At 57.0% G+C, this 53,684-nt stretch carries 66 protein-coding genes (1 of these 66 running past the window's edge); 38 read left to right on the top strand and 28 right to left on the bottom strand.

Annotated elements, in window-relative coordinates; all coding sequences use genetic code 11:
* Positions 1-841 (top strand): hypothetical protein (locus A9D60_RS11295; RefSeq protein ID WP_217492050.1); only part of this gene is annotated, 841 nt, incomplete at its 5' end.
* A gap of 153 nt (positions 842-994) precedes the next feature.
* Positions 995-1,312 (top strand): hypothetical protein, encoded by a 318-nt coding sequence (locus A9D60_RS11300; protein WP_141117893.1) that lies wholly within the window; start codon positions 995-997, stop codon positions 1,310-1,312.
* Positions 1,313-1,780: 468 nt separating this feature from the next.
* Here A9D60_RS11300 and A9D60_RS11310 read toward each other — a convergent pair whose 3' ends face one another.
* From A9D60_RS11310 to A9D60_RS11335, 8 genes are all read right to left on the bottom strand, one after another.
* The gene (locus tag A9D60_RS11310) at positions 1,781-2,092 is read right to left on the bottom strand and encodes an H-NS histone family protein (RefSeq protein ID WP_254656678.1); all 312 of its coding nucleotides are present in this window, start codon (positions 2,090-2,092) and stop codon (positions 1,781-1,783) included.
* 85 nt (positions 2,093-2,177) lie between these two features.
* A complete protein-coding gene (locus A9D60_RS27345; RefSeq protein WP_083194164.1) occupies positions 2,178-2,564 on the bottom strand; it encodes a thermonuclease family protein in 387 nt (128 codons plus the stop codon).
* Positions 2,561-3,220: a hypothetical protein gene (locus A9D60_RS11320; RefSeq protein WP_065267697.1), complete on the bottom strand. Its 660-nt coding sequence runs from the start codon at positions 3,218-3,220 to the stop codon at positions 2,561-2,563. Before A9D60_RS11320 ends, A9D60_RS27345 begins: the two co-directional genes overlap by 4 nt.
* Positions 3,221-3,253: 33 nt before the next feature.
* Positions 3,254-3,769, bottom strand: coding sequence for a hypothetical protein (locus tag A9D60_RS11325; RefSeq protein ID WP_065267698.1), 516 nt, complete (start codon positions 3,767-3,769; stop codon positions 3,254-3,256).
* A 64-nt stretch (positions 3,770-3,833) separates the two neighbouring features.
* Entirely contained in the window at positions 3,834-4,178 is a 345-nt protein-coding gene (locus A9D60_RS26580; protein ID WP_175392946.1) for a hypothetical protein, read from the bottom strand.
* 69 nt (positions 4,179-4,247) lie between these two features.
* Positions 4,248-4,484, bottom strand: a complete 237-nt coding sequence (locus tag A9D60_RS26585) for a hypothetical protein (RefSeq protein WP_175392947.1) — start codon at positions 4,482-4,484, stop codon at positions 4,248-4,250.
* Positions 4,453-4,611: a hypothetical protein gene (locus tag A9D60_RS26590; protein ID WP_175392948.1), complete on the bottom strand. Its 159-nt coding sequence runs from the start codon at positions 4,609-4,611 to the stop codon at positions 4,453-4,455. Before A9D60_RS26590 ends, A9D60_RS26585 begins: the two co-directional genes overlap by 32 nt.
* 18 nt (positions 4,612-4,629) lie before the next feature.
* On the bottom strand, positions 4,630-4,842 hold the full coding sequence (locus A9D60_RS11335; protein WP_065267700.1) for a hypothetical protein: 213 nt from the start codon (positions 4,840-4,842) through the stop codon (positions 4,630-4,632).
* A gap of 101 nt (positions 4,843-4,943) precedes the next feature.
* On the opposite strand from A9D60_RS11335, the gene A9D60_RS11340 reads away from it, so the two are divergent.
* The 6 genes from A9D60_RS11340 to A9D60_RS11365 all read left to right on the top strand — a co-directional run bounded on the left by A9D60_RS11340 (position 4,944) and on the right by A9D60_RS11365 (position 7,749).
* On the top strand, positions 4,944-5,519 hold the full coding sequence (locus A9D60_RS11340; RefSeq protein ID WP_065267701.1) for a winged helix-turn-helix transcriptional regulator: 576 nt from the start codon (positions 4,944-4,946) through the stop codon (positions 5,517-5,519).
* Entirely contained in the window at positions 5,519-5,839 is a 321-nt protein-coding gene (locus A9D60_RS11345; protein ID WP_065267702.1) for a hypothetical protein, read from the top strand. Before A9D60_RS11340 ends, A9D60_RS11345 begins: the two co-directional genes overlap by 1 nt.
* Positions 5,840-6,083: 244 nt before the next feature.
* Positions 6,084-6,494 (top strand): hypothetical protein, encoded by a 411-nt coding sequence (locus A9D60_RS26070; RefSeq protein ID WP_141117894.1) that lies wholly within the window; start codon positions 6,084-6,086, stop codon positions 6,492-6,494.
* Positions 6,495-6,712: 218 nt separating this feature from the next.
* The gene (locus A9D60_RS26075) at positions 6,713-7,159 is read left to right on the top strand and encodes a plasmid fertility inhibition factor family protein (RefSeq protein ID WP_141117895.1); all 447 of its coding nucleotides are present in this window, start codon (positions 6,713-6,715) and stop codon (positions 7,157-7,159) included.
* The gene (locus tag A9D60_RS11360; protein WP_217492051.1) at positions 7,159-7,536 is read left to right on the top strand and encodes a hypothetical protein; all 378 of its coding nucleotides are present in this window, start codon (positions 7,159-7,161) and stop codon (positions 7,534-7,536) included. Before A9D60_RS26075 ends, A9D60_RS11360 begins: the two co-directional genes overlap by 1 nt.
* A gap of 24 nt (positions 7,537-7,560) precedes the next feature.
* Positions 7,561-7,749, top strand: coding sequence for a hypothetical protein (locus A9D60_RS11365; RefSeq protein ID WP_065267706.1), 189 nt, complete (start codon positions 7,561-7,563; stop codon positions 7,747-7,749).
* A 22-nt stretch (positions 7,750-7,771) separates the two neighbouring features.
* On the opposite strand, the gene A9D60_RS11370 is transcribed toward A9D60_RS11365, so the two are convergent.
* The 5 genes from A9D60_RS11370 to A9D60_RS11390 form a co-directional block, all read right to left on the bottom strand.
* Entirely contained in the window at positions 7,772-8,059 is a 288-nt protein-coding gene (locus A9D60_RS11370) for an addiction module antidote protein (protein ID WP_065267707.1), read from the bottom strand.
* Between the two features lie 2 nt (positions 8,060-8,061).
* Positions 8,062-8,349 carry a type II toxin-antitoxin system RelE/ParE family toxin gene (locus A9D60_RS11375; protein ID WP_065267708.1) on the bottom strand — a complete coding sequence of 96 codons (288 nt, stop codon included), beginning with the start codon at positions 8,347-8,349 and terminating at the stop codon, positions 8,062-8,064.
* A 69-nt stretch (positions 8,350-8,418) separates the two neighbouring features.
* Positions 8,419-8,712, bottom strand: a complete 294-nt coding sequence (locus A9D60_RS11380) for a hypothetical protein (RefSeq protein WP_065267709.1) — start codon at positions 8,710-8,712, stop codon at positions 8,419-8,421.
* 11 nt (positions 8,713-8,723) lie between these two features.
* Complete coding sequence (locus A9D60_RS11385) at positions 8,724-9,194, bottom strand: hypothetical protein (protein ID WP_065267710.1); 471 nt, start codon at positions 9,192-9,194, stop codon at positions 8,724-8,726.
* Positions 9,191-9,391 carry a hypothetical protein gene (locus tag A9D60_RS11390; RefSeq protein ID WP_141117896.1) on the bottom strand — a complete coding sequence of 67 codons (201 nt, stop codon included), beginning with the start codon at positions 9,389-9,391 and terminating at the stop codon, positions 9,191-9,193. Before A9D60_RS11390 ends, A9D60_RS11385 begins: the two co-directional genes overlap by 4 nt.
* Before the next feature lie 357 nt (positions 9,392-9,748).
* Here A9D60_RS11390 and A9D60_RS25485 point away from each other — a divergent pair, with 357 nt between their 5' ends.
* Positions 9,749-10,519: a DUF3800 domain-containing protein gene (locus A9D60_RS25485; protein WP_254656679.1), complete on the top strand. Its 771-nt coding sequence runs from the start codon at positions 9,749-9,751 to the stop codon at positions 10,517-10,519.
* Positions 10,520-10,742: 223 nt separating this feature from the next.
* On the opposite strand, the gene A9D60_RS26080 is transcribed toward A9D60_RS25485, so the two are convergent.
* The 3 genes from A9D60_RS26080 to A9D60_RS11415 all read right to left on the bottom strand — a co-directional run bounded on the left by A9D60_RS26080 (position 10,743) and on the right by A9D60_RS11415 (position 13,430).
* Positions 10,743-11,912: a hypothetical protein gene (locus tag A9D60_RS26080; RefSeq protein WP_141117897.1), complete on the bottom strand. Its 1,170-nt coding sequence runs from the start codon at positions 11,910-11,912 to the stop codon at positions 10,743-10,745.
* A gap of 663 nt (positions 11,913-12,575) precedes the next feature.
* Positions 12,576-12,803, bottom strand: coding sequence for a hypothetical protein (locus A9D60_RS11410; protein WP_065267715.1), 228 nt, complete (start codon positions 12,801-12,803; stop codon positions 12,576-12,578).
* 438 nt (positions 12,804-13,241) lie between these two features.
* Entirely contained in the window at positions 13,242-13,430 is a 189-nt protein-coding gene (locus A9D60_RS11415) for a hypothetical protein (protein ID WP_065267716.1), read from the bottom strand.
* A gap of 980 nt (positions 13,431-14,410) precedes the next feature.
* On the opposite strand from A9D60_RS11415, the gene A9D60_RS11420 reads away from it, so the two are divergent.
* Complete coding sequence (locus A9D60_RS11420) at positions 14,411-15,073, top strand: ParA family protein (protein WP_065267717.1); 663 nt, start codon at positions 14,411-14,413, stop codon at positions 15,071-15,073.
* The gene (locus A9D60_RS11425; protein WP_065267718.1) at positions 15,060-15,365 is read left to right on the top strand and encodes a hypothetical protein; all 306 of its coding nucleotides are present in this window, start codon (positions 15,060-15,062) and stop codon (positions 15,363-15,365) included. Before A9D60_RS11420 ends, A9D60_RS11425 begins: the two co-directional genes overlap by 14 nt.
* A 199-nt stretch (positions 15,366-15,564) precedes the next feature.
* Here A9D60_RS11425 and A9D60_RS11430 read toward each other — a convergent pair whose 3' ends face one another.
* The 6 genes from A9D60_RS11430 to A9D60_RS11450 form a co-directional block, all read right to left on the bottom strand.
* Positions 15,565-16,374 carry an N-6 DNA methylase gene (locus A9D60_RS11430; RefSeq protein WP_083194166.1) on the bottom strand — a complete coding sequence of 270 codons (810 nt, stop codon included), beginning with the start codon at positions 16,372-16,374 and terminating at the stop codon, positions 15,565-15,567.
* Entirely contained in the window at positions 16,371-16,613 is a 243-nt protein-coding gene (locus tag A9D60_RS26090; protein WP_141117898.1) for a hypothetical protein, read from the bottom strand. Before A9D60_RS26090 ends, A9D60_RS11430 begins: the two co-directional genes overlap by 4 nt.
* Before the next feature lie 448 nt (positions 16,614-17,061).
* Positions 17,062-17,484, bottom strand: coding sequence for a hypothetical protein (locus A9D60_RS26095; protein ID WP_141117899.1), 423 nt, complete (start codon positions 17,482-17,484; stop codon positions 17,062-17,064).
* A complete protein-coding gene (locus A9D60_RS26595; protein ID WP_175392949.1) occupies positions 17,477-18,124 on the bottom strand; it encodes a hypothetical protein in 648 nt (215 codons plus the stop codon). The genes A9D60_RS26095 and A9D60_RS26595 overlap by 8 nt, the downstream gene beginning before the upstream one ends.
* A 37-nt stretch (positions 18,125-18,161) precedes the next feature.
* Positions 18,162-20,012, bottom strand: coding sequence for a ParB/RepB/Spo0J family partition protein (locus tag A9D60_RS11445; protein ID WP_065267722.1), 1,851 nt, complete (start codon positions 20,010-20,012; stop codon positions 18,162-18,164).
* Positions 20,013-20,248: 236 nt separating this feature from the next.
* Positions 20,249-20,599: a DUF3768 domain-containing protein gene (locus A9D60_RS11450; RefSeq protein ID WP_175392950.1), complete on the bottom strand. Its 351-nt coding sequence runs from the start codon at positions 20,597-20,599 to the stop codon at positions 20,249-20,251.
* A gap of 1,026 nt (positions 20,600-21,625) precedes the next feature.
* On the opposite strand from A9D60_RS11450, the gene A9D60_RS11455 reads away from it, so the two are divergent.
* Entirely contained in the window at positions 21,626-22,090 is a 465-nt protein-coding gene (locus A9D60_RS11455) for a hypothetical protein (RefSeq protein WP_141117900.1), read from the top strand.
* A 590-nt stretch (positions 22,091-22,680) separates the two neighbouring features.
* On the opposite strand, the gene A9D60_RS11460 is transcribed toward A9D60_RS11455, so the two are convergent.
* Both A9D60_RS11460 and A9D60_RS11465 read right to left on the bottom strand, forming a co-directional pair.
* Positions 22,681-23,286 carry an SAM-dependent methyltransferase gene (locus tag A9D60_RS11460; protein ID WP_065267725.1) on the bottom strand — a complete coding sequence of 202 codons (606 nt, stop codon included), beginning with the start codon at positions 23,284-23,286 and terminating at the stop codon, positions 22,681-22,683.
* The gene (locus A9D60_RS11465) at positions 23,283-24,614 is read right to left on the bottom strand and encodes a DUF3560 domain-containing protein (protein ID WP_065267726.1); all 1,332 of its coding nucleotides are present in this window, start codon (positions 24,612-24,614) and stop codon (positions 23,283-23,285) included. The genes A9D60_RS11460 and A9D60_RS11465 overlap by 4 nt, the downstream gene beginning before the upstream one ends.
* Positions 24,615-25,317: 703 nt before the next feature.
* On the opposite strand from A9D60_RS11465, the gene A9D60_RS11470 reads away from it, so the two are divergent.
* Both A9D60_RS11470 and A9D60_RS11475 read left to right on the top strand, forming a co-directional pair.
* Positions 25,318-25,677, top strand: coding sequence for a helix-turn-helix domain-containing protein (locus A9D60_RS11470; RefSeq protein ID WP_065267727.1), 360 nt, complete (start codon positions 25,318-25,320; stop codon positions 25,675-25,677).
* 344 nt (positions 25,678-26,021) lie between these two features.
* Positions 26,022-27,116, top strand: coding sequence for an OmpP1/FadL family transporter (locus A9D60_RS11475; protein WP_065267728.1), 1,095 nt, complete (start codon positions 26,022-26,024; stop codon positions 27,114-27,116).
* Between the two features lie 116 nt (positions 27,117-27,232).
* Here the strand turns inward: A9D60_RS11475 and A9D60_RS11480 are convergent, their stop codons facing one another.
* Entirely contained in the window at positions 27,233-28,189 is a 957-nt protein-coding gene (locus A9D60_RS11480) for an alpha/beta hydrolase (RefSeq protein ID WP_065267729.1), read from the bottom strand.
* 116 nt (positions 28,190-28,305) lie between these two features.
* Complete coding sequence (locus A9D60_RS11485) at positions 28,306-30,015, bottom strand: RcgA family putative transporter (RefSeq protein ID WP_141117901.1); 1,710 nt, start codon at positions 30,013-30,015, stop codon at positions 28,306-28,308.
* A 99-nt stretch (positions 30,016-30,114) separates the two neighbouring features.
* Here A9D60_RS11485 and A9D60_RS11490 point away from each other — a divergent pair, with 99 nt between their 5' ends.
* Positions 30,115-30,357: a hypothetical protein gene (locus A9D60_RS11490; protein WP_065267731.1), complete on the top strand. Its 243-nt coding sequence runs from the start codon at positions 30,115-30,117 to the stop codon at positions 30,355-30,357.
* Between the two features lie 15 nt (positions 30,358-30,372).
* Here the strand turns inward: A9D60_RS11490 and repC are convergent, their stop codons facing one another.
* A complete protein-coding gene (repC, locus tag A9D60_RS11495) occupies positions 30,373-31,650 on the bottom strand; it encodes a replication initiation protein RepC (RefSeq protein WP_175392952.1) in 1,278 nt (425 codons plus the stop codon).
* 531 nt (positions 31,651-32,181) lie between these two features.
* On the opposite strand from repC, the gene A9D60_RS25495 reads away from it, so the two are divergent.
* The 21 genes from A9D60_RS25495 (at position 32,182) to A9D60_RS11595 (ending at position 52,193) form a co-directional block, all read left to right on the top strand.
* Positions 32,182-32,562 (top strand): hypothetical protein, encoded by a 381-nt coding sequence (locus A9D60_RS25495; protein WP_254656680.1) that lies wholly within the window; start codon positions 32,182-32,184, stop codon positions 32,560-32,562.
* A 235-nt stretch (positions 32,563-32,797) separates the two neighbouring features.
* Complete coding sequence (locus A9D60_RS11500; protein WP_065267733.1) at positions 32,798-33,163, top strand: hypothetical protein; 366 nt, start codon at positions 32,798-32,800, stop codon at positions 33,161-33,163.
* A gap of 57 nt (positions 33,164-33,220) precedes the next feature.
* The gene (gene traL / locus A9D60_RS11505; RefSeq protein ID WP_065267734.1) at positions 33,221-33,508 is read left to right on the top strand and encodes a type IV conjugative transfer system protein TraL; all 288 of its coding nucleotides are present in this window, start codon (positions 33,221-33,223) and stop codon (positions 33,506-33,508) included.
* On the top strand, positions 33,508-34,062 hold the full coding sequence (locus A9D60_RS11510; protein ID WP_083194170.1) for a TraE/TraK family type IV conjugative transfer system protein: 555 nt from the start codon (positions 33,508-33,510) through the stop codon (positions 34,060-34,062). The genes traL and A9D60_RS11510 overlap by 1 nt, the downstream gene beginning before the upstream one ends.
* Before the next feature lie 8 nt (positions 34,063-34,070).
* Positions 34,071-34,784 carry a TraK domain-containing protein gene (locus A9D60_RS11515; RefSeq protein ID WP_065267759.1) on the top strand — a complete coding sequence of 238 codons (714 nt, stop codon included), beginning with the start codon at positions 34,071-34,073 and terminating at the stop codon, positions 34,782-34,784.
* Entirely contained in the window at positions 34,784-36,064 is a 1,281-nt protein-coding gene (locus A9D60_RS11520; RefSeq protein ID WP_065267736.1) for a TraB/VirB10 family protein, read from the top strand. Before A9D60_RS11515 ends, A9D60_RS11520 begins: the two co-directional genes overlap by 1 nt.
* Positions 36,061-36,450 carry a TraV family lipoprotein gene (locus A9D60_RS11525; protein WP_065267737.1) on the top strand — a complete coding sequence of 130 codons (390 nt, stop codon included), beginning with the start codon at positions 36,061-36,063 and terminating at the stop codon, positions 36,448-36,450. The genes A9D60_RS11520 and A9D60_RS11525 overlap by 4 nt, the downstream gene beginning before the upstream one ends.
* Entirely contained in the window at positions 36,450-36,674 is a 225-nt protein-coding gene (locus A9D60_RS11530) for a hypothetical protein (RefSeq protein ID WP_065267738.1), read from the top strand. The genes A9D60_RS11525 and A9D60_RS11530 overlap by 1 nt, the downstream gene beginning before the upstream one ends.
* Positions 36,671-39,157 (top strand): TraC family protein, encoded by a 2,487-nt coding sequence (locus A9D60_RS11535; protein WP_065267739.1) that lies wholly within the window; start codon positions 36,671-36,673, stop codon positions 39,155-39,157. Before A9D60_RS11530 ends, A9D60_RS11535 begins: the two co-directional genes overlap by 4 nt.
* Positions 39,154-39,507, top strand: coding sequence for a TrbI F-type domain-containing protein (locus tag A9D60_RS11540; protein ID WP_065267740.1), 354 nt, complete (start codon positions 39,154-39,156; stop codon positions 39,505-39,507). Before A9D60_RS11535 ends, A9D60_RS11540 begins: the two co-directional genes overlap by 4 nt.
* The gene (locus A9D60_RS11545) at positions 39,494-40,006 is read left to right on the top strand and encodes a S26 family signal peptidase (RefSeq protein ID WP_065267741.1); all 513 of its coding nucleotides are present in this window, start codon (positions 39,494-39,496) and stop codon (positions 40,004-40,006) included. The genes A9D60_RS11540 and A9D60_RS11545 overlap by 14 nt, the downstream gene beginning before the upstream one ends.
* Positions 40,003-40,653: a type-F conjugative transfer system protein TraW gene (gene traW / locus A9D60_RS11550; RefSeq protein ID WP_065267742.1), complete on the top strand. Its 651-nt coding sequence runs from the start codon at positions 40,003-40,005 to the stop codon at positions 40,651-40,653. Before A9D60_RS11545 ends, traW begins: the two co-directional genes overlap by 4 nt.
* The gene (gene traU / locus A9D60_RS11555) at positions 40,650-41,639 is read left to right on the top strand and encodes a conjugal transfer pilus assembly protein TraU (protein WP_065267743.1); all 990 of its coding nucleotides are present in this window, start codon (positions 40,650-40,652) and stop codon (positions 41,637-41,639) included. Before traW ends, traU begins: the two co-directional genes overlap by 4 nt.
* Positions 41,624-42,394 (top strand): type-F conjugative transfer system pilin assembly protein TrbC, encoded by a 771-nt coding sequence (gene trbC, locus A9D60_RS11560; protein ID WP_141117902.1) that lies wholly within the window; start codon positions 41,624-41,626, stop codon positions 42,392-42,394. Before traU ends, trbC begins: the two co-directional genes overlap by 16 nt.
* Positions 42,384-43,817 carry a hypothetical protein gene (locus A9D60_RS11565; RefSeq protein ID WP_065267744.1) on the top strand — a complete coding sequence of 478 codons (1,434 nt, stop codon included), beginning with the start codon at positions 42,384-42,386 and terminating at the stop codon, positions 43,815-43,817. The genes trbC and A9D60_RS11565 overlap by 11 nt, the downstream gene beginning before the upstream one ends.
* Positions 43,808-45,121 carry a conjugal transfer protein TraN gene (gene traN / locus A9D60_RS11570; protein WP_083194172.1) on the top strand — a complete coding sequence of 438 codons (1,314 nt, stop codon included), beginning with the start codon at positions 43,808-43,810 and terminating at the stop codon, positions 45,119-45,121. Before A9D60_RS11565 ends, traN begins: the two co-directional genes overlap by 10 nt.
* Positions 45,118-45,516 carry a conjugal transfer protein TraF gene (gene traF, locus A9D60_RS11575; protein ID WP_065267746.1) on the top strand — a complete coding sequence of 133 codons (399 nt, stop codon included), beginning with the start codon at positions 45,118-45,120 and terminating at the stop codon, positions 45,514-45,516. The genes traN and traF overlap by 4 nt, the downstream gene beginning before the upstream one ends.
* Complete coding sequence (locus tag A9D60_RS11580; protein ID WP_065267747.1) at positions 45,516-46,334, top strand: conjugal transfer protein TraF; 819 nt, start codon at positions 45,516-45,518, stop codon at positions 46,332-46,334. Before traF ends, A9D60_RS11580 begins: the two co-directional genes overlap by 1 nt.
* A gap of 13 nt (positions 46,335-46,347) precedes the next feature.
* Positions 46,348-47,631 carry a DUF1173 family protein gene (locus A9D60_RS11585; protein WP_065267748.1) on the top strand — a complete coding sequence of 428 codons (1,284 nt, stop codon included), beginning with the start codon at positions 46,348-46,350 and terminating at the stop codon, positions 47,629-47,631.
* On the top strand, positions 47,628-49,016 hold the full coding sequence (locus A9D60_RS11590) for a conjugal transfer protein TraH (RefSeq protein ID WP_065267749.1): 1,389 nt from the start codon (positions 47,628-47,630) through the stop codon (positions 49,014-49,016). Before A9D60_RS11585 ends, A9D60_RS11590 begins: the two co-directional genes overlap by 4 nt.
* A 3-nt stretch (positions 49,017-49,019) precedes the next feature.
* On the top strand, positions 49,020-52,193 hold the full coding sequence (locus A9D60_RS11595) for a conjugal transfer protein TraG N-terminal domain-containing protein (RefSeq protein WP_065267750.1): 3,174 nt from the start codon (positions 49,020-49,022) through the stop codon (positions 52,191-52,193).
* 2 nt (positions 52,194-52,195) lie between these two features.
* On the opposite strand, the gene A9D60_RS11600 is transcribed toward A9D60_RS11595, so the two are convergent.
* A complete protein-coding gene (locus tag A9D60_RS11600) occupies positions 52,196-52,465 on the bottom strand; it encodes a hypothetical protein (RefSeq protein ID WP_065267751.1) in 270 nt (89 codons plus the stop codon).
* A gap of 93 nt (positions 52,466-52,558) precedes the next feature.
* On the opposite strand from A9D60_RS11600, the gene A9D60_RS11605 reads away from it, so the two are divergent.
* The gene (locus tag A9D60_RS11605; RefSeq protein WP_065267752.1) at positions 52,559-53,308 is read left to right on the top strand and encodes a DsbA family protein; all 750 of its coding nucleotides are present in this window, start codon (positions 52,559-52,561) and stop codon (positions 53,306-53,308) included.
* Positions 53,309-53,457: 149 nt separating this feature from the next.
* Positions 53,458-53,684, top strand: partial view of a hypothetical protein gene (locus A9D60_RS11610; protein ID WP_141117903.1) — the 5' portion only. 262 nt of this gene lie beyond the right edge of the window; only the first 227 of its 489 coding nucleotides appear in the window; its start codon is at positions 53,458-53,460; its stop codon lies beyond the right edge, outside the window.

Consider the following 53,684-nt stretch of genomic DNA (forward strand, 5'->3'; position numbering starts at 1 on the left):
CTGCGGTCAGAGCTGCGGTCAGAGGCCACGGATTGCCCTTTCGGCCCTCCTGATGGCGCTCCTGGCTCCTGCGGCTGTCTCTGCCGGAGACTGGTCCAGCTCCGGCAGCTTCGACCTGAAAGAGACCACTGAAATCCGCGAAAGTCTGGCCTCGGCTCCGGCTTCCTCCCAGGGCGGCTGGAACTTCGCCACGAGGGAAAGTGAGTGGGTTGCCCTCGATGCCTTTGAACGCTCGCGGCCGGGAAAGCAGCCCCCTGCCCCGGCCACCTTCCGCCTTCCCTCCGGCTCCAATGTCGAGCAGCTGTTTGCCCTCATCGCATTTGCTGAAGCTCCCGGCGGCCGCTATGACGCGATCCATCACGGCGCCAAGGTGAAGCCCGGCAAGAAACCCTCACAGATGACGCTTGCGGAAATCTACGCCTGGATCGACCGCACGCCGGGCCAGCCCCATGCCATCGGAAATTTCCAGATCATACCTTCGACATTGCTTAACTTGCAGAAACGTCTGGGCCTGCCTGACGGAACCCGGTTCAGTCGGGAGACACAGAACCGCATGGCCGCGCTTCTGATTTCTGACGCCGGGTATCAGAAGTTCGCGGCTGGCCGGATGTCACGCTCCACCTTCATGGACAACCTGGCGCGCATCTGGGCTGGCTTACCGCTCGCCTCAGGTAAATCCGCTTATCATGGGTATGCCGGGAACCGCGCAACCATCACGCGGGATTTCTACGGTGAGCAGATGGAAAGGATCTTTGGCTCCGGTAAGGCAACGGTGACCACTGCCTCCTCTGCTCCGATCACAAAGCCATCGGCCGCTGGCTGGACCGGACTTGGGCAATGATGCAGCAAGTTGGCAGATCCTGCAGCACGAAACAGACAAGCGCCAGGATTTAGGAAATCCACTTTAAGGCGAACTAGGCGACGGAAACAGACCGAGGCAGACCGCCCGAAACAGCTACAGTCCGAGCGCTTGTACGAGGTCTTCAAATGCGACATGAAAGCAGCGGACTATGCTCTGAAGGCGGCAGCTATGATTGTGGTGGCTGGCGCTCTCTCAGGAGGGGCTTACAGCGTGCTCAAGTCTGCCAGCAGCTTCGTGCATGTGCTCTTTCCGGTAGCCGGGTTTGCAGGCACCGCCGCCTTGCTGTGGGTTGCCTGTCAGCTCTTGTTTGCCTTTGCTCTTTCCCTGGACAAGTCAGGCAGACTTCGACGCGCCACGCACCTGGTGCAAGTGGTAGCGGCCATTTTCATCGCCGCTATTATCGGCCAGTTGTTCCCTCTGTTCATGATGATCTGGACCGCCGGCCTATGATCCGATCAACCCCGCCTCCACACCCGGTATTCGTCCAGCGTCCGGTAAAACTCACCGGACCTGATCCCGAGCAGGAAGAGAAAGTACACGGCAGCAAAAAGCCCTGACCAGACGCCGAAGATCGAGGCCCAGGATACGGTCAGAAAAAAGAGTGCGCAGTGTCCTGTCAGCTGCCTCTCCAACCCTTTGACTGCCTCGGTCTGAAGCCGGGGCGACTCTGACTGTAACACGTTTCCGGTTAATTTTCTGGGCGACCCTTGCTGCACCGGAACTGGCAGTTGATGTCCCCGGCTAACCTGCAGGGGTATCCAAAGCATTACGGGCGGCTCGGGCGGTGCAGACTTCAAGGGTTTTGGGCACTCCGCTCGACAGACCTGGCTCGAAATGAAAAGGCCAAGGTGTTTTTGAACACCTCGGCCTCTGTCTGTCCTCTGGTAGGAGCGGGAAATCTTGAGCCCGGTCAGCTCGTCATGTGATTTCCAGGTCTGTAAGGTCAGCTCCAGCTTGCAGTACCTCGTAGACCCATTTGGGTTTGCGGCCCCTGCCCGTCCAGGTTTGGTCTGGGTTCCCCGGGTTTCTGTATTTTGGGACCGCTTTCCCTTTCTGTCTTTTCACCGCTGACGGAAAAACGTCCTCCAGGGAAAATCCAAATTCACCTACGGCTTTTTCTGCCGCCAGATGCGCCGACCTCAAGTCTTCCTTCTGCCGCGCTTCAATCGCGTTTGCCAGATCAGCCTGCAGCTGCTTCAATTCGGCAGACGACATTGTATTCAAATCCATTGCCATTCCTATAACTTTGCCTCTGGTGAGCACTGAATAGTTTAGCGACTAAAAAAAATCCAGAATATCCTTTGCGCGTAGAAAATTACCCGCACCAACTTTGTCTCCGCCCTCCCCTATATGGGCGCGCTAATCCTTCGGAAATCAGAATACTGCCCAGGTCGTGCCCATGCAGAAAAATACGGGCAAGCCCCCTCCCGTATTTGTCCCGGCCAGGAAGCACAATGAACTCGACCGTTCCGGCTTCCCTAACCAGTTGACGAGCACGGCGTGTCGCTTCATCGCCAAGGGCTTTTTCATACCGGCACCGCGGCTTGTATGTTTCCGGGGTGTCGTAACCCACAAGCCGGAACCGATCGTTTCCAACATCGGCCGTGTCACCGTCGATCAGATATATGTCCCGGCTGCTTAACGGTGCCGCCTGGGCCACGGCGGCCGAGACTAGAAAGAGTATTGCAGCAAGGAACCTCATGCCCGGGCCTCGAAAACACGTTCAGCTTTATTGGCTGGCAAGCGCTCTCCCCTGTGGTTCAGCGGCCACCCGCTTTGATCAGTATCCATTTCCAGCTCGGGGGCGAGATAGAAACCCGGCGTCCAGCGTTCAGCACCGCAAGAGCACCGCTCCAACCGATCTGTCGCTCGCACTATCGGCAGATCGTTCTTGAAGCGCGGCCAGCCAAGCGTTGCAAAGCCGGCGCACCTCATGCTTCCTTTTCCACCCACTGGCTTGAATTCGCATTCGTGTTCTCTTCCACCGCCAGGAAGAGTTCTGGAGGGCAAGGAAAATCCGGCGCGCACTATTTGCAGAGGGTTCACGCCGACCAAAACTCCCACCGCAATCAAGGTGATGAAAATAAAAGGGTAGCCGTACTGGAGCATTGGCGCCTCTTGGATCACCACTGAGACGTCAGCTGCTGCCACTGCGAGCAAGCCAGCTCTGAAAATGTCGAAACAGAAGTATGCGAACGGCGCTGTAAGCATGTTTGCCAGCCCGAAGTCGCCAAGGCGCATGTTTCGCAGGGCAGCTGCCATACAGAAAATTGCGACACCGCAGAAAAACCAAGCATACCCGATGTAAGGTGCGGCGACTCTGGCCTGGTCGAGGACGACCCAAAAATCTTGAAACATTCTGAAACCTATATGCCTATGTGTGATGCCCGGTTAGCGAGCTTTGGAAATCACCCCGTCTGTCCGGATCGCCGCGAAGTCTGAGGCTGTTCGCCTGGACATCTCCACGCCGTCTCCTGACATGATCGCTTCGACGTGATCTGTCACTTTGATCACGGAACCGTCGGCCTCGATGGCTGTTAGATCTCCATCCCGCGTGTGGGAAACAGAACCATCGGCCTTGATGCGGATCCACGCGCCGTTGACCTGTACAGCTACCTCGTAATCATCGGCCTTGATCCCTTGCCAACCTTGAGCTGGATCCCGGCGCAGGACTATTTGATCCGGGCGCATTTTAATTTGCACGTCGCCGTTTTCAGTTTGGTCAGACGCTTTGACCACCACGAACGCCTCTTGCTCGGCCGGATCCCGGTGAATAGACGCGTTGCCATTTCTGGGCGGCCACAGTTTGGCGGCCTCCCGCTGGTTTCCTGACTGGTCCCTGTGAAATCCGATGTACATCTGCGCCGAACGCCAGGTCCGGCTCAATCCTTCAGACAACATGTTCATGATTGCCAATCCTCATATTGCAGGTCAGTGACCCTGCGAAACTCTTTGACGCCGCTCACGAATTTTAGGAGTACATGTGCTGCGCACGCTTGTCGGACTTGTAAATCGGCCAATCGCGCAACCTTTCTAGTCCTATCTCGGATTGTCTCTCTCTTGATATTTGAACAAAGAATGACGGTGCTGGCAGGCTACGATGGAGCTGTTCCAATGTTCGTTTCGACCAGGCGCGGGTTCTGAAAAACTTCCGGACGCTAACAGCACGTTGCTCGACTGTATCCAGAGCCTCCTGAAGGCCGTCACAGAACTCGTCATACTGCCCTTCGAGCGGGCATCCTTCCACCTTGTATCCAAGGTTCTCAAGGTTCTTTCGAATGGCCCAATAGCGCACGCCGCGATCCGGTCGTTCCATTATCTCGCGGTCAAATTGCTTCCAGAATTCTCTATGTGCTCGCATTTCTTTCAGGCTATTCTTTGACAATCAGGCTACGCGCCGATGCCGTTCCTGGCAGAACATCCCACCGGGGACCGCGGCCTCCATCGTGAAGCCCAGCTTCATTGCCATTTCATAATCGACACACGGGATTTCCACCCCGTCATACTCGATGTTCCAGACGGTAGAACCGTCACTGAGGATCAATTCAATCAATCTGATCATCGTCCTGCCTCCGGGCGTCAGTTGGAAATCAGCGGGTGCCTTCGCGGCGTTCACGCTCATATTCTTCGACGGTCAGGCCGCGGCGGTAGGCGTCAAGTTCTTCATGAAGTTCATCGAGACCTGTCTGCTCATCAAGGCTGCGTCCCTTCTCCAGTTCTTCGGACCATTCTTCAAAGCGTTCTGTCATGGCTGCCTCCCTTGGGCGTCAGTTGGAAAATTTGGGCTTGATGCTGGGCAATGTGCAGGTCGAGCCAGCTGGAGTCTGGTCAGCGCATTGTTCCGGTTGGATCGTGTAGTCCCAGTGCATCGGGATAATAAGATCGGAGTCACGAATTGCTTGTCGCGCCTGGCTAATGTCAGAGAACCCGTCCCAGCGCTGCACCTCTCGGCCGCCATCGGTGAAAACGATTTTGAACATGGTAGTGCCTCAGGAAAAATCCGGGTTTCGTCTCTTGCATCACTAATATCACACCTATATCATGCTTGCAATGATATAAGTGTGATACAGATGGGGAAATCGTGAAAAGAGGCTTTATCCGCTCTTTCAAATCCGGGCCGACCCTCCGCAGCCAGAAGGCGGCGCTTCGAGCGGCGGGCCTGGATGTCGATGACCCATTTGGCCCGGTCCATTCCGAGGATAGGGAGGTTGCGATTGCCAGTCTGGAGCCGGGAGATGTTCTTGTGGTGGCTTCAGCGTCCTGTCTGGGGTTCTCCGCGCGCGATGTTCTCGAAGCTCTCAGTGAAATTGGGAAGCGCGGCAGCTCGGTGCTGGATCTCGATACATCCGAGACTGTTTCGATTCATCCGGATGCCGTGCCTGCTTTGGAGTTTGCTGCACGCGCTGAGAGTAGCAGCCGGGCTGCGGCTTTGTCTCGCGCGCGGCAGGCCCGTCGGGAAAGCGGCAACCTAGGCCAAAAACCCTTTGAGTGGTCCGCGGAGAAGATCCACACTATCCTCCAGATGCGCGGTGAGGGGGCCACAAACGCCCAGATCTCAGAGGCCGTGGGGGCCAGCATCGCTACATTGAACCGAAAAATTCGAGAGCTGCGCGACAACGGCAAGCTCAGTGACACTTCCAAGAAAGGCGCTGATTGATGAATGAAATTACTGAACAGGTGCTTACCGAGCGGATTCAGGATCAAGAGCGGATTATCTCTAATCTGCGGGAGCGGCTTCAAGCAGCCGAAGAAAACAGCGCAGACTATGTTGTTCGGCGCCTCAGGCTCCACGGTACAATTCTCCTGCACGTAGCTGGCGACATGCAAAAGTACGAAGGCTCCGTTAGAGCTGAAGGACTGAAACGAGTTGGTGAAGACCTGATCAGCCAAACTTGGGATCTCGACAGCGCTCCGTTGGCAGAGGATGTGAAAGTTGCCGTGAAATCTGCTTGCAACAACGGTTTGTACCGGTGGTAATCTACCCTTCTAGGAAAGGTGGATAGATGAGACTTCTGGCGTTTCTCTACCTGATGGCGGCCGGTGTTTCCGGTGTGATCTTGGGAATCGAACTACATCAGTCATGGAGCCATGGCGCTGTACTTTACAATCCTGGTGGCAAGCTTCTCTTCTTGATGTGGCCAGTAGTTTTCCTGGTCGGGTCGCACCTTTGCCTGAAGGCCTCCCTGTCCGCCAAGTCAATTTCCAACAGAGGTGCAGAGCGGTGAAAGAATTGGAACGAAGGCGAACTGTCCTTCAGGCTAGTGGAATTCGCGTCGTCTATTTTGGCGATTTCTACTATCTGGGCCTTCCTGGGGTCCGCATACTTGAGCCAGAGCAAACAGATAGTGGTGCATGGGAAGCTTGGACAGCTTTCACCTTAGACGCTGACCAATCAAAAGAAGAAAAGCTCGTGGAGTTGCACACTGACGATGCAGGGATGACGCCCGAACTGTTTTTTCATGTTTTGGCTGGAATTGAGGCAGGATTTTCAGCCGGCCTTTCTTGTGGGCGGTCAGAGGTTCAGAATGCAGCGAGCTATGCCTTTAAGGCGCTGTCCGGCGAACTGGATGTCGGACCTCTGTGCGAAGTTGCTGCTGATGCCCTAAAAGACTCCAAGAAAGGTGCAGATTAGTGCTCAAAGGATGGCGAGACTTAATCTCATCCAAGAAAGTGGATGAAGGCCATGTATGGGACCACGTTAAGCCTGTACTGGAAGCGATAAGAGTATCGCTCCCAGCGTATCGCGAGCTACCAGTTGTAGATCCCTCAACTCGCCGACCGGCGGTGTTCGAAATTTCGTCTTCTCGTGCTGTATGGGAGATCCCACTGTCAGGAGGTCGCGCTTGTTTCATGCGTGTTGACCGCACGAACTTTGGCAATGAAAATCAGTTCGTTGTCTTCGTTCGAGCAAGTGACTTTTACGCAATTTGGCGAGCGGTAGAGTATACTAAGGGTAGAGAAGAGCCAGATCGACCACCTGAGTTATCAAGAATTCCGCTTGATCGTAAGTGGGGCTGGCAAGCGAAATGCTGGGCGGAGGGCAAGTCGAATCCAGTACCTCTTGCAAATGTCACATATCACCCAGACTACGGAATTGGGTTCAACGACGGCATTACACGAACGCTTTGGCTGCTTCACAACAAAGCACCGATTTTCCCGGTTCTTGTGCGCGGGCAGGACAGCGCTTTTGGACTGCACGAGACAGTAGGGGATAGTGACATGGCGTGTGAAAGCCTTGAACAACTGTTTGTGGATTTCTACCCTCCCCAAAAGAGTGCAACCGAAGGGACACGATGATGGCATGGGACGGCGTAAAAATCACTCCGGACGAAGTTGAAAAGGCAGTTCGAGAACGGCTTGAAATTGAGGTCGTAGATGACCCAGCAGATATTCTGAAGCTCATCGAAGATGAAACCCAGGAGCTTTGGTCAGCCTCATACCGCGATGGAAAAGAAATAAAAGCTGCTGTCGTGCTGGTTCGATGGGATGATGAATGGTGCAATCTGAAGGTGCTCACAGAAGATGAAGGACCGGTGGCGACCGCTGTGCCGGAAACCATCCTCGACATGCTTACCCCCACAAGTAACCCGTTCGCGCAAGAATGGCGGGATGATTGCCGGAAAATTTCCTCCGGCGTGTCCGCCGTTATCCGCCCTGGCGGGATGATCCGCTAAGCAGTTCCAAGAAAGGGCCGGTGAATGACCGCCGATACTCCAGACCAGAGCATTGACACCATCTCAGATCAGGCGGATCTCTGGGCCTTTTGGAACGGCTTCGGCGATGCTGACGAGCTGAAACAATGGGGTGAAAATGCTGAACGTGAAAGACTGGGTGAACAAGCTTCCCAATCGGGGCAGATCGCCCAGTCCTCGCAGGGCAATTTCTAAAGGAGGAGTTGAAGGCAGGGAATTAAACCCCCGCCTCAACTGTCACTTTCATACCAAGGGCCTTCATCACACCCAGCACAGTTGAGAGCTTCGGATCGCCCGCCTCGGATAAGCCCTTGTAAAGCGCCTGCCGCGTAACGTCCGCAGCTTTGGCAATTTCAGTCATGCCACGCGCGCGGGCAACAGTTGCCATGGCGTTCTTGATATATGCCTCGTCGCCAGTTTCGAAAGCCGCAGCCAGATATTCGGCTTGCGCCTCGATAGTATCCAGGTACTCGGCCGCATCGAAACGTGTTGTCTTGATCGGCATGTTCAAACCTCCTTTGCCATTGACACTGCGCGGGCGATGTCCCGGCGTTGTGAACTTTTATCTCCACCGCACAACAGGATGATCAGGATGTCCCCGCGCTTAGCAAAGTACACGCGGTAGCCTGGCCCATAGTCGATGCGCAGCTCCCCTATTCCATCGAAGAACTTCACGTCGCCCAAGCCACCTGCTTCTAGCCGCTCGATCCGCATTGCGATGCGGGCAACAGCACGCCGGTCTTTCAGCTTACGCATCCAACGCGAAAATTCTTCGGTCTGCTGAACCTCAATCATGTGTAAACTATAGGAGACACGCTTGATAAAGTCAACCACAGTTGACAGTTGTGCCCTCGCTACCCTGTGTTAGTGCCGCCAGTTGTCCCGGCCATACTTCCGACCGTTGACAGTTAGACGGTCATGTCCATCTATCGGCACGTCCTCATGAACAAGGCGGCCATCTTCCCTGATCCGGTAGATACTGGCAGTCGTGTCATCGAACCCGAAGCCGTAGATCACAAACTGCCAATCCCCCCTGCCCTGCTCCCTGACCTGGTAGTATCCCCCGAAGTTTCGGCACTGGTATTCCCCGGCCCACCATTGCGCGCCGGGTTTTGCTTTTTCTGTCTCGGTCATTGGAATGAGATCAAGCTGGCTCATGACTGGCCTCCCTAGAATTCAAAGGTCACATCGCCGTTGAGAAGGATTTTCCCGATTGCGTAAGTCAGGCGGCTCCCTTCTTCCTCTGCCTCGTCCTGCAACCCTTGCCACTGCTCATAGAGGTGCGTTTGACAGTCGGCTTTGCAGCTGACGGGCCGGTCCATGCTGTCGAAAATCTGGTACTTCGGCTGCGGCGCCTCAGCCAACAGCGTGCGATTGGATGCACAAGACTCCGGAGACCAAACGCGGCCGTTGTAGCTGATGTGCGCGATGTGATGCCCACTGTCGGTGAACACATCAGCGCTTCCGAATTGCGAATGTCCGAGGCCCGCCTTGTCCCGTGCCTCGATGTAGGCTCGCTGGCAATCGTTCAAGTTTTCCCTCCCCCGGATCCACTTGGTGCCGGGCACCGCGACCTCGCGCCCGGGATGAATCTCGAACCGCACCGCAAGGGGGCTTCCGTTGCTGCTCTGCCCGCTCATGCCGCCAGCTCCCCCGTCTTGATAAAACGCATAGGGTCTCTTTCAACGATCTGACACTGGCCCTCGGTATGGCCTTTGGAAATCGCCTTGGCCCGCATCCCTGCCAGATTGGCCGGCAGAATAGCCGCGCCCTGAGAGAGCGCGACTGCGTAGGTGTAGATGTCGTGACCTGCAAACATATTCGGCTCGACCTGCAATCATCCTGATTTTTGGCCCGAATTAGCTGACACTATCGCGGGTCTCAAACCCGGATTGTCTGCGAATGAACCCACATTGGCTGCGTCCAGCTTGCAATCATACAGGCGAACCCAGATTATCTGCGAACGGTAGGCCCGGTGGAGAACTTGGCCTATGCAGACTGAACGACAGCAAGCGCAGCAACCGCCGCCGGCAGCACGATTCATGAACTGGAAAGATGCCGGACAGACCTGCCGTTTACCGCTTCTGCCATCACTGATGATGCACCAACGGGCTTGACTTGCGGGCAATATGCCCTCATATAGGGGCTGAGGCGCAAGCTTGTATTGCCCTCTTTCCGAGGCCCACGCGTAAGCGTGGGCTTTCGTGCTTCTGGAGGTATTTTGACTTACGTAGTTTACCTAGACGAATTTGGGCACATTGGTCCCTACATAAGCAGAACAGATCCCCGACACAATGATAGCCCAGTATTTGGCTTGGCAGGGTTTGCCCTACCAATCAATGAAGTGCGGGGATTCGGCACTTGGTTCTACCAGCGCAAACAAGAACTTCTTGCGTTCGAAATTGACCGCTCCGGTACACATCCCGCCATTTGGGAGAAGAAGGGGGCAAGCCTCTATACTGTAACCAATGTTACCAAATATCCAGAGCTTCGCCGGTTCACGTTTCGGCTCTTCAACAAGATCGATAGCCTCGGTGGCTTTCTGTTTTATGTTGGCGGTACAAAACCTCGCCCCCCCGAGGAGCATAATCCGAACCAGCTTTATCGAAGCGTCCTGAGAGAAGCGATCAAACGCCTCAACCAGCACTGCGAAGAAGACTGTGATCCGCAGGAGAATTTTTTTCTTACACTTGACGAGCATGATCAACGTGATGCGCTGATCACTGAAGCTGCGATAGCGATGTATAAGCCCGCGGAGCCTCGCCGCCATCTCATCGAGCCACCTTTTCAGGTAGAAAGCCATCGGTATCAGACAATGCAAGCGGCAGACTGGATCGCAGGGCTTGTGGGGCGGTTTGGTGCGGTTTGGAAAGCACCAGCAGAATACCAAGAGAATGAAATTTTCAGGACATACTTCGAAGACCGATTAAATCAGAAATCAATTCGTAGTGGGATTCGAAGCTAAGGCTGTCCGATAAATGCAGATACTCTCGTAAATTCTCTGCAACTGCCCGCATTGCAAACTGGGCTTTCAGCTCCCCCGCTGCGTAGATCACTCATGTCACAGCTCCATTTTCCGAGCCGTGAATCATGCAGTGCGGCGGAAATCAATGCATCCTGACCCCAAGGGAACCACTGTTGGCGCCCCTCTGCTGGGGCGCCTTTCCTAATTTGCCATTGTGCACCATTTACGGCCACATGGAGTCAAACTCGGCCTGCGTAAGTAACTCTAAGTAGATGCGGCCCTGGTGCTCGTTTTTTGCTCCATCGGCTCCGTTCCGAGCCTTGTCACCAATTAGCCCTTTGACGCCGTCGCGCCCTGCGTGCGTGCAGGGCCAATTGACGTTGCCTTCTGCTCCGTGCCACCCGAAGTTTCCTGGTTTACCCCGGCTACCTCCCGTGCCTGGTTTCCCTGGGGTTGCCAAAAACTGAAACGCCAGCATTTTCGAGATCCCAGCAGCCGTTGACATCAAAATGAGGTTTCCACCTTGGATCCCGTCCTCAGCATCTCCTCCGCGGCCGGCCCGGCCACCATCACCACCGTCACCTCCGCGACCAGGTCCTGCAGCACAATGCAAATCGACAAGCAAATGAGCTTTAGTTACCGATGAACTACCTTGCGCGCCGTTTCCACCATGACCGCCATCCCCGCCGTCCCCGCCGTCACGTCCATCTTGACCGTGAGTTTCAAACGTTAACGCTGGGTAATTTTGCTCTGGGTCATTCGGATCGGTAACCTCGATTTCGTCGAAGGCTATAACAAATTGACGCATTATTCGCGGTTGGTCCGGACGAGAGCTTGTTCCATGTGTTCCGTGTGTTCCATCCGTTCCACTCTCGCCGACCCCTGTTCCGTTGATACCGTCAGCCGCTTTGGATGGTGTAGAGGGTTTAGGGGCTTTCGGGCCTGGCGAAACAACTATGCCTGCGCCACTTGTCGGGGTCCGCACTACCACCTTTCGAGCAGCAATGACGACAAGATTCTCACTCGGTAGTAGACCGGCGCTGGTGCCTCCATCGATAGTTAAAACCGCTCCATCTTGAAGCGCCAGAACGTCGCAGCGGATCACTCGGCTATTCTGGATATGTTCTTGGCCCTCAATAGCCAGAAGGTCATGAACTTCGTCAGCGCTCTGAATGGCTGACATCGTTTCATTCTTATCGAAGTGCCCTTTCTGATGCCCTGAGACGGCCAGTAGTGCTCCGATTGCATGGGCGCCATGCTCAAGTTGAACATTATACTCAAAATCTGGAAAGCTAATACTAGGAGCTTCTTGGAACAGCCCTCCAAACTTAGGGCCAAAGATAGTTCTCGCTCTTTCCTTGAGTTCACTAATTGATTCACCCGCGCCACTCATTACTAAACCTCCTCTGGTTACACTTTATATTCCCCAAGTAGAGCGAACGACGACAAGATCAATCAACCTTAATGCTGCCCATCCTGAGCCGTTCAAACTGAACTGTTCGCCTGCTTTGTTTAGGGTGCCCGTCCGTTGAACCCGACCTGTTCCGGCAGGGCTTGGCCTGTTATGCTGCTTTGGCAGCGTAACGCCAGGGAAGGAGCTCGTTCAGTTGTGTGATTTGTGGTCTGCGATTTGGGCGAGAACCCATGTTAGCCAAGCCTGAGGCTCGTCAATGTGAGTTTAGAGCCGATCTTGGAGTGTTTGCCAAACGTGGGTTTCCTAGACGCCAGGCCGCCGTCGAAACCCCGCCCAGAGACCTTGAATAATCCTGTCCTGAAATCGCGTCCGGATATCTACGTTCGGTGAAGCAAGTTGCAGACGGGAAGTCAGACGGGTGCAGGTGTATGAAAACATGTGGTAAAACCTATTCGCATTTAATGTGAGCCAGGGCGGATGATTGCAAGCCCGTCGCAAATAATGTGGGTTCATTCGCAGATAATTCGGGTTTGGGGTGCCGGATAGATGCAAATAGTTCGGGCTGAAAATCAAGATGATTGCAGGTCGAACCGGTTATGTTTGCAGGTCACGACATGTAGAGGTGTGTTTCCCAATGGCGCTTCATGCCGGCACCTCAGCGCTGAACACTACGGTTTCGCCTTCGACCTTGTAAGGAACAGCCTTGGACAGCAGTTGCTCGATGGCGGCGGCCGGGACGTCGGCAAAGGTCGCACTGACGGTCTGAAGCATCCGCTGCCGATCTCCCTCAAAGGAATAGGCGTTGATGGCCCACGCGATAACGCCGGGGGTGTGAACTGCAGGAGAAGAACCGAGGCGGTATGTTGTCATTTGAGTGCTCCCTATCTGTGGTGCAAGAAAATCAAGGCTGGATGCAGGACAGCCGCCGAAGGCGCCTGCCCCTGCATCCCTGCCTCGTGGCGAACAGCGGTTGGGGGCGAGACAAGCGCGCGAACCGCAGGACGGAGGAAAATTTGTCCCGCGAGGAATGGGCCAAAGGCCCAGGGGAAATTTTCCTTTGGGCGAGGAACTTGCGCGCTTGTCCGAGGGGGAAGGCAGCGTCTTCCCCCTAACCAGGGGGCGTTCGGCTTGTCCGAATCCCCCCTGCCCTACCGGTGAGAATGTCTGGGCCGGGGTGAGCGGGCGCAGCCCGTCGATCCCCTGCCCTGGCTAGATCATCTATGTGATCAGCGGTTTCGCTGATCTCTTGTTCCTGATGCCCATCCTGTAGCAAACAATTGGGCGGCCGGAGCCGCCCAATTCTGGACTTCAGGAGCTGGCATCCTTCTTCGGGAAAGCAACCATGTCCACGTTCGGGAACATATCGTGTTTGACGGTGATCGCGGTGATGTTGCCCTTCTCGTCGGTGCTGACGAAGGCAACACCGCAGCGGTTCCAGTAAGTCTTGCCGTCTTTTTCGTTTGCCTTGACGTTAAGGTTCAGAGTTTGAGAAGGCATTTTGTGATCCTCGCTTTGAGTGTTTCGATGAACATGGAGGAAGCGGGCTCAAAGGGGATGTCAGCTGAAAATTTGATCCGCGAGGAATGGGCCTTAAGCCCAGGGGAAATTTTCAGTTGAAGCAAAGCGATCATTCCCGGCTGCCCGCTTAGTGTTCATCTTTGAGAAACACAGATTGGCGAGGATCCTTATGGCTTTGGTCTGAAGTTGCGTCTCGGAGGCTGAAGGCAAGACTTGCTGGAACTGCGGTAGAATTGTGAGAGTCCAGCGGCGGTGAATAGGGCAACATCACCGCGATCACCTTGAGCGCGCCTTTTTCAACCGTAACCTGGTTGCCTTGCAGACCTAGGGACAGCTGAAAACACGGTCAGGCAGGTAGCCGCAGGCCAATCATTAACAGGTAACACATAACAGAGAACTGTTATTGGTAGCCGTTCTCCAGGCTGCTTGCAGCCTGCGCAATGCGATCGTCACCCGAAGGGCCGATACAGCCGTGTGGAAACGACCATGGCGCAAAACGCGTCAGCTGGCCCTTTGGGACAGATGAGGTGTTATTGCCCCAGGGAGTTCCACACGGTTGGATCGGTGGAGCGCCGCCTGCGGCGCGGAATAGAGCGCGGTCCCGCGTTCACGCGGGATGCGCCCCGAAACCAAGTCGATGCTAAACTAGTGCCAAATCCGGAAAGGCAGAACCCATACCCCATAACCCTTACCCCTTAACTCCTAACTCTTAACTCTTAACTCTTAACTCTTAACTCTTACCTGTTAATTGATCCTTTTCTTTAACTCAAACCCGATCCACAATGTTGCAAAATAATATTTATTTATAGCACATTAAGGAGTGACCTTGCCCAATATCAGCGGTCTCATGTGACCACCACGCTATAGTCTCAATGGCACACAGCAGACAACAACGCTTAACAGTTTACACATAACTATTAACACCTTATAGGTGAACAAGGCAAAAAAAGGATCGAGCAGTGACCCAAGTAATCAGCGTTGTTCAAGAGAAAGGCGGGGCAGGGAAGTCTACCCTCCTCATAGCAATTGCATCACTAATGGTAGCGGATGGCGCCAAAGTGGCCGTCATCGACACAGACCCACAACATACCCTTTCGGACTGGGCCAAAAAAGAAAGCACCGACGTTGATTGGGCGGTTGAGGAAGACGACGAACGGCTAATTCCAACACTTCGCGCTCTCAAGAAGAGCGAGCCGGCTTACGATGCGATTTTTGTGGACACCGCCGGTTTCAAGTCGGCTATGGCTGTTTATGCAATCAACGCATCCGGCCTGGTCTTGATCCCTTCGAAAGCCACTGAAACCGATGCCAAAGGTGCAATCAAGACATTCAGGCATGTGACCAGTGTGGCGGACTCGATGGATAAAGACATTCCTGCCTATGTCGTCATGATGGACGTGGATCCGGCAACCAATATCACAGCGGCTACCTTGGAATCCCTGGATGACCTTAAGATACCCAGGCTAAAAGCCATGTGTGCGCACCGAACAGGCTTCAAGGAAATGATGAGCACAGGCCGAGGACCCGAGGGTTCAGCAAAGAGGTCGGCACAAACTGTGTTGGCTGAAATGCAGATGGGTGGTCTGATCGATTTCTACGGAGGTAAAGATGGCAAAGCTTAAAGTTGACCTGGGCCTTGATGATACCCACGAGGAGAAACCTGACGCGGAGGCGGAAATTCTCCGCCAGCTTTCAGCTTCTTTGCCAAGCCCATCTAAAGCTAAGACCGGATCGCTAAAGACTGCCCCGCGCGTTCAGTTCGCATTTTCCAACGTCCCTAAGCCGATCAAACAGGCATTCATTGATGCAGCCGAGGCTAAGGGCATGGGTATGAAAGAGTTTTTGTACCACTGCTTGCGGGCAGGAGGCGTTGATATCCCTCCAATGGAAGAAATAGACGGTCGCCGCAGGTAACAAGACATAACACATAATAGGTAACTGTTAAGAGTCACCTTTGCAGCCTTCTTTTCGCCGCGCAGCGGCTCAGGCGCCGAAGGCGCCAGTCCAGGAGGGCAGGGCCTTTAGGCCATTCCCTCCTGTGACATCAGAAACGGCCGGCCTTTTCCTTCAGCCAACCGGCGGTAAAAAAGGTAGCTGTTTCGGAAACTCACCCTCAAAAGAGGGTGAGCTGCTGACCGGAAATAGCTGGACTGTCGCCCAGAGTAGCAAGCCGGTTTTTCCGTTCGGCCTCGGCTTGTTGCTCTCGCTGGGCTGCTTCAGCTTCAGCTTGCTGTGCCTGTTCTTTCTGTTTGGCAAACGGATCTCCATTTGCCGCGAAAAACACAGGCGCGGCGGCGGTGTAGGCGCTGGTGAATACCTCAAGCGAAAGGCTATTGCCGCAAATGATCTTACCAGCCAGGCCACGCGCGGCGCATTGGACATAGCACATATGGAAAGTCGGACGGGACAGCTCCACAGCTTCTACCCAAACAGAAGTTTCCAGCTTATGACCCTTGCCCTCGATGACGTCCGCGATCGCCATAAGCATTCCACCTGCGCCTGCAGCTGGTTCCTGAACGGTGATAAATCCCTGTTCGGCAAGCTTCTCGTCCACATCGGTTAGCGAGATTTCCGCCATCATGCGCGACACTTCGTAGGGCGTAAAAAACTGGCCAAGTTTAGCGTCCAGAACTTCCAGCTCACTGGCCGCCATGCCCAGAAAATCGCAACCACCATTGCCGATTTCACCAAGGGCGATCCCTACCATTTCCGGCATTTTGCGCACATCGTCCTTGTCTCGGTAACGGGCAACAACGCTCATATATTGGGCTTCCAGGGCTTCGCGCTGATCAGGAAACGGGCTGGCTTTCTTAGCCAGCGCGCAATAGCTCATTTCGCAGAAGTCAGCGAAAACCTCTCTTCGATGCTTGGAACGGTCTATATCGTTGAGAAGGCGCACAAATTCTTTTACCGCTGGGTTCATTCCGCTGCCTCATCGGCGGCGGCCTGTTTAAGGTCTTTTTCCAGTTCGGCAGACGGTTCGATGATCGGAAATTCATAGGTTTCTACTTCGTGGCCGCAGTCATCACAAACACGGCTGTCAAAGACTGCGGACAATTCCCAATCCTGAATTTCATCGACCCATACTGCTGTTGCGTCGGCCTTAATGTTTTGGCCTCCGCATTTTCCGCAGTGAACAGAGACCGGGGCTTTACACGGCATTTTGTACTTTCCTGTGTGGTGGTCCCATTTCGATCTGGATGCCGAATACTTGGGACAGGGATTGCGGGAAGGACCGCGCAGCGGCCCTCTCCTGCAAACCCTGCTCCCGGCCGAGGGCAGGAGGGGGACCCGTCAAGCAGAGTGCCGGGCCGGAAGGGGAGGGGGATCACCCATCCTCGCAGCGCGGCGGAGCCGTGACCGAGGTTGGGGAAACCCCTTCCGGCCCGAATAGCGCTCTGCTTGACGGGGGAACCGGCGGTTCCCGGATCTCCCTGGGGCGTTCGGCTTAGCCGAATCCCCCAGGGCACTAATGGGAAAGTGCCATGCCGCTGCTGCGGCATGACCGCAGCTCATGTGATCGCCGTGCAAGCACGGGGATCTCCGCAAGAAAAAAAACCCCACCACAAGGGCGGGGCTAGTTGGTTCCTTCACCACAAAGGAAAAAAGGTTAGCCAGGATCGTGAACAGCGCGCCAGTTCGCACCCTGGGGAATTTCATCGGCTGAACGTCTCAGCATCATCGCTCGGTTCTGCAGGGCCATAATGATCGGCGTTGATGGGTGATCGCCACGCTTGCCTCGCTGGGGTCGCTGCAATCCGGTTGGGCCTTTCCTGTACAGCCAAAGTGCAATCTCAATGGCTTCAAGATCCTGTTCAATTTTGATCATCTCCAGCGGCATACACATGCCATGGGTTTCCAGATCGCGGTGGCGTTTTTGAGACAGCCTCCGCCGGCTTAGCTGCCAAGCGCATCTGCTCCATTCTGCAACATCACTCCACCAAAGGGCAGTTCCGGGCGTCCGATAGGCAAGGCGTTTCGCTACCGAACGCAAGGATTGGCAGGCTTCAGACTTGGCGGTGAAATCAGGCATGGATTTCCTCGTCCAGTTCTCCAAGGCGCAGGAAAAGTCCGGACGCCCGCACTCGGTCCTGCATAGCCTCAGTGCGGTCTTTGTTGCTGGACGCCGCTGCTTGCAGATGATGATAGGCAGCATGGCGTTCGGCCAAAGGAAACGCATCAGGGTCTTCAGCAATGTCGCGCGCCTTTAGGATCGTCACGAAAAGCTCGGACGTTGCAAAGAGGCTGCCTTTCCGTGCGCCTGATGCATCCGTGCGTGACAGCGGGAAGGGCGGGCGTTTCAGGTCGATCCGGCCTTGGCTGTAGCTGTGCAGAACGCTTAACAGATAGGACGGGTCAGCAGGGTAGGGCGCGCAATCCCATGCCCGCCGCACAGCACGGCGCTCGTCGTTTGGCAGTGCGTCGATCAGGCGGCGGGCTTCGCGCCACTTCTTGGCACGGCCACTGCGATCCCGCACCTCTTGCGCCTCCCACTGTTCAGCCCGCTCCTTCATTATCTGGTCCTCAGTTGGCTGTTCTTCGGCAATCTGTTCGGCAAAGAGTGGTAGGTTCTCACGCTCTTGGCGCTGCTTGCGGCGCAGTGCGGCCCGTTTACGTTCCGTGTCGGTGAAAGCGTGGCGCGGCCAAGGTTTGAATCGCATGACTATCTCCATAGGTGGGGCAGGGCGCGTTAACGCCCTGCCAGCGGCCTTATTCCATGCCCTCGGGCAACCATGCGTCGATCTTCGCGGACTGCTCGTCGGTGACGTTGTGCGCCTTGCGTGTCTCAGCGCTGGTAAACAGGCTTTCCAGCTTTTCCGCCTTCTCGCCTTTTTTCAGCTTGGCAAAGCTCGTTGCAGTCGGGTGATCTTCGGCAAGGTCCAGCAGGTCGCGCCAAATCTGGTTCATGTAGGGACCACCCACGCGGCTGAAAAAGTTCTCAGCGGTCGGCGTCCAGACTTCGCGGATGCTGGGCTTTGTTTCCTTGGCAATCATCGCCGCCAGCTTCGCATCACCGCCCTGATATTGGGCTGCAAGGAAGCGGGTCAGTTCGCCGCGAATATGCTCTGCGCCTTTCTTGCGGAACGCCCGAAACGATGCGCCAAGGTCTTTGGCATCGTACATATCGCGGGCCGGGTTCGTGGTCAGCCGCTCGTCCAGTTCATAGCCTGCCGCCTCAGTGCTGGGCCAATTCGGCACATAGCTTTGTGACAGGCCGAACGGGTTGGACCACCGCATTTCATGGCTTAACTGATAGGCCAGAAGGTCAATCATCAAGTCCGGATCGCGCAGGATCGCGTGTTGCTGCGCACCCTTTGCAACGCGGTTCAGGTCGTCGCGCAGCGCCTGAGAAATCGGAGACTTCGGCGTTGCAGGGGCGGCGGAACCGGCTGACGCTTTGAGAACACCCGCTGCAACGGCGTCTTGCTTGTCTTCGGGTCGGACCATTTCGCCAGAGCGCTCCAACACGCCTTGATGGTTCACATAGATGTAAAGACCGGCATGGGCTTTCTGTGCCTCGGAATATTCCCCGTCGATGATCTTCTGCAGGTCGGCAAGCTCGGCCTGTCCGTCCTCGTCCAGAACTTCGCCCTCTGCCAGTTCGGCAAGCTCGTCATAGCGCTCCGACTGTTCTTCGCTCAGATCAGCACCTTCGCTGTAAATACGTTCGTATTTCTCCAGCCCCATCGTGTAATGGCACAGGTAATGCTCGGTGATGGGTTCGACCCATTTCCAGCCTTCGGCCTGTGCGATTTCGCGGGCAGTATCTTCGAGCGCAACCTGAAAACAGCCATCCAGAATTTCCGGGCTGTCATACAGCTTTTCCTCGGCAAACAGATCGCCGCCCATTTTGCCGCCTGCTTCGGTGTAGGCATCATCGCCCACGAATTTCACACGGCGGTCAGTCGCTTTCACGCTGGCGGGTTTCAGTTGCTTTTTAAGCTGGTGATCTGACCAGTTCTCGCCGCGCACCCGGTCCAGTACGGCAAGGGCGTGGGCCTCGTCGTCACAGATCGTGAAACATGCCGCCATGCTCAGATTGATTTCCTGTGCGGCCAGCGCATCAAGAACTGGCTCCGGCAGATCGGCCAGAGCAAGGCGGCGGTAGACGTGCTTTTCAGTCACGCCGAAATTGGTGGCAATGGCGCTGACGTCTTTGCCCTCGGCGCGCATTTCGCCAAAGGTGCGGATTTCCAGAGCCGGGGGCAGGTTCTTGCGGACCACGTTTTCCATCTTCGCCCAATCGGCGGCGGTTTCGCGGTCGGGTGCCAGCATCACCAGCGGGTTTGCCAGTTCGGGCCGTACCTTGGCAAATTCCGGCTTTGTCTCGGCCAGATACTGCAGGGCGCGCAAACGGGTGCCACCAGCAACAATCTCGACCCCGTCCAAATCCTCGGTATAACCGGAAAGGCACTGGATCATGCCCTTGGCCCAGAGGGTTCCTGCAAGGTCTTTAATGTCCTGATCCGGTACTTCCTGACGCGGATTCATGGGGGAGAGAGTCAGTTTTTCCAGCGGGAAACGGGCTTCGAGGGGTTTGATGTTCTCGTGCTTCGACATTTGGGCATTCCTTGTAACGTGGTGAATTTTTGTGTTATTGGTGCCCCAGCCCTTTTGGGCTGAGGCGTGGCCGCTTAGGCGGCTCCGTGTGATTTCAGAAAGGCGAGGCCGATCTTGGCGGAGAGACCTCCCTTTCTGATCAGCGCATAGGCTTCACGCTTGCGCAGATTGATCTGTTCAATGCTCATGACTTCACCTCCCTCCCGGCGCGGTAGCACCTACGGGCTTTGCCGATTTCAGTGTTCGTGGGGCAGGTAGATGGTGAGCACACGCCGCGTATCGTCATCGTCAAGCGGATCGTCTGCGGCGGCATCGTAAGTTTTGTTGTAGAGGCTGATTGCCCAGAAAACTTCCGTCTCGTTGACGTGGACAACACCAAACGAGTGATCACCGCTCGGATCGTTCAATTGGCTAAAGTCCGTGAATTCAGCGACTTCCTTGGTCGCAAGGGAAACAAACAGCATCCCTTTTTCCTCAACGCCACCGCTGAAAATCACCTGCCCCTCATAGGTCTGATGCCCTTGGAATGGGATTGCAGCGCGGAAAGCATCGTTCGCTTCCGCGATTGCAGCCGCTTGAATGGACATGTTGACGACGGCACGGGAACCGCAGGCTGAGCAAGAGTCAGGCACCATAGAAGTCAGCGTTTCCGCTGCTCCGCACCCGTTGCATTGATATAAAGCCATAGTTGGCCTCCTAAGTGGTGATGCGGTGGCCGATGTTCGCCCGACCTATCCGCGTTCGCTTCGGTTTGTTCCAATGGGTCAAGGAAACGACCCATTGGCCCTGACGCCTGCCACCCGCACCCATCCGCGTTTTTCCCCGGAAGGGAGGGGGGGCGACAAAAGAGGTGTGGCGAGGCTTCAGCTGGTTTCGATCCAGCCGAAAAACGGAAGGTTCGCCCGCTTGCGGGTGAAAGCCGTTTTTCTGCTTGAAGGCAGGAAACTCAAAATGTGATCCGCGCAGGCGCGGATCTCTTCTGCGCCGTTCGGAGCCGGCTGAAGCCTCAGAACAACTCGTCGCCCCCCTGACCGCCGGGGAAAAGCAGCGCAGCAGACCGCCCATGGCGGGCTGCGATCACGATAAGCAAACATGCCGGGGCAGGGAGGAGCGGGCGCAGCCCGTCGATGCCCTGGCACGACCCCAAGTATATGCAATCCGCGCGCCCCGCGCGGATTTCCCCTGTCTCTTGCACAAGGCGTAGCGAACGACCGTTACCCGAAGGGCGGAGACAGCCTGTCTTGATCGACCATGCGGCCGCGGCGGCAAGCTGGCTCGGAGAGACAGATTCCGGCGCACTTGAGCCGCAGGGAGAACGGGGCAGGGTGGCTCCGGCCTGGTGCCGCCTGCCGGCGCCAGGCTAGGGCGCGTTCCTGTGCTTCAGCACGGGATTTGCCCACTTCGGAATGACATTTCATCAGAGATGCGGCGAATAGTTTTTGCCGACACACGAATAGAGCTTGGTCCCGGACAGGACTGTTCTCTATCTATCGCATGTTGCTTGAGAAGACCAACTTCTGCCTAAATAACTGTAATGTAACCTAGATTTTCCGATATCCATATCTTAGTTCCCTTCAAGAACCCAGACCAGAAGACTTAAAAAGGGAATACCTATGTTCACGGCACGTATCTCTAACAATTCCACTACTGGAAACACGTCGGCTGTATTTTCACTGTTGCAAGACGAACGAACCGACCGAGTGACGTTCTTCGCAAGCAAAGACGAACCGACAACAGATTTTCTATTGGGGCATGGCATTGCCGACAATCTGCCGCTCGTGGCGATCTTGGCTGAGGGCAGAATGTTGGGCCCAGTGAAGATGTTTGTGGTAGGCGACAGCACCAACTTCCTGATGGCCAATCGGATGCAGCGGGCGGGAGAAATTAAAGAAGTTACAGATGAAGCAGTGAGAAGCGGCAAGGCCCACTTTTCAAGAACCCGCGCACCGTTTACGGCTCATCTTTCGCCTGAAGCTGCTGTGGAGGTGTTGAGTAAACTCGAAACGGAACTGTTGACCTCGGAAACAGTGAACGATTATCGAGCGATGTTGAACAGGACGAAGGCTGTCTGGAAGTAAAGCGCCTGGTGGGAATCCGAGCGCAGGGCAAGTGCATTTACAACAGCTGGGCTTCACTGTCGTGGCCTGTTCGCGGCTTAGTGCCCTGCGAGACTGTTTGGAATCTCGGGCTGTTGGGGCAGTTTCTCCGGCGGGCTGACAGCGTTTTGCGTAAGCCACTCGCGGATCACAACCCATCTGTCTTGATGGGAAGGTGGCCGTCGCCAGTTGAGGAGTTCAGCCGCTTTTCGTTCCAGCTCCGGAAACCACTGTAACTTGAGCCGCAGTTTGTGTTTCCTGGACCAGGATCGAAATGGTGTCAGCCAATCATCTTGGGCATGAATTTCCAAAGCCTCTTTGAGGTCTTGCGGGATGGTATTGGGCCATTCTCTCATAACGGAGCAAATACATTGCTGGCTGGGTAGGGAGCAAGGACGCAAATTCAGGCGCCCGCTCGGGCCGTAGAAACGGCCCCCCTGCGCGGGCAGCGCCAGTCCTGCAGTATCGGGGCTATTGCCCCGGTGCTGCAGGGCAACAAGACCCCGGCAAGATAGAAAAACCCCGCCGGAGCGGGGTAATCTTCTCAGCCGATCCAAAGAAAAGGCAACGCCTCAACCAATCCGGAACCGTATTATTTTTGTGTGAACTTTTGCCGTTGAAAAAGTGTCGTTTGGCAGGACTTCCAATTCCTCGGCATCGTCATGGCTGAAGGTGATAGGAACCAAAGCCACCAGGGTTGCAGGTTCATCGTGCCCGCCCTGGCCCAGAAGAGAAAGAGCCGCGGCGATGTGCTTCCGGACATCTCGAAAAGGCGGGTTCATTATGATGCGAGGAAACGCGGCCCGGCCTTTCACCTCGCCCGCGTACTCCAGAAAGCAGCGGTTGATTGTCGGCGCGATGCCGTAAAGCGATGCGGCAAGTTTGGTGTGGCGCTCGATCAGCGTCAGCTCCTGGGAACTATGCCCCGAAGCGATGAGGGCGCGCGCCAGCTGGCCGGTTCCTGCGCTTGGCTCAAGCGTCAGATAGTCCCCCACAGGGCCGAGGTATTCCACCATCCGGCGCGCTACGTCGTCGGGGGTAACGTGGCATTCGGTCACTTTGTCCACGGTGATCACCTCGGGGGTCTCGATCTTCGCCAGGGCTTCGGGTTCCCGTCGCGCCCTGACCGGAATGGTCAGGGGCTTTTGCGGGCGGGTGTAAATGCTCGGGCGGTTCACTGTGCCGCCTCCATATCTGCGAAGCTGGCGGGGGCCTCGTGCTGCTTCTGGTCAGTGATCAGGATTGCAGCCCAGCCAGCCGAATAACGCGGCCCCTCGTGTTTCGGGTTTGGAGCAATCCGAACCCGGAAGTTGCCGCAGATCGAAAGGCGGGTTCCACGCTGCTCGCTGTGGATTTTTGCATATTCCGCCTTGGTCAGCTCGACCTGAGGTAAAATCATTTCCTCACGGCGATACGGGTTCACCAGAGAAATCTTCCCGCTGGCGGCCTTAAAATTCAGGATCGGCGGCTTTGCCGGTTTTTTGGCCGGGGGAACGTAACCGCAAGACTGCATCAGGTCACGCCATTCATCGCCCGAAAGCTCAACGCTTGTGCCTTGCGCGATGTGAGCGGGCAGGGGGGCCTTGCATTCGACGGTGAAGAGGTCGCTATCCACTTTAGCTCCCTTCGGTTTGTCGGCCCCATGCTCGCGAACGAACATTTGCAGGAGCGTCGGAGTAATCTCACCCTCAAATCGCGGCACCTCCCCCAGCATTTCCCGCTCATAGGAAAGGCGGTTAAGGGTGTGGGAGATCCAGCGCGCCAGGTTGTCGCTTTCGATGATCGAGCGCGCCCCAGCCATGGCCTTCTCCCGTGCGTCCTCCGGGGTGATCTCGCCGCGGTCCACCGAAGACCACAGATTGAAAGAGTGCATATCACTGCGGCCAAGGAACAGCTTGATTTGCTCCGGCGTGGTTATCTTCTCCCACAGTTCCAGCGCCTTGTGCGCCGTGTTCAGGTTGCGCTGCAGGTCACGCAGCTCCGCCAGCAGGGTTTTAATCCGGCGCGCGCGCACTTTAGGGTCGTTCTTATAGTTGGCGTGACGCTCCACACCCTCGGCCCGATACTGCCAATAGCCGATGGCGTTATGAGCCTTAGCAGCCTTGGACAGGGCGTTATCCATCCGCTCCTTGTCCTTGCGCGCTTTCCGTTCGGAATGGTGACCGATCAGGATAGGCTGGCCGAACTCGAAACGCTGGGAAATATCGCGCGCAGCGCGGGAGAAAGCAGAGGCCTGCGCAGCGCGTTTGTCTGCAAGGGCGTCCAACCGCTCGGCCTTCATCTGCGCACGCTCCGCGAGCGTGGTTCCTTCCGGTTCGATCTCGCCCGCCAATTCAAGGGCCAAGTCCTCACGTTTGCAGGACCACTTGGGAGCGACGAAAAGCTCCTGTTTCGGCGCCCATCTGAAACCGGCGTCCTTTACCCGCTGAAAAGTTTCATCATCCAGCCGCACGGACGGATAAAGACGGATTTTGTTGTCTTCGGGCGAATAGGTGGCTGTGATCATTTATTTTTCCTCTTGTGGTGTGACGGTGGGGCTTGATGTCCACTTTCCGCCGATGGGCGCGGCCTCTCTGCACTGACCGCTGAAAGACCCCGTGTCTTTCGGCTGGCAGAGCAGGGAGGGCGCAGCCCTGCCTGCGGCCTGGGACGGGACTGTCACGGGGTTGAAGGGAGGCTGGCGCGGCCCGCAGGCGCAGCCGAGGACACGGGCCTCCCGGAAACGGCGCGCGCAGCGCGGCGCTTGCCCCTTGACCGGCCCGGCACAGGATGCGGGCGGACCAAACAAATGAATGATGCCGGGGCAGGGGGGAGCGGGCGCAGCCCGTCGATGCCCTGCCACGACCCCTGAAACATGCAAACCGCGCGCGTCGCGCGGATTTCTCCTATCTCTTGCAAAAGGCGCAGCGAACGACCGTGACCCGAAGGGCGGAGACCGCGTGACCTGGTCGACCGTGCGGCCGCGGCGGCAAGCTGGCTCGGAGAGACAGATTCCGGCGCACCCGGGCCGCAGGGAGAACAGGGCAGGGGGGCTCCGGTCTGGTGCCGCCTGCCGGCGCCAGGCTAGGGCGCGGTCCCGTGCTTAAGCACGGGATTTGCCGAACCGGCTAACTATCGCGTGTTCATCCCTTTCCATCTGCGATCCAAAGTTGATCTGAGGCAGGAAAACGCTAAAGAAGCACCACAAAATCTGCCAAGAAAGTGAAGTCATGAACCCGATCGACCAGCATGTAGGAAAACGCATTCGGCACCGGCGCTGGATGAAAGGCATGTCACAGCAGGAGCTAGCTGTACACTGTGATGTGAGGTTTCAGCAGGTTCAGAAGTATGAGACCGGTGCCAACCGTGTCAGTGCATCAAGGCTTTGGGAGATTGCGGAAGCACTGGACGTTCAAGTAGCCTATTTCTTCGAAGGTCTTGACGGCGGCACGCCCTCAGGAGGTGATGCCCTCGCCGAAAACAATCAGTTGCTCGCCAAAGAAGCAGTGGATCTGGTGCGGACCTACTACGGGATTCCGGAGAAAAGCCGTTCACATCTGCTTTCTTTAGCAAAGACACTGGCCGCTTAGCGCGAATAATATTCTGGCACAGCCAGTCGATGACCTGCCACGGCCTACGGAACATGCGATCCGCGTATCCAGCGCGGATCTCTTCTTCTTCGAACGGGCAAAGTTATCCAGCCGCCCAGATCTTCGAACTTGCGAGAAATCTGAGGCGGCCTCAGCAGCGTCATGGGCGAAGACGCCAGAATCTGAGAACGGACGCTGTGGGTAACTTTGCCCGTTCCACCCCTGTTCAAAATGCCATGGATGCACGCAGGGATTGATCACACTATCATTCATAATTTATTTGGCCGGCAGGCTGCACAAAGCGGCATGGAAACTCTCGGAAAACTGTCAGGCACACATTGCAGATGAATTTGAAGAAAAACGTAACATTGGGGGCAAGCGCTCTCGCTATTTCCGCTACTATGGTTGCGGCTGGGGAAATCGAACGACGCGGCGATCCTTCGCAAATCTTGTTTCAGAAGGGAAAGAACTACCTCGAATTTTCGGCGGCATTTGTGAATCCGTCGGTATCAGGTGTCGCCTTGCCGGGCATTCCGGCCGGTCCAACCGGGAACATCACCAACAGCTACAAGTCCTACGCACTTGGCTACAAGCACGAGCTGAACGAGCGTGTCTCACTGGCATTCGTCATTGATGAACCGATTGGAGCGTCGGTGTCCTACGCCAGTCCTCTCGCCTTCTTCGGTGGATCGAGCGCAGAGATCTCATCTATCGCCTACACCGGCCTGGCCAAGTACCAAGTCAATGACAGATTTAGCGTCTATGGCGGCCTGCGGTTCATTGGAGTTGATGGTGCTGTTACCGTTGTCTCTCCGGCGTCTGCGCCCAGCCCCTACAGTCTCAGCGTGAACAAGGACTATCAGCTGGGCTACCTTGCAGGTGTAGCCTATGAAATTCCGGATATCGCGTTCCGCATCGCTGCGACCTACGAGTCAAAAACTGAGCATGATTTCCGCGACAACACGGGTTCACCATTTCAAGTGGAAATTCCGAAGTCTTTCACGCTGCACGCCCAGTCGGGGATCTCGGCCAACACCCTGCTTTTTGGTTCGGTCAAATGGCGCGAATGGTCAAAATTCAAGATTCAGCCGGGTGACTTTTTCTCCCTGGTTCCAGGCGTTGGCGCTGTAAACACTCCGATTGCACGGGGGACCAGCGATATTTGGACCTATGAGGTAGGCATCGCACACAGTTTTAGCGAAAGCTGGAGCGGCGCGGCCACCATAGGATACGAAAAAGACTTGGGAGATATCGTTGGCAACTTCTCCGGGCGTGATGGATATGTCAGCTATGGCCTTGCCGCTATTTATGAAGTTGACGGCTGGAAGGTGACAACCGGCGTCCGCTACATCGACATCGGCGATGCTGACACCTCGGTTTCTTCATTCACGGAAAACGATGCGATTTCAGCTGGCATCAAAGTCGGCTACACATTCTAAGTGAGCCAAATAAATCACCTGACTGCCGCCGAACTGCTACAGCTATCACTCGGCGGTGGTCAGGTCTCTTTCGCTGCTAACTGCCATCTCATTGGAGAAGTGGAGTTGAGCCAGTTTTAAGCCACGTTTGCGTCTATGAAAGTCGTTGAGAAAAGATCACAGATTTGGGACAGTATTCTCTCGCGAGCCTCTGAAGACTCCAAGAACAGCTCGTGCTTGGCGCCGTGTATCAGCTGAAACTGCCCGTCAGGCCAGCGCTCCATGCGATTTTGAATTGCTGAAATGCTGACCACTTCATCTTGGTCACCGCAAAAAGCGATGCAAGGAACCGCAGGAGAACGCACCTTTGACAGGCTCTTTGTCTCCTTGAGCGCCTGGAACAACCGCCCCATGCTTGGCCCGCCAATTTGCAGGTCGGATTGCGCTTCGGCCTGGTCTACCCAATACTGATACATTTCAGAGTCAGTAGTAAGCCTATTGTTTTTAAAGTCATTTTTGAGAACGTAGGTTTCACCGGTATAACCTGGGGCATAACTGTGCCCCTTTCCTAGGGCTTGAGCGGCCCAGGTTAGAGGCCAAGCTGCCATGCGCTCAACTGCGGAGAGATGAATATCGAACATCGGGGCGGTAAACGCACACGCTTCAACAGGCAATCCTTCAGTCAGTGCTCGAAACCCAATGCATGCGCCCATCGAATGTCCGACCAAGTTCCATGGCTTCGGCAGATCCAACTCTTCTGCAGCTTGGACCATTGCCGCGACATCCATCTGGAAGTCAGAAAAGCTGTTCACATGCCCTGTCCGCCGGTCGTCTGTGAACCGCTCAGCAAGTCCCTGGCCCCGCCAATCAATGACGATGGTCGTATAGCCTAACTCATTGAATGCAGATGCTGTACGACCCCAAATTTCAACATACTCCGCGCGTCCAGGGAACAGAAAAACTGTTCCTTTTCTGGGCTGTTCAGCTCTCCACAATCCAACACGCAGGCGAACACCGTCTTTCGCATGTACCCAATATGCACTGCCGTTTGCAGGCCCCTCTGCCAGTTCTGGATAAAAGGTTGCTTGTTCCATCAAACTAAATTCCTACCAGTCTTCATTTCCTTCGCCCTACCACTGATGCAGGACAGTACGCCAGTCACGGAAGCCATAATACCGCGGAAGCATCTATGATCATCTGCTTGTCCGGCTCAGTTGAGTTCATGCGCTTGTTTCAATTTCTCTTCAGGAGCCCGAGTGCGCCACAAGAGACTGTAGGCAGAAATTACTACACTCCCGAACAATAGTATCGAAAAACCATAGAATTTCCCAACAACCATAAAATTGACGGCGAGCAAAACAACAACTGAAACCATCTTGAACCACAATGCCTTAACCTGGCTTACCAACCTTTGTACTTGCGAGTTCCCTTTCAGGCTTTGCCCTTCCTTTGAAGGAAAGCATCCGTCCAATACCCAATAAATCTGAGCGAAGCAGGCGAAGAAAACAAAGCAGGTTATGAATGTTAGAAGAAAACTAGTGAAAAATGGACTTGGGTTTTGCTCAAGCCAAGACCAACCATCGCTGTTGACGCCCAAGGCTGTCAGTGCATCACCAATCAGCCAGTCTAAGATAGTCTCTCCGTCCGAAATCAAATAAGCTGCATTCACCTTGATGCATGTAGCAAGCAAAATCCCCAAAACCACGCAACGGAAAATTCCGGTCATGATCTTGGTTCCGTTTGCACGCATCTTTCTTTGATAGATTTCGTTGGGCTGCAGCTCAGGATTAATGTAGATTCTATAAAAATCATTTGCCAGAGTATACAGCAATAGCAGACCGATAAAATAGAACCAGTATATCATGCCAGAATACAGAAACGCGAACATTGAAACAAAGATCGCCTCCGATATTGACATAATCTCAGGGCGAGAGATTGTGACAAGTATCCAGTCAACCATAGGATTTTCGGAGTTACTCTCCAGTAGTGGCCGCAGGTAAATACCATACCATTGAATGAAAAATATTCCTAGAAAACATATGATGAAAATCGCCCAATAGGAAAATGAGAACGAACCCACTTTCTGTTCCCAGCTATTGTTCGCCTCGATGCTGGTTTTAGTCACTGCGAGCGATGGGAGTCGCTCCTCCTTCCAGAATGTTAGCAGCTCCGACACAAGAATTAGGAACAGTGGCAACACAGCCATTTCTCCAACCGTCCAGCTGATCGACCAATAAAAACCGACTTCCTTATCCAGCCCTTCAACTGGGTTGTAAGTGACACTGTGGACACCAAAAATGAAAGCAAGGAACCAGAGCACACCACCAGTCGTCCATATCGCAACCGGCAAATTCAGTGAACTGCGACCGTTGAACAGCGCTTCCGAAGCCCTTGCCAGGTTAAAACGCTGCTTTGGCGGTACGTTTTCAGCGTCTGGCGCTTTGGGTGCAGCAGCCTGGTCGAGCTTCGGAGCGTGAGGGACATTCTGTGGCTCGGCGGCTTGGTTGACATCGAGAGCGGGCTGCTCCCCTAGACCTCCAGCCTTTTCTTTCTGTTTCCTCCGTGCCTTCAGTCGAGACTGAGACGCACTAAGCTCCACCTGCCATTCGCTGGTTCCCTCAGGGTCACGGCAGCCAAACACCATGGCCAGCCAACGAATGTTGGTAGGGCCTATTCCCCTTTTGTTGTTCTCAAACCAAAGCTGCACTGTCCGCAGATCGACGCCTTTTCGGTTCGCATCAATCTGTGAAATGGCATCCGCTAGCAATTCGGGTGTCCACGGGCCGATGGGATAACCATCTTTGTTCGCTGGCCGGCCTACGCCTGTAGTTGTTGCATGAATGAACAGCTCCTTGAAAGTTTTTCCGCTTTTTGGCGGAGATTGAAAAAACTTACCGTTCTTTATCAATGGCTTAGGCACTTGGTTTTCGTTTCGTTTCGTTGCGTTTCGTTCGTTTCGTGCGGTTGACGTTGATTAGCGTATCTAGCACCGGGATTCAATTTTATGGTGTGGGAACCAATGAAAGACGGCATCAAAGAAGTTATCGAAGCCATGGGGGTCCGTTTTGGGGAGCCCCTCCGGGGGTATGAAAAAGCGTCGCAAACCTTGGAAACGTGTGAAGGCCAGGCTTCGCCGGAGCAAGCCATTGAGAGAAGTGCTCGAGTGCAGGCTATACCAGTGGCCCAGGTCGAAGACACAAGAGGGAAGACTGGTGTTGCCTACTTCTGGAACACTGGAGAACTTCAGGTGAGTTGGCAGTGATGCTTCGATCTGAAATTATGCAGTCGTCTCTCGCTTCATTAGTCCAAACAAGCTTTGCAGGAGGTGAAGGTCTCCATGGGCGTGTCTTCGGGTCATTGCTCGAAGGGCACCACCTGGGCTCAAGACCGGGGTGACTGGGTGGAAACGGTTTCTGTCGATAAGCAGAACACAAAGCATTGCCTCGATTTCACCCATTTGATCGGTTGCATCCCGGTAGGCGGTGGGGTGAATACCTAACGGTTGCAGCCGGTCGATAGCCGCATTGATGAAATCACGTTCGTCTAGGTTTGGCCGATCTCCTTGGGAAATCATGATCTGCATTTGCATGTCGTCGGAACAAAGATTGAATAGCGTTTTCAGCGTTAAGTGGCTGCCGAACCTATGCACATCGTCCTTGTGAACCCGATCTGGCTTCGCATACTGCTTTTCTGAGCAGTCGGCACTGCCGGTAGGCTGTGCCATAGACTTAATCATGTCTGCTCGCTTGCGAGCAGTCCTTATATCCACGGGATCGTTACAAGTTACAATTTTTTCTTGAGTTGTATCTTGTATATATTGGCGGACATCTTTGTCCGGTCGAGCGGACTCTTCATTCTTCGTTGACGCAAATGCTTTGAGTTTATCCACAACCGAAACAACCTCATCGAGGTGATCCTTTAGCTCTCTTGCGGACACTGACGCATAGAAGCGGGTGGGCCAGCCGACAAATTGTTGTGCCAGCTCTGACAATACCTGGCTGTTTGGGTGGCGAGGCTGCAGCTCCATCAGCAGGGACTTTACCTGGCGCTTAGCAGCGCTGATTTTTTGTTTCACTACAGAACGATCGATCCTACCGGATGCAACGTCCGCCTCCAGGCGAATAAGGCGAGGTATGGCTTCAATCAGCGGGGTGAAAACAATGCCCTGCCGAAACTCCTCTCCATTGGCCCGCCTGTACCGACAGCGCCGCCCATTCATAGCCACTTCCTTACGGATGAAACCGAAATTCTGTTCAAGGATCTTTTCAACGCGCCGCACGCTGCGCTCGTCCTTGCCAGTTTGGTAGGCGATGTTTGTTTGCATCGAAAAGCAAACGGGTTCCATCGTTGGGTCTGTCCAGTCCGACGGCCGGGTTTCATCAATCATGGTGAGAACAACGGCCAGTTGACCATCATTCATACCAATTGCAGGTGCCACTCGCCTCAAAAGACGCTCGACGTCACTGCGCTGCATGTTCCCTGGAAGTACCGGAAACCTATCGGCCTCATCCTGTGAGGCATGGGCGTAACTGCTCAATTTCTTGCTCCATGTCATTGAAGCAAGGCGGGAGGCCTTTGTTATACAGCAAAAAAACTTTGTTCGCACAAATGCGTTTTTTGCTTGCCTGCTATGTTGGAGATGCGCTAGGAAAGGGGTGAGAAAAGATCCTAGATGCATCCCCCGTTAAGGCCCCGCCTTGCGGGGGTTTCGCTTTTTGGTGCCTCGTAAGCTCCCTGTGATTCCTCTTCTTCAGTAGTCGCGACCGTACCACCGGTGGGGTTTTCCCGCAATCGTGAGGCAATATCGGGTACTCCATCATACCGGAGCACCCAAAAGTCATCGTGTCTGTGACTACGCACATCCGTCGATCAGCTGTGCCATTCCGTTGCCGGGATATATGTCTTCCCTTTTGCCGTCGCACATTTCAGTCGTCAACACAAACGAGAAACGCATATCTCAGAAAATGTACAACCAGAGCGGTTGACTTCCTAGCGGTCCGACGGCTAGAAGAACGTACAACGGCGGATGTATACTTTCTTTCGGTCGTCAAACCACCTATGAAATCGTCTCACTGGGAGACGATCCATGCCGATAGCGAGACACTATTCCTTGGTTACTGTTGCTGGAGTTCGCCTCTGGAGAGAGCAAGGAACTGTATTCCGCTGCCGGTATGACCTTGTAAGAGTTGGTCAGAGAAATGTTTCTCCGGTCTACAATTGCGTTTATCTGGTCGATGCCGAAGAGAACATCTTGGTTTCGACAGCAACGCGCCCTGATGGATCTGTCGAGGAACGTAAGCTCAACCTTTGGCCTGGCTTGCTCGCCCGCCATCACGTCGAATATGGCGATGGGTCAATGCTGGTTTTCAACCCAGAAAACCAAACAATCTCGACATGGTTTTTGTCGGACGACACAACTGCCAAACTCGGTACAGTTGGCAAAGATTGTTCGGAATCCGAAACTTAACCAACTTGCTGCACTGCCGCTAGTTGCGGCAACCAAAATCCGGGCTAAGCGCGAACTGGGTGCCGTAACCTCCCTGTCGGTAACGTTTGCGCGGCGCATGTTTGTGGCCCAGGCATGCGCCGAATTATCCAATTCCCACGAATATTCTGAATTTCGCCTGCAATGGGCGAGATCCCGCGGTGTCGGACCCGCGGGTTATTTCTGTGCATCTAAAACTACGAAAGGAACGAGGGACATGCACATTTCGAAGACCCTGAAGAATGGCGCACTGGCTGCGGCAGTGGCTGTGGCAGGCACCGGCGCTATGGCAGCCGGTTCGGACACCGGTGTTGAAGCCGGTTTCTATGCGCTCGGTCAGGACCTGAACACCATCCTGGCTGGGGCCGGTGGTTACGTCATCATGATCCTGTCTGTGATCATCGGCGGCGTGACCCTGGCCGTGACCGGCCGCTGGGGTCAGGTCGCTATCGCCGTGGGTGTGGCAATCTTCCTGGGCTACGGCATCCAGACCCTGACCAGCCTCGGCGGTGTGACGGCAAGCACCGACCTTCTGGAGCTGTCGGCCGTTGAGGCCCCCGTTTCGGAAACCGTCACTCAGTGATCTGGACCTGCTTCCCGCGCCTCCGGGTGCGGGAAGCAATTCCTGAAAGGAAGAGGCATGAGCAACGTCGTCAAAGTGGAACAGAGGCTGCAAGACCCGCCGCAGTTCTTTTTTCTGCCCGCCGATGAGGCGGTGGCCGGGCTGTTTCCAGTAGTCATGGGCCTCTTGGGCCGTCAGGCGTTTCTAGGATTTGCCGCCGGTCTTGCTTTTTATTTCATCTGGAAACGTGTGAAAGGCGAGCGCGGACTGCAGGGCTTGCTGGCGCTTCTCTATTGGATCACTCCGAAAGAGGTCACCCTTTACCGTTCCTTCCCGGATAGCGCTGTCAGCGCCTGGAGGGCGTGATGAACTTTCAAAACATGGGCAGAGCCTTGAGCAGGTCGCGGCGCGCCGTGTTTGCACTGGGCGGCCTCACTGTTGCACTGGTTGCTGCCAATCTGATGCTGTCGGCCAAACTTTGGTCTCAGTCCAATCAGGTGGTTCTTGTGCCAACCACCGTCAGCGACGGGATGGTGGCGCGCGGAACAGTGGATAAAGGCTATGTTGAGGCACTTGCGCTGGATGCAGTCTACGCGATGTACAACAGCTCGCCCCGGACCCTTCATTACGGACGCAGCACGTTGGAACGGCTGAGCGGCCCGGCTGAACGGGCCAGCATCCTGGATACCTACGACCGGATCTCCAAGGACATCACCGAACGCAAGATCTCGACCGTCTTCTTTCCCCGGAAGATCGAGCACAATTTTGCCAGCTATGAAGTGGTGGTTGAAGGCGACCTCGCCACTTACCTGGAAACAACTCAAGTCACCCGCGAAGACCGCCGGATTTTGATCCGGTTCAAGCCGCAGGCCGGTTCAGTCCGGCTCGCCGCTATCGGGAAAATCTCAGCGGAGGAGTGAAGCTGAACATGTTGAAGTCTATGAAACTGGCTGCGGTTTTCGCAGCCGGGCTGGCGGCGGCTTGCCCGGTGAATGCGGCAGATCAGCGGTTCACGATCAATGAAGACGGGTTGGTGCGTTTCAAGGCCTCGGTCACGGGCATTACCCGCATCAGTATCACTGGCGACCGGATAAAGCGCATTGTCCATGACGAAGACGTGTCCGTCTACCAAGCCAAACACGACGAAAATACCGGCGACCTCTTTCTCAAATATGCCGGGCCGGAAGGAATGCCGGAAAAGGAAGGCGGCTATCTGGTCACGGAAAAGGGCCTGACAGTCGCCTATGAAATCCTGCCGATCCGGGCCAGCACGCAAACCGCGCTGATCACTGTCAGAAGCAAGAACCCGGAACCGGAGGCGGCTGCAGGCAGCGGCAGCTTTGCGGAAACATCACTTGGCGGCGGGGACGGACTGGCAGCGCAGCTGACGGCCGCGACCCGCGACACCATCAGGTCGAAGATCCGCAGCCCGCGCCCCAGCGGCGGGCGGCACGGTGCGCTGGTTTCTTCGCACCGCACCGGTGAGCTGGTTGGCGAGGTTCGTGTGGCCGCGGCCGGAAAGTCGCCTCGGCAGGTTCGGGAACAGGAGTTTTACCGGTCCGGCGTGCTGTCGGTCTGGGTTCAGAAAAAGAGCCTCGCTGCCGGTGAACGGTCCTGGGTTGTTGTTGTGAGGGGGAAGTGATGGCGCAGAAAAACCGCAAGACGAACCAGCTTATCGCAATTTCCGTAGTCGGGGGCATTGTCGTGGTCGGCTTCATAGGGCTGGGTGCAATGATGAACCGTGGGGCAGGGGGCGCGGGGCTGCCAAACCGCGCCAACCCAACGGTAGACGAGACCATTATCTCGGACCGCACGGCTGCGGCCTCGCCGGAAATGTCCTGGATCACCTCCGGGCGGCTCCAAATGGAGCGTCTCCAGAAGGAGCTGCAAGAGCAGCGCAAACTGGTCGAGCAGTCCCGTCGGGAAGCCGAACAACAGGCTGAGGCAATCCGGCAGGAATATGATGAGCCTATCCTGCAGCTGATCGAAAAGATTTCGACGCTGGAAACCCAACTGGCAGAAGCCACGAGCCGCCCTGCCGCCAACGGGCCGGAACAGACGTTCAATGCAGCGGCGCAATTGCCCGGCAAAGAGCAACTGACCCAAGAGCCTGCAGAAATGGGGCCGGGGAGCGACTTCATCGAGCGCCGTACGCCTTCACGCACGACGACGCGCCGGGCAGGCCAAACAGCAGGAGAAGGGGAGCAAGCGGCAGCACGCGGCAACTTCGGGCAGACTTTCACCCTTGCCCCAATTGAGCAACCTGAAAACACAGAGCGCTCCGTCCGCCGCTTGGGCGACTACCTTCCGGCCGGCAGCTATGCACCTGCCGTTGTTCTGTCTGGCGCCGATGCCTCGACCAATGTTTCCAACCGTGACAATCCGATTCCGGTTCTGTTCCGGATTACCGGCTCCGCGGTGACCGCGGCGCTTGGAAACAGTCGGCCCGCGCGGGTGAACCTGAAGGGTTGCACGGTGCAGGGATCTGCAACCGGCGATCTGTCCTCGGAGCGTGTGAAGGTGCGCCTGATTTCCATGACCTGCGTGAACCAACGTGGTGAAATTTTGGAAACCAAAGTCGCGGGCTACATGGCCGGGTCCGGCAAGGAAGGCGTGCGCGGGCACGTCGTGAGCCGTGAAGGCGCCAACGTCCGGAATGCCGCCATCGCAGGAGCATTGGGCGGCCTGGGCAAAGGGCTGAGCGCCGGGGCTACCGCGTCTCTCAGCCAGGAAAACGCCTCGGTCAGCCAGATCCTTCAGAGCGCAGGTGCAGGCACGCTGGCAGGCGGAGCTGAAGAAGCCGCCAGCACGCTGGCAGATTACTACATCAAACGGGCCGAACAATATCAGCCGGTGGTCTCCCTCTATGGCGGAACCAAGGTCGAGCTCGTGTTTCTCGAAGGGGTGGAGCTGGGCCAATGAAGAAAATCGCAAGCCTGATTTTGATCGCGCTGGCCGCTGGCTGTGCCAATCCGAACACGGAAAAAGACTTCCTGTGTGAAGCGCAGCAAGGGTCTCCCTGTACCACTATCGGTGCGGTGGACGGCACTGGAGCCGCCGCCGTGACCTCTGTTCAGGAACGTCCCGAAGATACTGCGGTGAAGAGCCTCGCGCAGAACCCGCTGTTCTCCGGCAAAGGGGCCTTCACCGGCCTGCCGGACGGCGGTTTCCCCTACAACGCCGCGGCCTACCGCTCTCCGGAAGTCGTCGGAACGCTTTGGGTGGCACCGATCCTAGATGAAGGCGGGATCATGCATGAGGCGCGCTTTGTGCATTTCGTGATCCAGGAAGGGCAGTGGCGTCAGTGATGAGCACTCCCAGCAAAGAGCAATTGCAACAGAAGGCCGACCGCATGGCCGAGATCCGGGAGGACCGTCGGGAGGCCGGGTTTACCGAAGTGACGTGCTGGGTCCCGAAAGAACAGGCGCGCAGTTTCAGAGACTACGCATGGGGATTGGTTGAAGGCGTCGACCGGGCCTTCCCACACCGCGCCCGAGAGGGACAACGCCGCCGCCAAAGGAGCAAAAAATGACATTCTTTCGTGATGTGATGGCAGGGCTGTTCGGTGACGTTCCTTGGACAGAGGACGAGCCGGATCTGATGGAGGGCGATGTGCTCTCTGACATTCTGCCGTGGCGGGCCTATGACCCGGAGCACAAACTCTATCATTTTACCCATGGCAGCGGCTTCCTGATGGAAGTGGGGGCGTCGATCGGTCAAAACGACCTGGCGGAGAATATCGGCGGAGTCATTGCCGCAAACCTACCGTCCAGTGCCACATTTCAGGTGCTGAACTGGACCTCCCCCGCCATTGAACCGGTTGCCGGGCGCTGGAAATCGGCGCGTCTTGGCCGGTCGGCTCTGATTGACGAAATGGTCAATCAGAGGGTGTCTCACCTTCAGAATATGCGGTTCGGCATTGAAGAAGACGGTGCCCGTGCAATCCCCTTCGACAGGCACATCTTTGTCGCCGTCTGGCTGGAATCGGAAGAGTTGGGCATCGAGGACGAAAAGCGCCTCAAGTCCATGCGCTCGGCCCTCAGGAATGTGTTCAGCACAGCCAGCTGGTCGATGGATGTGGAACCGCCGCGGTTCCTCGCTCTCCTGCGCGAGCTGTTCCACGCGGCTCGCCCGGAAGGCAGCGGAGAGGACTGGGACCAGGAAGCCTATGACGACAACATGCCGCTCAACTATCAGCTGCCCGGCGCGTCCCTGCGTGTTGGCAGCCAAGCGCTTCAATTCTCCGGAACACCTGAGCTGGCGGCTACTGTCTCTTCTGTGAATGCCTATCCGCCGGAATGGGTCTTTGGTCTTGGTATGGCACTCAACGGCGATCCCGCCCGGCTGATGGACCGCCCGCTTGGTCCGGTTCTGACATCGTTCACGCTGAAGGCGATGCCAGGCCAGAAGGCCGGGGCATTTATCCTGAAGAAACGTGGCATGGCGGAACACGCCGCCAACAGCTCGTTTGGAAAGTTCGTCCCGAACTTTGGGGAGAAAAAGGCGGAGCTGGACGCGCTGGCAGCAGAAATTCAGGCGGGCGAACGCCTCTTTGAAACCCTCTATACCATCGTCGCCTATGCCAGGGGCGGTGCAACAGAGGCGCAGATGGCGGCAGGCGAGGTGGAATCTATCTACCGGCGCCAGCGGATCAAGCTCTCCAAGGATACTTTCCTGCAGTTGCCCTTGTTCCTTGCCAGCCTGCCGTTTGGCTGCTCGGGCAAAATGATGTCCGACTTCGGGCGGCAGATGCGTATGCGACTGATGAAGTCGGCCGCCGCGATGGCCTTCCTGCCGGTACACGGGGAGTGGATGGGCAATGCCCGCGGAGCCGGAATGCTGCTGGCCGGACGTCAGGGGCAGGTGTTCCAGTGGGACAATTTCCGTTCGTCGGGCAACTACAACACCGCCGTGGTAGGCAAGTCCGGAGCCGGTAAATCAGTGCTGATGCAAGAACTGGCGGTGGGGATCTACACTTCCGGCGGCAACGTCCTGGTGATTGACGACGGCTATTCGTTCAAAACCACGGCGGAAATCCTGGGCGGCAAGCACATTGCTTTTGACGGCCAGACCCGCAACCGCCTCAATCCGTTTTCCCTGCTCGATGCGGGTGCCATGGGGCAGGACGAATACAAAACCGATGCTATCGAGCTGGTCACCCGCGTTGTTGCCTCGATGGCTGACCTCGGCGGCCATACCGGCGGACGGGTTGAGGGGGTTGAAGAGGACTATATCCGCGCGGCCATTGCCCAGGTCTGGGATGAAAACGGCCGAGACGGTGAAATCTCCGATGTGCGCGACCGGCTGCAGGATGCCGCGGCTGGTGAACCGCGGCTGCCTGATGTGGTGCGCAAACTCAACCGGTATTCACGCGGTGGTGCTTACGGCCACTACTTTGAAGGTGAGGCCAATATCACACTGGATTCCCCGTTCACGGTGGTGGAGCTGAGTGACATCAAGGGGCAGGCCGGTCTTGAGGCGACCATCCTGCAGATCGTCATGTTCCTTGGCACCGAACTGATGTTCAAAACCTCCCGTTCCACGCCTACAGCCATCGTGATTGATGAGGCTTGGGATCTGCTGAAAGGAACCGGCACTGCGGCCTTTATTGAAGGTGTCGTGCGCCGGGCGCGGAAATACACCGGGGCGCTGATCACCGGCACGCAGTCGATGCAGGACTACAAGGCCAACCCCGCCGCTAGCGTCTGCCTGGAGAACTCTGACTTCCGGATCTTCATGGCCCAGAAACCGGAGAGCATCGACGCGCTGCAGAGCATCGACCCGCCGGTGAAAATGCTTTTGAAGTCGCTGACATCGGTTCCGGGCCGGTTTTCCGAACTCGCAATCCAGATGCCTGAGGGCTTTGCCTACGGGCGTCTGCTGCTCGATCCGTTTTCGCTGGCGGTGTTCTCTTCCAAAGGCTCCACGGTCGAACGGATGAACCACTACAAGGCCCAGGGCATGAGCACAGTGGAAGCCATCAAAACCCTTGTTGAGCGGGGGGAAGTGGCATGAGCTGGCAGAAGAAGACCCTCATTGCGCTTGGTATTGTGGCTCTGGCCCAGGCCGCTGTGTTTGTGTTCCTGCTGTTGCCGGATGATGAGCCTCCGGCGGTTGCGGTTTTCGATCCGGAAAAAAGCCTGACCATGTTCGTGGTCTGGTCGAATGGCCGGGTGCCGGACGAGCAATTCGGGGACACCCTGCCAGCATTCCAGCAGGCCGTTCAGTTGGAGATTGACCGGCTTTCCAGCCAGACCGGGCAGGTTGTCGTCCGCAAGGGCGCGGTGCTGTCGGCTGCGGGTCTTCAGGCCGCTGACGTCACCGGCGTCATCATGGAAAAGGTGCTGAGTGATGCGGCGTTCTAAGCTGGTTTTGATCCTGCCCACCTTGGCTGTGGCAGCTGCCGGTTATTACGGGCTTGCCTGCGGGCGTCTGGTTGTAAATTCAACCAGCAGCCTGAAAGGCAATGCCTACGCAATGGTGACCTGGCCGCTGATCTTGCGGCCGGGTGCCATCGTCGCGGTCGAAATGCCGGAGGTTCTGGAGGGAAAGTTCGGCGGGCATGAGCTTTATCTGACCAAGCGGATTGCCGGGGTTGCCGGCGATCCGGTCCGCCGCTCGGGCAATAGCCTCTGCATTAATGGCACCTGTGTCGAGGGGCAGCTGAAGAACGGTGCACTTGTTGCACCGCTCTGGCAGGGCGATGTGGTGCCGGACGGAATGATTGCCGTGTTCGGAGACAGCCCGGACAGCCTGGACAGCCGCTATGCGGTGATCGGCCCGCGGCCGGTGGCGGAAGTCGCCGCCGCAGGATTTGAAATCCCTTTCCCCCATTGGACAGACCTTGCGGAGCGCTGGAAATGACTCATCACCGCCGCCGTTTTCATGCTGCCCTTCTGGTCCTCGCTGCTGCCGCAGGGCAGGGGGCGGCCAAGGATCTCGGTACCCACGGCCCTTTGTTCGAGGTGGCTGAACCCTCGCTGCTGGACACGATCAAGAACCGGCTCCTGGAAATGGAAGCGGCTGGCGAGCTGGATCAGATGCGGCAGGAAATGCAGGACACCACGCGGGCCTATGTGAACCGGCCGCGTCCGGTTCAGGGTCTCGGCAAGGCAGAGGAATATGCGGTTTGGGAGGTCGATATGTCGATCACCCTGAAAGAGGATCTGGCAGACCATCAAGGCCGGGTCTTCGCCCGCGCTGGCACAGTCGTTAATCCGTTGGCCTATTCCCGCTTTGAAAAGCGCATCGTCCTGCTTGACGGCGACGATCCCGACCAGGTGGCCTTTGCGCTGGCGGATGGCGGCGAGTTGGACACGCTTCTGGTGCTGGTGAACGGTGATCCGCTGGGCCTGATGCGCGAGCATGGCCGCCGGTTCTACTTCGACCAGGATGCTGTGCTGGTGAAACGCTTCGGCATCCGCAATGTGCCTGCCGTGGTGCAGCGCGCGGATCCTGTCATGCAGGTGGAAGAAATCGCGCTCGGAAAGGGCGGGGAGGTTCTGCAATGAACCTGCGCGCCCTGATCCTCGCCTTTGTCTTCGCCCTTGCAGCGACCCAAGCGGCAGCAATCTGCAACAAGCGGTTTCTGAACCCCATCACGGAGGTTTGCTGGGACTGCATTTTTCCTATCTCCATCGGCGGCCTTAGCCTGAGCTTCGGCGCCAGCCGCCCGGATACGAGAAACCAGACCTTCCCGCTCTGCGTTTGCCCCGGCATCCCGCCCCGGCTTGGCCTGTCCATTGGCCTTTGGGAACCGGCCCGGTTGGTCGATGTAGCGAATGAACCCGGTTGCTTCGTGAACATGGGCTTCGAAATGGATTTCGGGCTTCTGTCTCTGGGCAAATCCTCTGCTACCCAGCAAAGCGGCGGCAGCACCGGGTCGCGCTGGCAGGCACATTATTACTTCTATCCGCTGATCTCCTGGCTTGGTGTGATCGTTGACGGGCTGTGCATGCAGAACGCGCAGTTCGACGTCGCCTATATCTCGGAGATTGACCCGCTCTGGCAGGATGCGGAGCTGAACAACCTGATCAACCCGGAGGCAATCCTGTTTGCCAATCCGATTGCCCAGGCGGCCTGCGCTGCGGATTGCACCAAGGCGTCCTCCGGCAATCTGCCGATGGATGCGCTGTTCTGGTGCACCGGCTGCGGCGGCTCGATCTACCCCATCCAAGGCGATGTCGCTGCCCATGTTGGCGGGGTGATGGCAAGCCAGGTGGTTGCAACCAAGATGGTGGCCCGGATGCACAGGCTGCTGATCGCACGGAAAACCGCATCTGAAAGACCGCTTTGCCAGACCCAAGGGCAACCGGTGATCAAGAAAAGCCAGTACCGGATGCAGGTCACGCGCCCGCGCCCGAAAACCTCGGGCCGGTACGCCTGCGGCCCCATCGGCTTTTCAGCTCAATACGTGGACCGGCTGAGAGAGTTCCCCTTTATGGGGGAATCCTTCGGCTGGCTGTTCTGGAGGAAGAGAAATTGCTGCGCACTCTGACTTTTGCACTGGCGGCTGGGTCCGCATTGGCTGTCACGTCCCTGTCCCTTGGCGCCCAGGAGGCCGGGGAAGGTGTGACCGAATACGCACCGGGCAGCACCGGGCGGATCACTGCTCCGCTGGCGACCATCGTTGACACCGCCAAACAGCAAGGCGAGGCGCTGCGGGAGACCCTGCGCCCGCTCGATGAGGCGGAAGGGGCCTTTTCTAACGTCGATTTCGACGGGCTGCGCACCCGCGCTCTGTCGGATCCGCGCGTCCGGGCCTTGCTCGGCGCGGATGCGGCCGGGGGCGCCGCCAGCGAGGCGGAAGAGGTGCGCTATGACGGTGCCACCATCTTCTTGCTGGCCTCCTTCTCGATGCCCAAAGAGTCACTGCGGCAAATGATGGCTGAAGCCCGGAAATTCGGTCTGCCCATCGTGTTCCGCGGGTTCGTAAACAACTCGGTTTATGAGACGCAAGCCGCCCTGGAGGAGACGTTCGGCTCTCTGGATGATGCCGTGGGCTTCTCCATCGACCCTACAGTGTTCACCCGGTTCCGGGTCACGTCGGTTCCGCAGGTCATTGCCATGAGTGAGGCGGTCGATGTCTGCGAAACACCTGGTTGCGAAGCGGACCCTGTGCCGCTGCATGACCGGGTGGGCGGCAATGTTCCAGTGGAATTTGCCCTGCGCCTGATCGCGGAACAGGGGGAAGCCGGCGCTTCTGAGGCCCGGCGGCTGCTCTCGCAGCAGGAGGCCGCAGATGCTGAATAGATCTCTTTCCCTTGCCCTGATGGCCGTCCTGCTTGGAAGCGGTGCCTTTGCGCAATCCTTCATGGATCGCGCGGCGGCGGCAGCTGATGGGGCCGTGAACACGGGCAGCACCTTCCGGGATGAAACGGTCAACGAGGTGGTGACGCCATTTGAAACCTCCCGGCCGCCAGAGGCGGGCATGAACCACACCACCTTCGAGGACCGCATTCTGGAAACCCGCGATGCGGACAATGACCAGGGGCGGGTTCTGCGCGCCACAGAAGATAGTGCGATTGTCCGTCCGGATATCGACATCGACGGGCAAGGGGAACTGTTCGATGATGCCAATTGGGCGCATGAGAACGCGGAAGATATTGCCGGGCGGTATTTCAGCAGCGAAACCGGCAGTTGCACAACGCCGGAAGTTCCGGTGTCTGACGAACGCGATGAGTTCTGCGAAAGCCTGCCAGCTCGGGAAGAAAAGACCTGCCGCCTGATCCGTAGGATTTGGGTGGACCGCACCGATACCTACCGGTGCGACAGACGGGCCGCAAACTTTGTAAAGGTTTGCGAGAAAACACAAAGCTACTCCTGCCATAGGAATAGCACTGTCGCGGCCTGTATTCGCAGGAATGTCAGGATTGAAGGCGGCGACGTTTCTTGGGACGGCCGGGTTGCAACCATTAGTTTCCCGGCGCCTGGCCGCAAGCCAAAGTTCGTCCATCCTTCAGGCGGTTATCCGGGCACCTATAGTTACGCGACCCTTGCGAAACACCAGTTCAATGTGAGGATTTCCGACAGGTTTGCCCCTGATGAAATCGTCTTGAAGCATGTTAGTGCAGCTGGGCCAGTCCAAATTACAGGGAACGATGGAAAACCGATTACGACTGTCGCGGCCTCCGTCCTGAGCAGCTTTGGCCAATCTCAATGGTATTCCAATGTTCCAAAAACACCTGAACAAGGGCTTCTAATCCCTTTCACCAATACCTACGGGTTGGGCGGTTCTTCCCCACTCCACGCAGCCTGGATTGCCAAGTACCCTCAGTTCAGGCAGTGCAACTTTAATTCTAACGTGATTTGCGCTTCGGCGATCGACTACAATGCATCGCGGACAGTCTTTCAATCCGGCTGGGACTCCGATCAGGAAAGCTTTCTCAATAGTGTCGGCTTCGACATACACACGTGGGGCATTAGACCGCCGCACGAATATGCAGAGCTGAGGCAAAATTCGCAGGTTCAGCGCAATGTGCTTCGCCTGCTTGAACTGGATCACTTCGCTACCGCCCGACCTGCAGGTGCTAAGCGGTTCAAGTCCAACAACATGACCACGCGTGTCGTTTACAACAACGCTACTCAAGGGGGCGGGGCAGCAGCGCTGCGCATTGAATTTAGCGGATCGTGCTGTGATCGGTTCGTGGATACAGGGAGCGAAACATGCGAGTGATTTGCGCCCTGTTCCTCATTGTGAGCCTGTTTCAAGTCTGGGCCAGCCCTGCCTCTGCAGAGATTTCATGCTCGGACCCGTCATATGAATGCCTTGAATGGTCCGATGGCACGACTACCGGCGGCATTAACCTGGGCCGTTACTGTGTGCGCTACGCTGGCACTCAAGACTGTGTGGATTCCGAGCCGATGGACGAGTGCGCAGCAGTGCGCGCGAGCCTCAACTGCAACCGAACAGAGCGCCGCTGTGTCGATTACCGCAACGGGACATGCCGTCAGTGGCGGCTGACCTATTCCTGCCTGAACGAAAACGAGGACATGAGCCCCGCGCGGCTTGTGAACACCGAGTTCGGGCCGACGCAGGAGAGGATCATTAACCGCTGTGGCGCGCTTGCAGGCAACGAAGAGTGCGAACTGACCGGGACTGTCACACTGGAAGGTGCAGAAGTCCGCGACATCAACGGGAAGGAGTTTTCCCGGAGCTGGTGGAAACGCGAACGTACCTACAGCTGCCTGGCGCCGGGCGAGGGTGACACCACCTGCGGGCCGCTGGAAAGTGATCCGACCTGCGTCCTGCAGGGTGACACCTGCCTTGCCGAGACTAATGGCGTCTGTACGAACCGGGAGTATCACTACCGTTGCGGCGTCTCTTCCGGCGATCTGGAAACCAGCTGCGAGCCGATCAACGTCTGTGTTGGCGAAAACTGCATTGGGGTCGAACAGGAAACCTCTGACGATTTCGGCAGATCTGCAGCCTGGTTGAACGTGCTGGCGCAGATGCAGGAGGAATACAGGGAACAGGCTGCCACCGACCCGAACGATGTGCGCTTCTTCCAGGGCACCAAAATGACCTGCAGCAAGGCACCCGGCCGGAACTGCTGTTCGACCGGCGGTCTCTTCGGCGGCACCTGCCCGGAATCCGCGGCGATCCTGCGGGACAAGCGGGAAGCGGGCGCGACCCATTATGTCGGCGTTACCTGCCAGCAGAAGGTTTTGGGCGCCTGCGTCAAGAAGCGCTACCACTACTGCACCTACAACTCCAAATTCGGCCGTGTCTTCATCGAGGAGTTCAAGAAGCAGGTAAATCAAGGGTGGGGCAGCACACTCGCACCGAACTGCGGCTTCGTCACGATTGAAGACTTTGCGAACGTGGACATTGAGGAAATGGATCTGTCGCCTGTCTTCGGTGACATCATGAGTGATATCCAGGTTCCCGTCGCCGAAGACCTGCAGGACTTCTATGAAGACCGCTTCCCGTCGGCCGACAGCCAGGCGCAGGATGCATTCGGGGAGCTGGGCCAATGAACCGGCGCACCTTCCTTCTGTCCAGCCTCACTGCAGCAGCGGCACCGGCCTTGGCCGGTGCTCAGGAAAATCCCGGCGTTGGTGTGATCTTCATCGGGGCGTCCTGGTGCTCGTTTTGCAAATCCGCCGCGCCGGTGCTGGCGGCCCTGACCCAGCCCGCCGGCATTCCGGTCCTGGTTGCCTCGCATGACGCGCGGCCGATCCCGCCGTTTGCAGACGTGACCGATGCCAGAACGCACCCGGTTGCCGCGCAGATCTCCGAGTTCCCCACCACTCTGATCTACTCGCAGGCTGCCGGGGAAATCACAGGCCAGATTACCGGTTACCGCAATGCGCGCCACTATGCGCAGTCCGTGCGGGCCGCTGTGCTCGCCGCAGCCGGGAGGACAGGCTGATGCTGAAACCGTTGACCCTTGCCGCACTTCTAGCCACTGCAGCCCATCCCGCCAGCGCGGGGCTGGTCTGCAATGGTGAAGAAGTAGACGGCTGGCATTTCTATTGCGATCCGGAACCTGAGCCGGAGCCGGTCAAACCGGCACCGGAGCCGGAACAGGAAGCCAGGGAAGAACCCCAGGAGCCGGAAGAACCGAAAGAGCTGACGGCCACCGAGGAGATCGAGGCGTTCCGGGAATACGCCGACGAGCTGAAGCACCGCGCCATTCTCGATCCGACACCGGAAAACGTGCAGGCGTATATGGAGGTGAACAAGCAGATGGCGCAGCAGGCGGCGCGTTTCGCAGCCGTCTGGCAGCGGGTGCTGTTTGGCTCGCCCCACCTCGATGCCAATACCCGCCGTCCGCTGACCCAGATGGGCACCAACATCTATCAGGACCAGCGTAATGCGGCGGAGCAGGCGGCTCTGCGCCGGGCGGCGCAAGAGGCCGGTCTGATCTTTGTCTATGACAACCCTGCGGACTGCCGCTTGTGCCTCGCGCAGGCGCAGATCCTCGACGGCATCCGCAATGCCTACGGCGTGGAAATTCTGGCTGTGTCCACCGATGGCAGCCCCATCGAATTTTTTCCGGACGCGGTTCAGGACGCGGGCCAGCTTGAGGCCCTTCAGCTCGCGGACAAGCCGCGCCCCTTCATCGCCATTGTCGATGCCGCCAGCGGGGAAACCCAGCTGATCGGGGGCGGATTGCTGACAGAGGATCAAATCCTGGAGCGCGTCTACGTGGTCCGGGAAGTGCCCATGGGCGAACGGTATCAGTGAAGGAGCAGGCAGAATGGTGTATTTCATCGGCAATATCCCAGTGGATCCGGCAACTGACGACGGCCAGAACCTCCTTGGCCGGGCGCATCAGGAACACAGCCGCATCACCTGCGGCTGCCGGAAACCGGCTCCGCAAATGTACGTGGCCTGCGTGAATGGCCGGTTCATCCTGAAGCGGATGCCGGGCACCGGCGCGGAACACGCTCCCGGCTGCGAGTCTTTCTTGCCTCCGGAAGAACTCTCGGGCCTCGGACAGGTGCAGGGCAGCGCGATCAAGGAAGATCTGGACAGCGGAACCACGACGCTGAAGGTCGATTTCCCTTTGACCATGGGCAGCAAACGTCCGGCACCGCCCGCACCTTCGGGAAAAAAGCCGACAGAGGCCAAGGCCAGCCCGCGCATGCTCGGCCTGTCGAGCCTGCTGCAATACCTGTGGCATGAGGCAGACTTGGTGAAATGGACCCCGGCTATGCAGGGCAAACGCTGGTGGGGGCCGGTACAGCGTGCGCTGTTGAACGCAGCCGCGGGGAAATCCGCCAAGTCCCGTGACCTGCGGGATATTCTCTATGTTCCGGAATACTGGAAGGCGGAGCGGAAGGAAGAGAATGCCGCGCGCCGGGCCAAGCTCCTGCGCGGCCTTCAGGCGCCTGCGCGCGGCACCGCTCCATTGGGCCTCGTCGTGGCCGAATACAAAAGCCATGAAGCCACCCGCATGGGTGCGCGCTTCCTGTTCAAACATGCGCCGGACTGCGCCTTTTTCGCGGAAGAGGACCTGGTGCGGAAATTCGAGAAGGTGTTTGCGGATCAGCTCATGCTCGCGGACGCCTTGGGCGACGTGCATGTGATGGTGATCGCCACTTTCAGCGTTGCTAAAGCCGGATACCCTGTTCTGCGGGAAATCGGCTTGATGCTGGTCACTGCCAACTGGATCCCGTTTGAATCCGTCCGCGATTATCAGCTGATCCAGGCGCTGACAGAAGGCAAGCGCGCTTTCCTCAAATCCCAGCGGTTCACCCTCGGCCATGAGACCCCGATTGCCTGCGCGGTCCTGACCGACCTGGAAAGCCCGGTTTCGCTGTTCGTTGCTGATCCCGCCGCAGACACCAATGCAGTGGCCGCCCTGCGCGAAGTAGCTGCAGAAGGCACCTATTCTGCTTGGCTCTGGCTGGATGAGGACGCGATGCCGGAACTCCCGGAGCAGGTGAGCCATAGGCCGGACAGCCAAACCAGCATCCCCCAAGCAGCCGCACAAATAGAGGCAGAAAACAGCCATCAGCAGAAAAGGGCAGGCCAATGAAACGCAATCTTCTGAGCTTCTTAACCGCGGCCTCGCTGTGTGCTGCTGGCCCTGCCGCTGCCGATGTGGGCGACGACTTGAAACAGTTTTGGGAACGTACCGGCGGCGGTGTGAACGTCACCAAGCCGACAGCCTACAAGGGGCAGCAGGCGGGCTATGCCACGCTGGGTTCCCTCTATCTGCGCACCCGACCGCGCAACAGCCAGCTTGCAGCAATCCAGCTGCCCTCTGTTCGTGCAGGGTGCGGCGGCATCGACATCTTTGGCGGCGCATTTTCCTTCATTTCGGAGGAGGAGCTGATCGCGCTGATGGAAGCGATCATGCAGAACGCTGCCGGGTTCGCCTTTGAGTTGGCGCTGGAGAGCCTGTCGCCTGCGGTGCAGGAAATCGTCGCCAAACTGCGGGATTTGATCCAGCAAGTGAACGCGGGCAACATCAATTCCTGTGAAGCCGGGCAGATGCTCACCGCATCGCTCTGGCCCAAAATGGACGGGGCCTCCCAGCATATCTGCCAAACAATCGGCGGTTATAACGGGATCTTCGCAGACCGTGTGGCCTCCCGTCACGGCTGCGGCACCGGCGGTCAGCATAATTCGACCATGGGCCGCGCAAGCGGAGCATTGGCTGAGCAGGTGCCAACTGATGTGAACTATGCCTGGCGTGCGGTGAAGAAGAACAACTTCCTCGCTTCCAGCCCGCGCATCGCTGAATTCTTCATGACCCTCACGGGCACGATCATCACGACGGCCCCGGAAGATGACGACGACAGTACCACGCACCGGACCATCCCGCCGCGCGCCTTGTCGCCGGATGCGGCCAAGGCGCTCGTAGAGGGCGGTTCTTACAAAAGTTTGCAGTGCGACGAGACGAACGACTGTTTGAACCCTGTTCTCAGGGACAGAACCCTTACCGCATCAGACGCTCTGTTCGCTGTCACAGCAGATGCAATTCAGGGGCTGTCGGATGCTATCAGCAATGACACCGCACCGCCGGATGAATCCATTGCCCTCATCAACCTGACCACCATTCCGGTCTACAAGCACTTGGTCACGGCCAAGAGCTACAAATACCAATTTGTCCAGGACGACATCAACTCGATGGCGGAGCTGGTCGCCGTCGATCTGGCGATTGCCTACATCGACGAGGGTATGAACGAGATCCTGAACTCGGCCGCCAACGTCGATATTGCCGGTGACATCAACCGGGAGTTTCAGGAAACGGTGCGAGAATCCAAGGCCGTCCTTCACGACCTGCGAGCGTCGGCACAACGGAAATACGCGGAAGCCCTGCGCAATCTGGAACGCCTGAGCCTTGCCAGGGGTGAGCTGGCCGCATCTTCCAATGCGATTTTCAGCAACATCATCAATCAGACCGGGGGGCAGTGATCTATGCCCGAACTCGAAATCCACACGGTTGGCGGCGGCTACTATCTCTATGACGTCTTCAACTACCTCGCGGCCTTCACCGGCTCGGGAAACTTTGGAGCACTGATCTATGCCGGCATCGTCGCGGGTGTGCTGGCGGCAGGCCTCCATCTTGCGATCTTCGGCGCGGTGCGGCAGGCAGTGACCTATTTTATCGGCGTCATGCTGGTAGTCACTGTCGGCCTCGGCCCCAAGGCGCGGGTGATCATCATGGATTCCACCGTGCCGCTTGGTATCTACGGCACTGTAGACAATGTGCCGTGGTCCGTCGCTTGGGTTGGGTCTCTGACATCGAGGGCCAGCGCTTCGCTCACCGATGTGATGGAAACGCTGCTCGCTGCGCCGGATAACCTGACCTACCAGAAATCTGGAATGCTCTTTGGCTCCACCATCCTGAGCCAAGCGGCCCGCTGGCGCTCGGTCACTCCGGTTGTTCAGGAAACCCTCGTGAACTTCATGGAAAACTGCATGGTCGATGGCTCGAACATCGGCATTGTCGATGTGGGCGAGCTGGGGCAGGCAGGTAATCTGGTGGCCTACATCGGCGCTAATGTGCCGCAATCTCTGGCCTATTATGATCCGGTTCTGGAAGAAACCACGACCTGCGCAGACGGCTGGCCGCAGATCACCAACCGTCTCAACAACGAAGTGCAAAATGTCCTCTATCACAAGGCCGCTGCAGCGGATCAAAGCCACTTCGCTGCAGATCCCGCGCTCTCCGCGGCCGACATGCGGCGGACACTCAACCAGTTTCAGACCTTCATCGGAATGACCTCGGCCGGCGCCCAGGCAACCATCCGTCAAACCATGCTGGTCAATTCACTGGATGGGGCGGTTCAGCGGCTGATCGCATCCTCTGGCAACAACGCGGCCATGACCGCCTATCAGGCCGCGCGGACAGAGGCCCAGACCACGGCCAGCTACAGCGCCGTGGGGATCTCGGCCCTGAAATGGGTGCCGCTCCTTAAAATTGTCTTTGAATCGCTCTACTACGCGGCCTTCCCGCTGGCGATGATCATGATGATGACGCCTTTGGTATGGAATGTCATGAAAGGATACTTCGGGGGCTTCCTCTGGCTGGCCGCCTGGGATCCGCTGTCCGCCATCCTGCATTCCATCGTCATGAAAGCCAGCTCCGGTTATTACCGGGAAGCAATGGGCTCCTATAGCACCGGCGCCCTCGACTATTCTTTGACCTTTGCCAACTACCTGGGCGTCCGCGCCGTCGAACAGGACGTTGGCACTGTCGCGGGCTACCTGATGATGTCGGTGCCCTTCGTTTCCACTGTGATCCTGTTCGGCGCGAGCCGTATGGCTGGCCTTGCGACCTCAATGCTGAACGTGGGGCAGGGGGCAGCAATTGAATCTGGCCGTGAAGCAGCCACCGGCAATATCTCCCTCTCCAATGCCAGCATGAACAATTTCGCGGCCAACAAGTGGAATACCTCCTCGGTCCGGGACGCCGGGGCTGCAACAGTCCGGATGGCAAATGGCGCGATGCGGACTGTCAACGCTGATGGCTCCGCGACCTTTGCCACCGGCACTGCCCAAACGACCGGAGGCATGTCGGCGCGGGTGGGCCAGACTATCCGGGAAGAGGTTTCCGACCGGAAAGAAGCGGCCATCCGCAACGCAACCTCTCTGCGCGATGAGTGGAGCACGGCGCTCAATCAGACTGCCGCGAATTATGCAAACTTCGGCCGGTCCCTGACTTCGGGCACGAGCACTGCCAGCGACAGCTCCACCTCGCAAAGCCATAGGTGGACAAATGAAGCAAGGGAGGCACATTCGGCTGTGGAGCGCTTTGCCGATGATCACGGGATTTCGCTTGACGCGGCCTACAAGGTGGCACTCTCGGCGGGGCTTAAGGGTGGCATTGCCGGCATTGAAGGCGGCATTACCGGAACGGGCATGGATACCGATACCTACCGCCGAGTGGCAGAAGCAGCGCGGGATTCCGGACTGACGGAAACAGTTGCCAAGTACGGCGATGCAGTGAACTCGATCCGGGCCAGCGACCATAGCAGCCTGACCAATACCGAAGACGGCGGCAATCGCTGGAGCATCGACAATGTGCAGCGCAAGGGCAACGCCTATGCGGAAGCGCGGGAAGAGGCTCAAACTCTGGCCTCGGCGGAGAGCAATCTCTATTCGCATGGCATCAGCTATGATGGTCAACTGACCGACGCTGTGGTTGGCGAATGGCGAGAGGCCGGGTACAGCGAGGAACAGATCTCCGGCTTCCTCAACCCGAAGTCCACCTCCGGCGTGAAGGCCCAGGAGGCTGCCGTTGAGAAGGTCCTGCCCAGCCTGCTTCAGGAGCTTGGCCTGGATCGACCAAACCCGGGTTTGGCACAGGCCCACACTCTCTCGCGACCGAAAGATGAAATCACGACCCAACGCCTGCCATCGAGCGGCATGGACCATCATAAAGAGTTTGGCCGGATCACGGAGGCCACCGGAAAAGTTCAGGACGCCATCGAAGGTCGCCGGACCGCATTGTCCGAACAGGCCACTGCCAAGGCCACAGAAAACGAACGAGCTGTGGTCGATGGTCAGGATTTTGGGGTAGTGCCAGGGGCGGTCCATAAGGCGTGGACTACTGTTACAGACATTGCGGACAGTACGATGGATGCAGTGGATGGTCTGTCATCCGCGATCAGCGGCACACCTCAGCTCTCGAACTATGACCGGGATGTCATGATCCGAACCATTGCCGGAGAGGCTGGGCGGGAAGGCGAAGTAGGTCAAGCCGCTGTCGCGCATGTGATCATGAACCGTGTTGCAGATGAGCGTTGGGGAGATAATCCTGCCGAGGTCAGCCTTCAGCTCAAACAGTTCTCTGCCTGGAACAACGGCGTTGGCGGAAACAGCCTGCCAACAAAACTCGAAGAGGGCAGCGCCGAATATGAGCGGATCGGCCGGATTGTCGATGGTGTTGCCGCCGGGCAGATCCCGGACGTGACCGGCGGCGCTACTCACTACTATTCGCCCAAAGGCATGGAAGCGCATGTGGCCGCCGGGGAACAAAGCAACGTTGTGCCCACTTGGCTTGGCAGAGAGTCACAAGCGCGCGGGCACCAGAATGTTCAGATAGGCGGCCATATCTTCACCGGCCTCAGGAGGGAAAGCGAATGAGTTCAGTGGTGATAGCTCCGCGTCCAATGATCGTTGAGGTAGCGATCTTGGTGCTGGTGCACGCTGTGATCAGAAAGGTCAGTTGCGGTGCGGACCTTGTGATCCGGATCACGATTCCGCAGCAGCCAAACGATGAGCCACGCCATGCCTGCACCGGTGTAGAGCATACCAAAGGTTTCGACTTTCAGGCCGGATACCTGGGCGAAGCCCAGCCCGAACAGGCCCACAAGGTAGGCGATTTCTTTCCAGAATTTCGTCATCAGGCGTCGCATAGGACTTCTCCTTTAGGGCGAACAAGCTTAGCAGAACACTCTTAAACAGGCAATGAAACCGCCGCAATTTGAAGAACGGAAAGGAAACGAGCAATGATTTTGAGCAACAAACCATGGCGCAAGGTAGTTTTGGCGGCAGCAGTGGGTCTCACCATGACCACGGCCCCTGCTGCCGCTGAAACGCCGCAGGCCGATTTCGAGTTTGATCAACGCGTGCGTGACGCACTTCTTCGCAATCCGGACATCATCCTGGAAGTGTTCGCTCTGCTTGAAGCAAAGGAAGAAGCCGCCAAAGCCGTGAAAGATCAGGAACTTATCGCCAAGGTGGCTGACGAGATGTTTCAAGGGCTCGATCCGGAAAAGCCGATCCTGGTGGAATTTCAGGACTACAACTGCGGGTATTGCCGCCGGGCGCATCCCGTTGTCGCCTCTCTGAAGGAAACCATGCCTGACCTGCAGCTGGTGATCATGGAAACCCCTGTCCTGGGCAAGGAATCGGAGTTTACCGCCAAGGTGGCGCTGGCGTTGAAAGCGCTGAAGGGCATGGACGCCTACCGCGAATTCTCCGATGCCATGATGTCGGTGCAGGGAAAAGCGAGCGCAGCAACCACCATCCGCACGCTCGCGGAGCTGGGGCATGACCCGGAGGAAATCACCGCTGCGGTGAATGAAGGCATCGGCACGGATGATCTGGAAAGGGCCAAGCGCCTGGCCGCTGCACTTGGCGCAACCGGCACCCCGTACTTTGTGGGGCCCGGCGGCATCATCCGCGGCGCGGCTCCGGCCGACCGGCTGCAGGCAATCACAACTACGCCGGCAACCGGTGTCTCCACTGCAAACTGAGAAAGGTGTCGCGGCGGGCCATGGCAGCAATACCTCTGCAAAGGATGAGGCCCACAGCCGGGCATAGCAAAGCCCACCGCTGAAAAACTAGTTACGCAAAAAGGCCCATGAGTAAAGGCGGGCCGCACAATTCGAAAAGGGATTTTCCAGTGAAAACGATCAAGCGAGCAGTTGCAGTTGCGGGCCTGATGGGCCTGGCCGGTTGCATGGGAAACACCTCCCAGACCTCGGCCAATATCATGGGGCTGCAATCCATGGCAGGCGTCCAGCGCGCGGCCCAGGCCCAGCCTTCGGAAAAGGATCTCGCCATGAGCTGCAGCGAGGTTCAGGAAGAGTTGGACACGCTCTACGCGCGCAGCGAGGCCATCAACAAGGC

This window comes from Leisingera sp. JC1, from assembly GCF_001679925.1.
Classification (GTDB): Bacteria; Pseudomonadota; Alphaproteobacteria; order Rhodobacterales; family Rhodobacteraceae; genus Leisingera.

What these genes read in the sequence shown, in the direction of transcription:
- A9D60_RS26585 (WP_175392947.1), bottom strand. Translation starts at nt 4,484, where the DNA reads ATGAGCGTGAACGCCGCGAAGGCACCCGCTGATTTCCAACTGACGCCC.
- repC (WP_175392952.1), bottom strand. Translation starts at nt 31,650, where the DNA reads ATGACATGGAGCAAGAAATTGAGCAGTTACGCCCATGCCTCACAGGAT.
- A9D60_RS11345 (WP_065267702.1), top strand. Translation starts at nt 5,519, where the DNA reads ATGAATGAAATTACTGAACAGGTGCTTACCGAGCGGATTCAGGATCAA.
- A9D60_RS11600 (WP_065267751.1), bottom strand. Translation starts at nt 52,465, where the DNA reads ATGCGACGCCTGATGACGAAATTCTGGAAAGAAATCGCCTACCTTGTG.
- A9D60_RS11605 (WP_065267752.1), top strand. Translation starts at nt 52,559, where the DNA reads ATGATTTTGAGCAACAAACCATGGCGCAAGGTAGTTTTGGCGGCAGCA.
- A9D60_RS11500 (WP_065267733.1), top strand. Translation starts at nt 32,798, where the DNA reads ATGCACATTTCGAAGACCCTGAAGAATGGCGCACTGGCTGCGGCAGTG.
- A9D60_RS26095 (WP_141117899.1), bottom strand. Translation starts at nt 17,484, where the DNA reads ATGCCTGATTTCACCGCCAAGTCTGAAGCCTGCCAATCCTTGCGTTCG.
- A9D60_RS11490 (WP_065267731.1), top strand. Translation starts at nt 30,115, where the DNA reads ATGAAAGACGGCATCAAAGAAGTTATCGAAGCCATGGGGGTCCGTTTT.
- traL (WP_065267734.1), top strand. Translation starts at nt 33,221, where the DNA reads ATGAGCAACGTCGTCAAAGTGGAACAGAGGCTGCAAGACCCGCCGCAG.
- A9D60_RS11335 (WP_065267700.1), bottom strand. Translation starts at nt 4,842, where the DNA reads ATGTTCAAAATCGTTTTCACCGATGGCGGCCGAGAGGTGCAGCGCTGG.
- A9D60_RS11525 (WP_065267737.1), top strand. Translation starts at nt 36,061, where the DNA reads ATGAAGAAAATCGCAAGCCTGATTTTGATCGCGCTGGCCGCTGGCTGT.
- A9D60_RS11590 (WP_065267749.1), top strand. Translation starts at nt 47,628, where the DNA reads ATGAAACGCAATCTTCTGAGCTTCTTAACCGCGGCCTCGCTGTGTGCT.
- A9D60_RS11385 (WP_065267710.1), bottom strand. Translation starts at nt 9,194, where the DNA reads ATGAGCGGGCAGAGCAGCAACGGAAGCCCCCTTGCGGTGCGGTTCGAG.
- A9D60_RS11310 (WP_254656678.1), bottom strand. Translation starts at nt 2,092, where the DNA reads ATGGATTTGAATACAATGTCGTCTGCCGAATTGAAGCAGCTGCAGGCT.
- A9D60_RS26580 (WP_175392946.1), bottom strand. Translation starts at nt 4,178, where the DNA reads ATGGAACGACCGGATCGCGGCGTGCGCTATTGGGCCATTCGAAAGAAC.
- A9D60_RS11520 (WP_065267736.1), top strand. Translation starts at nt 34,784, where the DNA reads ATGGCGCAGAAAAACCGCAAGACGAACCAGCTTATCGCAATTTCCGTA.
- A9D60_RS11445 (WP_065267722.1), bottom strand. Translation starts at nt 20,012, where the DNA reads ATGTCGAAGCACGAGAACATCAAACCCCTCGAAGCCCGTTTCCCGCTG.
- A9D60_RS26590 (WP_175392948.1), bottom strand. Translation starts at nt 4,611, where the DNA reads ATGACAGAACGCTTTGAAGAATGGTCCGAAGAACTGGAGAAGGGACGC.
- A9D60_RS27345 (WP_083194164.1), bottom strand. Translation starts at nt 2,564, where the DNA reads ATGAGGTTCCTTGCTGCAATACTCTTTCTAGTCTCGGCCGCCGTGGCC.
- A9D60_RS11425 (WP_065267718.1), top strand. Translation starts at nt 15,060, where the DNA reads ATGGCAAAGCTTAAAGTTGACCTGGGCCTTGATGATACCCACGAGGAG.
- A9D60_RS11470 (WP_065267727.1), top strand. Translation starts at nt 25,318, where the DNA reads ATGAACCCGATCGACCAGCATGTAGGAAAACGCATTCGGCACCGGCGC.
- A9D60_RS11475 (WP_065267728.1), top strand. Translation starts at nt 26,022, where the DNA reads ATGAATTTGAAGAAAAACGTAACATTGGGGGCAAGCGCTCTCGCTATT.
- A9D60_RS11370 (WP_065267707.1), bottom strand. Translation starts at nt 8,059, where the DNA reads ATGCCGATCAAGACAACACGTTTCGATGCGGCCGAGTACCTGGATACT.
- A9D60_RS11410 (WP_065267715.1), bottom strand. Translation starts at nt 12,803, where the DNA reads ATGACAACATACCGCCTCGGTTCTTCTCCTGCAGTTCACACCCCCGGC.
- A9D60_RS11530 (WP_065267738.1), top strand. Translation starts at nt 36,450, where the DNA reads ATGAGCACTCCCAGCAAAGAGCAATTGCAACAGAAGGCCGACCGCATG.
- A9D60_RS26075 (WP_141117895.1), top strand. Translation starts at nt 6,713, where the DNA reads ATGCGTGTTGACCGCACGAACTTTGGCAATGAAAATCAGTTCGTTGTC.
- A9D60_RS11510 (WP_083194170.1), top strand. Translation starts at nt 33,508, where the DNA reads ATGAACTTTCAAAACATGGGCAGAGCCTTGAGCAGGTCGCGGCGCGCC.
- A9D60_RS11545 (WP_065267741.1), top strand. Translation starts at nt 39,494, where the DNA reads ATGCGGCGTTCTAAGCTGGTTTTGATCCTGCCCACCTTGGCTGTGGCA.
- A9D60_RS11580 (WP_065267747.1), top strand. Translation starts at nt 45,516, where the DNA reads ATGCTGAAACCGTTGACCCTTGCCGCACTTCTAGCCACTGCAGCCCAT.
- traF (WP_065267746.1), top strand. Translation starts at nt 45,118, where the DNA reads ATGAACCGGCGCACCTTCCTTCTGTCCAGCCTCACTGCAGCAGCGGCA.
- A9D60_RS11320 (WP_065267697.1), bottom strand. Translation starts at nt 3,220, where the DNA reads ATGTTTCAAGATTTTTGGGTCGTCCTCGACCAGGCCAGAGTCGCCGCA.
- A9D60_RS11450 (WP_175392950.1), bottom strand. Translation starts at nt 20,599, where the DNA reads ATGTCCATTCAAGCGGCTGCAATCGCGGAAGCGAACGATGCTTTCCGC.
- A9D60_RS26595 (WP_175392949.1), bottom strand. Translation starts at nt 18,124, where the DNA reads ATGGAGATAGTCATGCGATTCAAACCTTGGCCGCGCCACGCTTTCACC.
- A9D60_RS11325 (WP_065267698.1), bottom strand. Translation starts at nt 3,769, where the DNA reads ATGAACATGTTGTCTGAAGGATTGAGCCGGACCTGGCGTTCGGCGCAG.
- A9D60_RS11535 (WP_065267739.1), top strand. Translation starts at nt 36,671, where the DNA reads ATGACATTCTTTCGTGATGTGATGGCAGGGCTGTTCGGTGACGTTCCT.
- A9D60_RS11480 (WP_065267729.1), bottom strand. Translation starts at nt 28,189, where the DNA reads ATGGAACAAGCAACCTTTTATCCAGAACTGGCAGAGGGGCCTGCAAAC.
- A9D60_RS11565 (WP_065267744.1), top strand. Translation starts at nt 42,384, where the DNA reads ATGCTGAATAGATCTCTTTCCCTTGCCCTGATGGCCGTCCTGCTTGGA.
- A9D60_RS11365 (WP_065267706.1), top strand. Translation starts at nt 7,561, where the DNA reads ATGACCGCCGATACTCCAGACCAGAGCATTGACACCATCTCAGATCAG.
- A9D60_RS11375 (WP_065267708.1), bottom strand. Translation starts at nt 8,349, where the DNA reads ATGATTGAGGTTCAGCAGACCGAAGAATTTTCGCGTTGGATGCGTAAG.
- traN (WP_083194172.1), top strand. Translation starts at nt 43,808, where the DNA reads ATGCGAGTGATTTGCGCCCTGTTCCTCATTGTGAGCCTGTTTCAAGTC.
- A9D60_RS11300 (WP_141117893.1), top strand. Translation starts at nt 995, where the DNA reads ATGAAAGCAGCGGACTATGCTCTGAAGGCGGCAGCTATGATTGTGGTG.
- A9D60_RS11415 (WP_065267716.1), bottom strand. Translation starts at nt 13,430, where the DNA reads ATGCCTTCTCAAACTCTGAACCTTAACGTCAAGGCAAACGAAAAAGAC.
- traW (WP_065267742.1), top strand. Translation starts at nt 40,003, where the DNA reads ATGACTCATCACCGCCGCCGTTTTCATGCTGCCCTTCTGGTCCTCGCT.
- A9D60_RS11455 (WP_141117900.1), top strand. Translation starts at nt 21,626, where the DNA reads ATGTTCACGGCACGTATCTCTAACAATTCCACTACTGGAAACACGTCG.
- A9D60_RS25495 (WP_254656680.1), top strand. Translation starts at nt 32,182, where the DNA reads ATGCCGATAGCGAGACACTATTCCTTGGTTACTGTTGCTGGAGTTCGC.
- A9D60_RS26090 (WP_141117898.1), bottom strand. Translation starts at nt 16,613, where the DNA reads ATGCCGTGTAAAGCCCCGGTCTCTGTTCACTGCGGAAAATGCGGAGGC.
- A9D60_RS26080 (WP_141117897.1), bottom strand. Translation starts at nt 11,912, where the DNA reads ATGAGTGGCGCGGGTGAATCAATTAGTGAACTCAAGGAAAGAGCGAGA.
- traU (WP_065267743.1), top strand. Translation starts at nt 40,650, where the DNA reads ATGAACCTGCGCGCCCTGATCCTCGCCTTTGTCTTCGCCCTTGCAGCG.
- A9D60_RS11595 (WP_065267750.1), top strand. Translation starts at nt 49,020, where the DNA reads ATGCCCGAACTCGAAATCCACACGGTTGGCGGCGGCTACTATCTCTAT.
- A9D60_RS11430 (WP_083194166.1), bottom strand. Translation starts at nt 16,374, where the DNA reads ATGAACCCAGCGGTAAAAGAATTTGTGCGCCTTCTCAACGATATAGAC.
- A9D60_RS11585 (WP_065267748.1), top strand. Translation starts at nt 46,348, where the DNA reads ATGGTGTATTTCATCGGCAATATCCCAGTGGATCCGGCAACTGACGAC.
- A9D60_RS11360 (WP_217492051.1), top strand. Translation starts at nt 7,159, where the DNA reads ATGGCATGGGACGGCGTAAAAATCACTCCGGACGAAGTTGAAAAGGCA.
- A9D60_RS11380 (WP_065267709.1), bottom strand. Translation starts at nt 8,712, where the DNA reads ATGAGCCAGCTTGATCTCATTCCAATGACCGAGACAGAAAAAGCAAAA.
- A9D60_RS11465 (WP_065267726.1), bottom strand. Translation starts at nt 24,614, where the DNA reads ATGATCACAGCCACCTATTCGCCCGAAGACAACAAAATCCGTCTTTAT.
- A9D60_RS11540 (WP_065267740.1), top strand. Translation starts at nt 39,154, where the DNA reads ATGAGCTGGCAGAAGAAGACCCTCATTGCGCTTGGTATTGTGGCTCTG.
- A9D60_RS11515 (WP_065267759.1), top strand. Translation starts at nt 34,071, where the DNA reads ATGTTGAAGTCTATGAAACTGGCTGCGGTTTTCGCAGCCGGGCTGGCG.